Consider the following 57,671-nt stretch of genomic DNA (forward strand, 5'->3'; position numbering starts at 1 on the left):
CGGGTTGAGTCAGTTTCCATGCTTTCATCAGCCACCACCTGGAAAATTATAAGAATTTAGTGTTGTCGTTATCTTATTAACCATAAACCAAATTATTGAAAACGGGGGCGAATCATCCGCTTGGCGGGTTTGCTGAACTGTCAGGCTGAGCTGGTGTGATACTTAACCGGTGTGGTGCTTAATAGCTGGACTGTTTATCAGAAGAACAGGTGAGGGGATTAACCATGGCTGTGAAAAATGGTTTGGCACAGGTTGTGGGTACAAACGATTCGCTAAGCAATGTAGGTAAAACCGGTCAGGCTAAAACAAGACAGTCTCAAATAGGTCAGGCTAAAGCAGCTAAGAAAGGAGTCGGTGAAAACAAACTGGCTGCCATCACGCCGATTGAGGGCAAAACAGGCAGCCAGAGGAGTCAAATTTCATGGGGCAGGGGGTGATTAGCCCAGACGTTCATCCAGGTACGCGTTGTAATCCGGAATCTCGATCTCCACCTCTTCACTCAGCATTGGCGAAGAAATCATGAAGTTTGCACTGGCGCGGTTAGTGGCAACCGGCACATTCCAGACCGCTGAGATACGCAGCAGGGCTTTGACATCCGGATCATGCGGCACGGCATTGAGGGGATCCCAGAAAAAGATCATCATGTCGATTTTGCCTTCGGAGATCAGTGCGCCTAACTGTTGATCGCCGCCCATAGGGCCACTGAGCAGGCAGTTCACTTCCAAGCCAGATTCGCGGGCAATCAGGTGGCCGGTTGTACCGGTGGCATACAGAGTATGGCCGATCAGCTTGTCCTTGTGCTCGAGCACCCATCTCAGCAGATGAGATTTGCAGTTGTCATGCGCAACAAGGGCAATATGTTTTTGAGGTTGCATTTTACGGGTTGTTACGTGCATCTGGCGCTCCAGTTTGCAAATAGATAACTTGAGTAAGTCGGTCAGGGCTTCCGTCACTGGAAAACACCTGAAAGCTGCGGTTATAACTACCAGAGCCCGTCGCCGAAGTACAAATAATTCTGTTGAAATCAAAGATAGTTAACAGAAAACTCAGTGACAACCTCATGCCATTGGTGATTGCACCCGACGCTGCCTGTGTACTGTTAAGGCGGACCTACACTGAAGACCGGGCGGAACTCTGCGGGTGACAAAGAATCGGCGATCACAGCGTCCGGCAAATGGGAGGGCGTCAGCCCTTCGACCACCGTGGCGAGATCCAATTCGACAGGCTGATGTTCTAAATAGCGAACGGCCTGATCGACGGATAACATGGCCTGTTGTGCCATTTTATCCGTCGGGGCAAAGAGGATTTTGTGCCGCAGTAAGCCACGATATACCCCGTGACTGAGGTAGGTCGAGACCACATGAACTGTCTGTTCACGCTGGCTGGCGCGAAGTTCGCTGACGGCAACCTCGGCGGCGACGGCTCCCCCGACGATATAGTCGATTGGCTGGTCACTGGCGAAAAGCTGCTGGATAAGATTGCGTTGCAGCTCTTTGCTGTTATCGGCCCACAGTGTGGTCACAACCTGAATGTCACTGCCTGCGATGGCATCAAGGAATCCTTGCACGACAGGCTTGGTTCCACCGCGGCTTTGAGGCCCCGGTAACAAGGCCACCCTGACCACTCCGCTGCCTTTAGGATGACGTTTTGCCAGAAATTCTCCGGTTGCTTTCCCCATCTCCGTCCAGTCCAGGCCGACCCGTGCAATGACGGTGCTGGCGCTGTCCGGATTCTGCGTATCGAGATAATTGATGGTGGCAAATACTGGGATCTGGCCGGTGATCTTACTCAGTTGCCCGTCGTAGGCATGGCTGTCGACAGTACCGAGAATAATGGCATCTGCCCCCCATTCCCGGCATGCTTCCAGCTGTTCAATCTGGCGGGAGAGGTTTGGGTAGCCTCCGGCTTCCAGTACTTTCAGGCGAACGCCGAGCTGGCGGGCATGTTCCACCATCCCGTAATTGACCGACAACCAATATGAATCTTTCAGGTGCGGGTACACAGCGCACAGTTTCCAGGGCTGGCTGGCCGCTTTAAGCGGCTGATAGTGTATGGGGGTGCCTGCTTTACCTGCGGCAAAAGGTGGTTTAATACTCAAGACATCATCGGCATAGACCGGAGCGCACAACGCCAGTATCAGGATCGAGTGCAGTGGCGTGTTTGCCAGCCGCTTGATTCCTTGCGACTTAGTCCCTTGCAACATATTTCCTTGCGGCTTAGTTCCTTGTAACTTAGTTACCGAAAGACGGGTTACCAGGTATGTCCAAAGCTTAGACAGCAGGACACCGGCTCGATGTAACCGGGCGGTGGAAAATCTGGCAAAGTAGGTATCAAAAGCCGGTAACTTCATAACATTCATCACGACAAAACCAAGGGAGCGGGTTCGATAAACATCAGCGGCCACTATGGCAGTGCTGGTGGTTGTGTGTTTCGATGCGGCCTCGGCTTGATCCGAGTTGCCTGCAACTTACTGACAGTCAGGTATAATACCATTTTTAGCGTTTTCTGTGAGCCGTGGGTCTGACACTGTTAAGTGAATGGTCGGCGGCTTTATACCTCGTGGTTGATAAATATGACACTTACTCCCCGTGGCATTGGTCAGAAATTACTGATCGCCTTTTCGATGATGGCCGGATTGATGATGATCGCGGTTGTTATCGGTGTAGCTGGTTTTTCGCTGGTGGCACAAACGGAACGAACGGTGATCAATTCGGCGGTACCGGCGCTGGCGGAAGCGCGTCAGTTATCAGATCTCAGTACCCGCATTATTTTCAGTGCGCAGGTGCTGGCCAAATCCAAAGATGAGCAGGAACGTGAGCGACAGGGGAAATCGCTGACGGTCCATATCCAGTCACTGAAAAAAAGCCTTGATGCGCTGGAGCAGTATTCGTTTGCCCCAGAGCTGATGCAGCAGCTGGAGGCGGATGTTGACAGTATCGTCCAGAATCTGGCTCAACTCGGCCTGCTGGTGGGGCGTAAGCTGCAACTGGCAGAGCAGGTGGAGCATCAGAATCAGGCGCTGACGGCAGCGACCATACAGATTGACTCGCTGTCTCAGTCGCAGGTCTCCAATGCCAATACTATCGCGGTGGCGAACGTTGCCCGTATTTACGATCTAGTCAAGCAAGGAGACGATCAGGCCGTTTATCAGGCGTTAGACAGCCTGGTGGAAGTCGACATGGATCTCAGCGAGCGCCTGTTTGAACTGCGTTTCCTGTCATTGCAGGTCATCAATCTGCTGGATGATACCAGCCGCGTGACCAATCAGGAGGCGCTGGATAACCTGAAGCAACGTTTTAGCTATGCGGTATCGGTGATGCACCAGCGGGTGAAATCGGTTGAAGATCCCAGTCGTTCACAGCAGTTACTGACGTTTACGACCAAACTGAACCAGTCAGGAACATTTTTTGATGACTTGTCGTCCTTGATTCAGGCCCGGCAGGACGTCGAGCGTATGGAGCAGCAAAACTTGTTGTTGTTCCAGCAGCTGAATCAGACCGTTGATGACATTATCACCGCTGCGAACACCGGGACAACGCAGGCGGTGACGCAGGTTGAGCAAACCCTGACCGTTGCCCGTAACAGCCTGATTGCCATTTCGGCGCTGGGGATGGTCGCCTTGGTGCTGATTATGTGGCGCTATGTGTATGCCAGGGTGATTCGCCGGATTAACGACTACAGCCAGGCGCTGATGTCACTGGCACGGGGCGATCTGGCAATTCGTCTGACGACCCAAGGTGATGACGAACTGGCACAAATGGGCAGGGCCATCATGGTTGCCCGTGACACCGCTTATGAACGGCATCGTCTGGCACAGGCGGAAGCTGCCGCCCGGCATGAACTGCAGCAACATAAAAACAGTCTGGAGCGTCAGGTCGCCGAACGAACCAGCCAGCTGGAGCAGGCCAATAACCAGCTTAATGAAGAAGTGAAAAACCATGCTCAGGCCCGTGCTGAAGCCGAGCAGGCCAACCGTGCGAAATCAGCGTTTCTGGCGACCATGAGCCATGAAATCCGCACCCCGATGAATGGGGTATTGGGCACCGCATCCCTGCTAGCTGATACCGGTCTTACCGCGCAGCAGGCACATTATCTGGATGTAATTAACCGCAGTGGTGTCACCCTGTTGGATATTCTGAATGATGTCCTGGACTACTCCAAAATTGAGGCGGGACACCTGGATATCCGGCCTGCGGATTTTTCCCTGCCGGAACTGGTCAGGGATGTCCGTGACATGTTGCTGAGCCGAGCTGAAGCAAAGCATTTGGCGTTGGTGACAGACATTGACGACGGTGTCGGAGATATCTGGCTGGGCGATGCTACCCGATTGCGTCAGGTGCTGGTCAATCTCATTGGTAACGCGATCAAATTCACCGAGCATGGGCAGGTTTCGCTGTATATCAGTGCTTCGGTGCATCAGCCGGGGCGGTTGCTGTTTGAGGTAGAAGATACCGGTGTCGGGATTGCATCAGCCGAGCAGGCGACGATTTTCGATGCTTTCCAGCAAGCGCAGGACGGACGAAACAAAACCGGTGGCACCGGACTCGGATTGGCGATCAGCAAACGTATTGTTGAAGCGATGGGCGGAGAGATTGGCCTTACCTCGCAGCTTGGGGAAGGCAGTTGCTTCTGGTTCACCCTCACGCTGGAGCCGGGTGAGCGTCAGGCGGTAAATGTTGATACTGCCGCTGTTCAGTCATCATCTCCTCAGGTTTTGGCTTCTCAGGTCTTGGCTTGTCATATGTCGGCTTCTCAGGTATCGGCCTCTCACGCGAAAGTGTCAGCGATGGCTCCGGCGCACATTTTGCTGGTCGAAGACAACCCGGTTAATAGCCTGGTCGCGGAAGGGTTTTTGCGGCGACTGGGACATTCGGTGAGGGTGGCTGAGAATGGAGCAGAGGCAGAAGCCTTGTTTGCTGCTGAGCGTTTTGATATTGCGCTGCTGGATATCAACCTGCCGGATACGGACGGCGTCGCGTTACTGGCCCGTTTACGCGCATCAGATGCAAGCAAGGCGGAGATCCCGATGGTGGCGTTCTCGGCCCATGTTTTTAATGAAGATGTCGAACAGTACCTGAATGCCGGTTTTGCCGGTTTCCTGCCCAAACCGTTGGTTGAACACCAACTGGTGGATGTCATCGGGCAGCTGTTGGGCGGGCAAGAACGCGTTTGTCCCTCGTCTGCGTTGGTGAGCGATGTGTCGGCAGCAGAAGATGTGGCGGCAGCAGAAAAAACCATAGAGAAAAACGATGCCATCCCAAAAGAGGCCGTGAAGAGTAAGGAGGCCTGCAAAGTGAATAAGGAGACCCGCACAGTGAGCGACCAAACAGACACGGAGAAGGTTCCACTGCTTGATCCTCAAGTACTTGGCGGAGATTTGCAGGTACTGGGTAAAGAGATGGTGACGAGAATGATTCATCTGTTCATCTCGTCCTCCACAGAAACATTACGACAGCTGGATGATGCCTTGACTGACAATAATCCTAAGGCTGTCGCCAGTCAGGCGCACACCCTGAAGGGGGCGGCTGGCACCATGGGGCTCACCCGCTTGTTTCAGGTCTGTCTGAGGTTTGAAAAAGCCGGAAAACAGGGGGAAGTCTCGGCTCTGAATATGGCGGATCTGGAAGCGGTGTATCAGGCGTCAGTGGCACAGCTTCAGGCTGAGTATGTCCCGGATGATAATGCCTGACAGCCGGTTTCAGCCAGTAAGCCAGGTTGAGCAGTACAAGGCCGGTATTCAACCGACTTTGTACACTTTTGGTTTGGTACGACCGGCAGAAGGTTACTGCGCTTGTCCTGTGTCTGCCGGGGCAATTAGCAATTCGAAACGTTCGTTGCCCCGTAAATTTTCAAAGTCTTTCTCTTCCGCGGCCAGTTCTTTGAGCGATACGCTGTCTTCAACCGCGCGTTCCAGATCGTTAATAGCCTGCTCTTCGGCGCCCAGACAGGAGTAAGCACAGGCGCGCTGATACAAAGCATGGGCGTTGGATGAATCCAGTTCCAGCACCCGGTTACACAAGCTGAGTGCCCAGTGGAACTCACGCATTTCCATCACGGCATCGGCTTTGTAGGTCAGGGCTTCCAGGTCGCCCGGTCGAATCTTCAGGATCTCATCATACACTTCCACTTTTTGCTCCGCTGTATGCAGGTTGTGGGAGCGCAGCCAGAGGTTGTGGATCTCATTGATGATCTCAATCTCTTTGTTATTTTGCGTAATGATGCGGGTTTTACGCTTCAGATCTTGCTCAAGGCGCTGGAATTTCTTCTCGTATTGCTGAGCAATATCTTTCAGCTGCTGTTCGGCCACTTTTTTGGTGTTATCTCTCAGCTCGCGAAGTGATTGCCAACCGATAAACGCAAATAGCGAAGCCGCACCGGCAATCAGGTAGAAGAAATAGGTGACGGTGACATTGGCGTAGTTCATGGATTTATCCGCAACGGCCAGCTCGCGGTCAGTGATTTCTTTGATCATCCGGCGTTCAATATCCTGCTGATCCTGACGCAGACTTTTCAGCTCATCCAGCACATAGCGTTCCATCAACGGTCTGTCATACAGGTCCTGTTCGGAATATTTTTCGGCCGCCAGGGCGGAAAATGGCAAGAGTAAACAAGCGAGGAGGGGGAAAACACGAAATATCATCAGCAGAACCTTATGGGGTTGAATGTGAGCCGCAGCGGGTAGAGCTAAAGTTTAGGGTAACAAGGCCAGGTTCAAATTGAAAGGCGGGGTCAGACAAGGCTGTCTGTAGTGCGGAAAGAAAAAGGCAGCGGGTATGACGGCGAAGCACGGTGCAGATTTCGCCTGTCATACGCTGTGGCATCAGAGAAATGACTGCCTGCTTAGGAGGTTATAAGGTATTCAATGGGCACGAAATAGGCAGAGCATCCTCCGCATTCAACTGGGGGTTAAAGTCGTATAGCCCCCGGATTTCTGAACGGCTGCCACCAGCGCTTTTCGCTGTTTAATCCGGGTCTGTTCTTGTGCAGACAGGGTGGTTGGCGTTACTGATTCACCTGTACGTGTGTCAGTTTGAGCATGTGGGTTGGAATTTTCCTGAACGTGACTGGCAAAGGCAAAATCTTTATCAAAAATCAGCATGATGCGATCCCCTGAGTAGTTTGGTTAAGTCGCCGGGATATCGAATAAGCAATATCAACCGCAACAGTCGCAGCTATATTGTGGTGGGGTGGTTAAAAAAGCATCACCCTCGGTGCGTCATTTCAGGGAGGAGAACCGCGGGCGTAGATACCTGTTTTTTCACCGCTTCAGGCGTAGAAACCGCAAAACCACAAACAGGCGGCAGAGGATAACGCAGGCATTTCGTGAATGCCAGGCATCATTACGGTAGAATTGTTGATAGAAATGCCCGAGTTTCACCATAGGTTGAAAAGAATGTCAGAACAACATGAAGAATATGAAGTAGAAGCAATTGGTGTGGAGGTGAATGCTCAGCCTATTGAACTCTACAAAGTCCTGAAGATCGCGAATGCAGTCAGCGGTGGTGGCGAAGCGAAATTTGTCATTGCGGAAGGGTATGTCGCCGTAAATGGTGAGCTTGAGCAACGTAAGCGTCGCAAAGTGTACGATGGCGATGTCATTGAATTTAATGAAGAGTTTTACCTGGTCATTTGTGACCAGCCGATCACTGAGCAGCCTTCAAAACCTTCTGCATCATCTGCTGATATGGCTTCTTCAGCAGATACGGCAGCTTCAGTAGAAAAAGCATCGTCAGCCGTACGCAGCGAAAAAAACGCTTCTCGTCAAGGGGCTGAAAAAGGCAAGCGTCAGGCGGCTCCTGGTCGTTCACCGTCGAAAAAGGGAAAAGGTAACGCTAAGTCATCTGGCAATAGCAAAGCTGCCCGACGTGGAAAGAGTGCCGGTCAGGGGGCTAACCGAGCGTCCGGTCCGGCAGATAAAGCAACTGGTCGCAAACCAATCAGTTTCTAACGGTGTCAGCTTAGGTGTGTTTCAACGTTTGATAGCGCTGAATCACAGATAGGTAGACAGGCAGATAGGATATATAGCAAAACCGCTGCAGTCATATGCCGCGGTTTTTTTGTTAAATGGCCTGTCTCTGGCTGTTTACGTTTAGCCAGGTGCTTTGTCCACAGTAAAGGGCGAGAGCGTGGGGAAATCGAATCCGGAGGCGGATTTGATGTCAATATCCTCAATGCGTGTATTTTTCATCCTGTCGGTTTGGTTTATATTGGCCTCTTTCTCGTTAATTTTCTTGCAGTTATAAGGACAGTATTTTGCTTGGAACGCACAAATACACGCTGGCAGGTTGTCTGGCTATCCTGATGTGGAGCACCATTGTGGCTTTTATCCGGAATGTCGCCGAGCAACTGGGGCCGGTAGGTGGAGCCGCGATGATTTATACCGTCAGTACGGCGCTGCTAGCGATTTTCATCGGATTGCCTCGACCGGGGCGTTTTTCCCCAAAATATCTGTTGGTGGGCGGAGCCTTGTTCGTCAGTTATGAAATGTGTCTGGCGCTGGCATTAGGCATGGCTAATGATCGTCACCAAACCGTCGAAATGGGGGTCATCAATTATCTCTGGCCCTGTCTGACGGTGTTGCTGGCGGTAATGGTCAGTAAAAAGCGGGTCAGCCTGTTGCTGTACCCGGCGTTAGCGCTGGCGTTTCTGGGAGTGGCTTGGACGGTCAGTGGCGATGAAGGACTTTCTCTGAGTCAGATAGCGGCGAATGTCGCCACGAACCCTGTCAGTTACACATTGGCCTTTGTCGGCGCTTTTATCTGGGCAGTGTACTGCAACGTGACCAAACGCCTGGCTAACGGAGAAAACGCCATCACCTGGTTTTTCATGGCGACGGCGCTGGCGCTGTGGGCAAAATACTTCATGTCTGATGAGCCTGCCATGGTGTGGTCGATGGGGGCAGTGACAGATCTACTGTTTGCCGCCGTCGCTATGGGGGCGGGCTATGCGCTGTGGAATATCGGCATTATTGGCGGCAATATGATGTTATTGGCGACGCTGTCATACTTTACCCCGATATTCTCGACTTTTTTTGCGGCAGTGCTGCTGGATATCGAGTTAACGACCGCATTCTGGCAGGGAGTGATCATGGTGACGCTGGCCTCATTGGCTTGCTGGTGGCTGACCAGAAAAACGTAATCAGGGTAAGTCCGGTGTATTTCGCTACTTTTGGTTAAAAAGACAGCGAAAGTTGTGAATAAACCTCACTGCGCTCGAGCATCTTCTTGCATTCTTTCTCCGGTGGATGAAACCGGCATTCTCATGTTTATTGTCTTTGTTCTCGTATTGTAAGAATTAATCCTTCCTTTATCGTTTCTTTTCTTGCAATGTGAGAGTGGTGGTTGTGGTGAAAGCGCGGATAAGAGTTAATGAGCTTGTCAGCGTAATCCGGACTTTCAATGGGTTGCAATGAGTAACAATGGGCAGAAGTGAACCGTCCCAATGACCAATAAATACAAACTAAACGCTAACGAAAAAATGCTTCAGGTATTGATGCACATTGCATCGGCAGATGAGCCGATCACGGCGCAGTGCCTGAGTGAACAAACAGGTATGCCGACCAGCAGTATGTATCGCTACCTGGTGATCCTGAAAAACTGGAACCTGATTGAAGAAAGCCCACGTCAAAGCTGTTACAGCATTGGCCCGGCAGCGCTTCAGTTGCTGCGCAACTTTCAGCAGTTTTCACCGCTATCTGGCGGCGTACACCAGGTATTAAAGCGGGTTCAGCAGCAAACCGGCGAGATGGCCGCGTACTTGGTACCCGTAGGGTTCCGGGCGCTGTGTATGGCCCGAATTGACAGTCCTCATGCACTGCGTTGTGCCTATGAAGAAGGTCAGAGCCAGCCACTGATTCGCGGGGCATCTGCCAAAGTGATTCTGGCACATTTGCCGGAGCAGCGGATTTTGTCAACGCTCTATCACTTCGGGATCACTGAGCCTGAAGAGACACAGAAGTGGCAGCAGGAGCTGGCGGAGATCAAGCAACAAGGATATGCCATCAGTACTTCTGAGTATGACCTTGGGGTGTCTGGGGTGAGTGCCCCGGTCTTTTCCGGAAACAAAATTGTAGGTGCTGTCAGTGTTATGGCACCGGAAGACCGGGTACTGAAAAGGAAAAACCAAATTATTTATGCCGTGTTGCAAGCGGCCAGGGTATTACCACCCGATTCTTAATTGACAGACAGAATACGGTTTTAAGGAGCAATCATGCTGGATTTTAAACGTTGGTTTTCATTTTCGTTACCTGCCGGTCGTGCAGTAACCCAACAATCCCTGGCCATGATTGAACCTTATGCCGAGCAGCGTAAGGCGGGAGCCGTCGTGCTGGGAATGGCCAGTGATCTGAGCCTGAATTATTACGACAGCCTGATCGGAACCAAGGAAGGCCCGGACAGTATCCGCCGTATGCTGGCAAAACTGCCCGATTTAGGTGCCATGCCACTCTATGACGCCGGAGTGATTGAGGAAGAAGTCACTACGGAAGGGCGGGCAACCGGTAGCGCAGGCTTTGAAGCCATGCGAACCCGCCAGTATGAGCGGTTATGCGGTATGCTGCGTGCAGGGCACTTTCCAATTGTGCTGGGGGGCGGTCATGAAGTGGCTATCGGCAGTTTTCAGGCATTGTCTGACACCTTGCATCAGGCGAGTGACGGCATCGAAGACGGGATGGCTCAGCTGCCAAATGCCGGGCAAACCCGAATCGGTATCATCAATATTGATGCTAATTTTCAGTTGCGACGCAGTCTGGCGGTGCGCGCCGGTTCGGCGTTTCATTCGGTAGCCAGCTTTTGCCAGGAGCACCATCGGGAGTTTCACTACCTTGGATTAGGGATGTGTGACCATACCAACTCTCAGGCTACCTTTGCTTATGCTCGTGAACTGGGAGCTGACTGGCTACTGGATCGTGAGATGAAAATGAAAAACCGTAAGCGGATTCAGGCCACCATTGAGGCGTACCTGGCACGGGTCGATCATGTGCATCTGAGTCTGGATTTGTCGGTGTTTCCGTCACTGGTTGCTGAAGGGGTGAATTTATCCCGGATTTACGGGGTAAACCTGCCTGTGGTTGAAATGGTGATCCGGCAGATCATGGAAAGTGGTAAGGTGCGCATCATGGATGTTACCGGGCTGAATACAGAATTTGATTATCAGGGTGATACCGCGCGATTAGCAGCCAAGTTGATTCGCCACGCCCTGAAATCGGTTTCACCCTGATTGCTGATTATCAGCGCTCATTACGTTTATTCGAAATTTCCTCTTAACCTAGTTTGAGTCAATTGACTGAGGCTCCCCAGCCAGGGAGCCTTTTTTTATTTGTTGTTTCTACGTTGTGATTTTTTCTCTGGCCGCTTTCCTAGCATCCACTGTTCTTCTGACGGCAGCACTTATCAGCCTTTGTTCCGACTCTTCTTTTTTCATATTGTTTCTGCGCGAGCTGAAAGCCGGCAAATCAACGCAGGCAAAGCAGGGCTGGAAAATAAGAGTAGGCAGATTAACGCAGCTAAATCAAAACGGTTACCTTCACATCCGAACCACAAAAAACACCATAAAAATTGACTGTGGTGCCAGCTAAAAACGACGGCATTGAGTATTCAAAATACGAAGCAGAGCTAAGCTTATATGCAGAGCCAGGTTGATATAAAGAGAATAAAAAAACGTTGGCTGCTGGTTAACGGCCAAAATTTCACATTTATGCTATTAAATATCGGTTGATGGTAATTTTTTATTTTAACACTGTTAATAAATTCGATATTTTATTGGTGTAAATGTTTACTATCTTGTGGCTCGCCTTAAAGTTGAAAATGCACATAAAAAGGCGACAGGCTAAGGTTAGACTGAATAAGGAGAAAGGCCATGAAGAAATGGGCTGGGTTTGCAGGTTTAGGTCTGGTAATGGCGGGAACAAACGTAATTGCCGGTGAACCTGCTTTTGACTGTACAAAAGCGCATGGTGAAGTTGAGAAAATGATTTGCCGTGACAGTGGGCTGGCCGCGCTCGATCAAAAAATGCAGAAGGTGTTTGATCAGGCGATGCTGGCTTATCCGGAGACGGAAAAACCATTACAACGTGCCATGCAGCGTGGTTGGATTAAAGGGCGTAACGAGTGCTGGAAAGATGTGGATGTACGCGCGTGTACCGAGTATGAGTACAAAACCCGCATCATTGATTTGCAGATCACCAGTGGCCAGTTGGAAGTACCTCAGGCTGTTGCGCTTGACTGTAATGACAACAGCCAGCCATTTACCGCCGTGTTCTACGAGCAGACGGATTCGAAAAGCGCTGTGCTGACGCGCGGCAATGATCAGATCATTGTGCTGGCCAAGCCAACAGCAAGCGGCACTAAATATGTCGGTCGTAATGTGACATATAACGAACACCAGGGTGAGATTAAAATTAATTGGTTTGATAATAAGTTAGAATGTAAGGCTAAGCGTTAATGCTGTACGCAGGGCAGAGGAATGAGGTTGAACACAAAAGCTTTTATTAAACCCTTTATTTTAGGTTGTCTGACTGTCGGCTGTGCTGCGGCATATGCAGAGCCGATGCGAGCGACACTGCCGGATGGTCGGCAGGTGATCTTATTTGATGACAATACCTGGCAATACGATACCCCGTCAGTGTCGCCGGGCGCCACGCGTGCTCCGGTTCGTCAGGGTCAGAACAGCCCGGCCTCACTGCCTATTCCTCCCAAACCCGGGGCCGGAGCGGCAGCGGTTGCCGTTGGTACGTCAGCTTCTGCCTCCGGCCACGCAGGTCAGGCATCAGCATCCCAGCAGGCTATGGCCACGATCCCGGGGGATATGATCATCCCAGGAAACGGCAAAGTGGTTGGTGTTCATGAGCGCAGTGGCATTGAGCTGACGTTGCAGGCCGCCAGTTACCAGAATGGCGAACTGGTGATTCCGACACGACTGAAAAATGACGCGACAGACGCGGTGGTGCTGGTGGAGCTGGAACTACGCCTTCGTAGCCGAAGCGGCGATGTGATTGCCCGTGAAAAGCACAAAGTTTGGACGTCTGTTAAGCGAATGCCGGAAACGTATTTCCGTCCCGGCACTGAGCGTACCGGTCGGGAAATCAGGCTGAAAGTCCCGCAGGCTGAGCAGTATTTCCTGGAAACAGAGTTCTTAACTGTCGAGCAGTGGTGAGCGGCTTACTGATTTTTGTTTGCTGTGATATCGCTGCAGTTCATGTTCGATGTGTTGGTTGTTTTCCTGCAGAAGCAGATCCAGATGCGACGGATAGTTGTTGTCGCGACTTTTCATGTACGCGGCCAGCAACTTAACGTCGTCCGGGCGTGGTCGATAGCTCAGGTTCGGAAAGGCGTGGTAAATCGTATGAATGGCTTCGAGCAGTGCTTCTGATGGTTGGCGGCTCATAATGATTACGCTTCGTCACTGTAGGTTTGATTCAAGACAGGGCGCATTGTAAAAACCCTTTATGACAACCTTGTTGCATCGTGTGAACTGACTGACGTTAAACGTAAAAATGGAAGGAAAGCCGGATTACTTATCCGGCTTTTTTATTGCTGATTGCGGGGACAGAAGGCGGCAGAGTGGCTTCTCAGCGCGTTTTTCGGTATCGACCTAATAGCGAGCCTTTGAGCGAGTGCCTTGGTGTTGAAAGTTACCGCTCAGCTCTGTAATCCGTAAAAAGTGACGAATAAAAGTAACAAATAAAAATAACGGCTTTAAAACACGCAAAAAACAGCCCAAACGCAGGGTAATCGCTTAACTCTTGCCGGTTATTTCAGATGCCGAGCCGGACATCCATTGCAGGATAAAGTCGGCCACTTGCTCAGGTTGGTTGAGATCCAGTTGTGGTAAGTGGCAACCTTGGGGGGCAGGGGCATCAGAGGCAAACGCGATAATGTAAGGGTCCTGCGGATAGAGCAGTGGTTTGCCATATTCCGGACGATGAATCTCAATCTTGGCGATGGACTCGTCGCGAAAACCCTCAACCAGCACCAGATCCAACTGGCTGTGATCCAGTTGCGCCACGCATTCTGCCAGTTGCGGCTCATCCCGTTCCGGCTCCGGATATTCAAAATACAGCATGTGGCGTTCTTTCGTGGCTAGTAAAGTCTGAGCACAGCCGGCATGCCGCAGGCGATAACTGTCTTTACCCGGTTTATCAGGTTCAATTGTGTGATGACTGTGTTTGATCAAACCAAGGCGGATTCCCTTTTGTTTTAAAAGGGGAATGAGTTTTTCCAGCAGCGTTGTTTTACCGGAGCCGCTGTAACCGGCAAAGCCGATAATCGGTGTCATAGGGCAGATAGAATCAGGGAACCAGACTGGAAAGTGTAACTAAAGCCGCGGCATAGAAAAAGCCTGCCTCAAGCGGTTTGTTTTGTCAGTGGTCAGGCATGACATACTGTTGCTGCCATACCATTTGTATCAATAGTGAGTGCGCCGGCTATTTTCTCCATGAGTGTCATGTTTCCGGCTACAGTTATTGTGTAGTTCACAGGCATCTGCTATTACCAAATACAGGTACAGCGGAAAAATGCTTACCAAATCTGCTGTCCATTGTTTTGACAGGATGTCGTGGTATTGACAGCAGGTTCCTATCTAACGCATCAGGGAGAGTGCAATGTGGGCAACATTGGATTTTGAAGCGTCGGGACTGTCCGATCAGTCTTATCCCATCGAAGTCGGCTATTCATTGCCGGATGGTTCAGGAAACAGCCTGTTAATCAACCCGTTGACCGCCAGCGATGTCTGGCAACACTGGGATGAGTTCGCAGAGCAGGAAATTCATCAAATTACACGGGAAAAGCTGCACGCTGAAGGGGTGCAGGTCAGTGAAGTCTGCATGCATCTGAATGCGGTACTGGGTAAATATGAACGTGTATTTTGCGACAGCCAGTGGGACCTGTTCTGGTTGGGACGGCTGTATCATGCCGCTCATATGCGACCGTCATTTTTTCTGACAGAAGTCGGACTGTGGTTGATGCAGGAAAACGGTATTGAACGGGCGCACTTTCAGCAGGCGCTGGCTGAGTTGGGGCCGGCTAAGCACCGTGCCGAGTCGGACGCCAGACAGATACGACTCGCGATCAGCCAGGTGATGAGATAATTACGTTTCCGGGAAACGTTGCTCTCTGAACTGGTTATGGTCTGAAAATGACGAACGTCCGGGACGTTCACGGTAATGCGTATAAACGGTATTGTACTGATTTTACAGCCGTATATACTGGCAGTGCTTAACCAAACGTCCCCAATCTATCATCGTCAGGATATACTTTTGCAGCCTCAAGCTCCGTCTTCTTCGCAAACGTCTTCATTGCCGCCTTCTGTGCGTGTTGCAGTCTTCAATATTTCAATGTCAGATCCCCAGCCGGGAAAAATCCATCAGCGGCTCAAGCAAAAAGATGAGCCCCGTTTTACGAAACTGGCTGCGATTATTCAGCATGTTCGCCCGGATGTACTGTTGCTGTGCGAGTTCGACCATCCTGGAGAAGGGGGAGATGATGGGGCTCTGGCACTGTTCTGCGCTGAATATCTGGAAGTACCGCAGCATGGACAGACCCCGATTACTTATCCTTATCGCTACGCGCCGCCCACTAATACCGGCCTGGCTATGAATGTCGATATTGATGGCGACGGAGAAATCACACTGCCTAACGATGCTCAGGGGTTTGGTGAGCATCACGGGCACTTTGGTTTTGTGTTGCTTTCCCGCTATCCCATTAACACGCGTGAAATCCGTAGCTGGCAACAGTTTCTGTGGCAGGATCTTCCAGACCACCTTATGCCAAAGGGCTATTACCCTGAGGCCTCGCAGGCTACGTTAAGGCTGTCATCAAAAAATCACCTGGATATTCCGGTGGAAATTCACGGGCAGGCACTGCATCTGCTATGTTGTCATCCGACCCCGCCGGTGTTTGACGGGGAAGAGAAACGCAATGCCCGGCGAAACCATGACGAGCTGGTGCTGATGCGGGCGATCATCGAGAATAGCGATTTTCTGCGTGACGATCAGGGCAACGCGGGTGGCTTGTCGGTTGGCAGCGATTTCGTGGTTATGGGGGATCTGAATGCAGACATGATGGATGGCGATGGAATGAAATCGGCAATTCGTCAGTTATTGCTGCATCCAAAGGTGCACCGTTCGGTGGCGTCCGGGCGTATGACGCCTAAAAGCCTTGGCGGGCGTTTTTATCGCCCCTGGCAACCCCGGGAGGGACGTGCCAGTGAATGGACGCATCTGTCAGGACTGCGGCTGGATTATGTGTTGCCATCGGCCTCTCTGGATGTGTTGCAAAGTGGTGTTTTCTGGCCCGATAAGAAAGATCCGTTATGGGCGCTGATCACCGACGAAACGGGGCGGGACCGGCCTCAGGCAGGTTCAGACCACCGTTTAGTGTGGGTGGATATCGCCTTGAAAAGACGCGAGATCTGACATCGACGCAGAATGGTTTAATTTCCGGTTCTGGCCTACGCTTTTCAAAAGCCTATGAGCCAGAGACAGGGAGTAGACCATGCCTCAATCGCGCAAATCAGATGCTCAGCATGCCGAATCACACAAGCTGGATCCCAAAAAGCCGCTAGGAGGGGAAGGGCTGCGCGGTCAGACTGCCGGGTCAACCGCTTTGTGTACGGTCGGGAAAACCGGAACCGGTTTGACTTACCGCGGATATGATATTTCTGATCTGGCTACCAAGGCCGAGTTTGAAGAAGTCGCGTTTTTGTTGCTGAAAGGCAAGTTACCCAATCGTGCGGAGCTGGCTAAATACAAAAATACCCTTGTCGCGTACCGTGGCCTGCCAATGGCGCTGAAAACAGTGTTAGAAGCGATACCGGCTACGGCTCATCCGATGGATGTGATGCGCACCGGTTGTTCGGTACTGGGCAATCTGGAACAGGAACACGATTTCAGCGAAGAGCACGATAAAGCGGATCGCCTGCTGGCGTTGCTGCCCGCGATCATCTGTTATTGGTATCGGTACAGCCATCATGGGGTCAGAATTGAAACTTACAACGACCAGCCCAGCCTCGGCGGTTTTTTTCTGCATATGCTGACCGGCACACCGCCTTCTGACATGTTCAAGCAAGCCATGAACTGTTCCCTGATTTTGTACGCTGAGCATGAGTTTAACGCCTCCACGTTTGCGGCTCGGGTATGCGCTTCAACACTGTCGGATATTCATTCCTGTGTCTGCGCTGCCATCGGCACGCTGCGAGGCCCGCTACATGGTGGGGCAAACGAAGCGGCGATGGACATGATTGAGCAATGGCAGTCGCCGGATGAAGCGGAACAAGGTATCCTGAAAAAACTGGCCAACAAGGAAAAAGTCATGGGATTCGGCCACGCGATTTATCGGGAAGCCGATCCCCGAAACGCGCTGATTAAAGTGTGGGCTGAGAAGCTTTCGAAAGATGCCCATGACCCTGTGCTGTATGATATTTCTGTTCGGGTCGAAGAAGTGATGAAGCGGGAGAAAAACCTGTTTTGTAATGCCGACTTTTTCCATGCACCGGCGTACCATTTTATGGAAATACCGACCAAACTCTTTACGCCAATTTTTGTGATGAGCCGGGTGACCGGATGGGCGGCTCATGTGTTTGAACAACGTGCTCACAATCGCATTATTCGCCCGAGTGCGGACTATATCGGCCCCCCACCTCGCGACTGGGTAGCCATTGAAGATCGGCACTGAACATGGCCCGTTTTGGCGTTAACGTTCAAGTTAAAGTTAAAGGTGTATCGTTGAAAGCGTGGCTCTTGTTACTGTTTGGTCAGTGAACGTTGGCGAGAGCAGGGCCAAAATAAAGCCATAACCAAATAAAACCATAACAAAAAACATGACAAATGAAAGCCGCTGAGGCAATTACACTGTGCAGACAAGCTATGCAATATTCTCTTTTTTCTGAGCCGGATTCAGAGCCGCATACAGACCGCGAAAACCAATCACAGACCGGCGATACATCCCGTTCAACGGCCTCTGAATCAGGGCTGGCCGGTATCCCTTATGGTTGGCAACCTGTACAGGATGGTCGACTCTACTGGCACCCGCATTTCTGGACGCCGGAGACGGCTCATCACCTCTACCTTCAATTGGATCAGACTCTGCCCTGGCAGCAACAGCCTATTCGTATGTATGGTCGTGAGGTGCTGCAACCCAGGCTACAGGCATGGTGCGGTGAGGCCGTGTATACCTATTCCGGCCTGACCATGCATCCGCACCCCTGGACACCAGCGTTACTGGCGATTCGCAACCAGTTGGAGGCATTGCTGGGGGTTCGCTTTAACTCGGTACTGGCCAATAAATACCGGGACGGTGAAGATTACATGGGCTGGCATCAGGACAATGAACCCGAATTGGGCGTAGAGCCGGTGATCGCGTCCGTGAGTCTGGGAGAAACCCGCCGGTTTGTGCTGCGTCACCTGAAAACGCAACAAAAACTGGAGTTCAGTCTGGCATCCGGCTCGCTGCTGGTCATGGCGGGAGAACTGCAGACCCATTGGCAGCATACGGTGCCTAAGACGCGAAAACCCAAGCAGCCCCGAATCAATCTGACTTTCCGGTCAGTGTTACCGCCAACCTCACGCCAGTGACTCACAGGGTTTAGGTTAAACGCGGGATCACAATATTCATCAAAATCTGAAAACAGCCCTTTGCTGTAAAAGCATTTTTTACCCTGTGCTGACTCTTGCGGTAAAATGCTTTGCTAGCGTTCGAATATGGATTGACGCGGATGATCATGGAGAGAATTGATGAAACGATTTATGCAACGAACATATGAGCAAAGGGCGTTCCCCGGTCAGCGATCCCGCCTGCGTGCCCTGACTCTGGCCTCGGTACTGATTGTTTCCTCGCTGTCACTGGCCACTTCGCAAAGCTGGGCTGATGCCGCTCTGGTTACTGAGCCACCTAAAGCGGTAACCAGCGCGCAGCTTCTGAGTTATCAGCAAGATGCGGCACTCATTCGTCAGACCTATGAAAGCCAGCTTTATACTTTGCCCGCCTTCAAGATGGGGCATTATGGCTTGCGTATGTATCGTCAGACACAGGATCCAAAATACGCCGCGGCTATCTGGGCCGATCTGGCGCGCGTGGCCAGTCGTCTGAATTACTTTGCCACTGAAGTCTCCACACCTGAACAAATTCAAGCTTATACCGATAAGCGCTTGCACCGATACGATAAAAAGTCGGATCTGCGCAGTGACATCCGCTATGAAGTCACCCTCAAACATCCGCATTATCTCTATCTTGGTGTTGATCTGTTAGGTTCAATGGCAAGGGCCAATGAATATGGTCTGAAACATCGGAACGACCCGACATTGCGGGAGGTTATCCGCCGTTATGACTTCCGTCAGTACGCGACGGATCCGGCGATGATTCGTGCCTGGGCTGCGCAGCTGGCCAATCAGGTGTACTGGCTGCGTCAGCTGGGTGAGCAGGACGTGGTTGAGGATTTCATTGCTGCGTTTCGGGAGACTTACCCCGACGCTAACGATGATCAGCTGACTCGCCAGCAGTTGATGAACAAAGTCTATGGTTTGACGCATATTATTTTTGCGGCCGCCGAGTACTATCAGAAGCCGGTGAAAGAGTCTGATTTTCAGTGGATTTACGACTATTACCGCGCCAATATCGAGACCATTCTGGCAGATACCAAAGAAGATGTGATTGCAGAGGTGGGAATCAACTTCTTGTTGGCGGGGCTGGAGCATGATCCGATCGTTGATCGGACCCGCCAGGCGATTCAGAAGTCACTCAATCGCAAAGTCGGTATGATTCCTGGTGTGGACGGCAATACCGATTTGGAGAATGGTGAGCACCGGAATGTACTGGCGATTATGCTGCTGGACTGGCGTGGGCCCAAAGCGGTGCCGACGATTCAGCAACAGCCGGACATGTTTAGCGGACTGCCTTATGGTCTCGTAAAGAAAACAGCGCAAGCCCCGTCATCATTGGTTGTTCCCGGGCCGGATAACGTCGTTATTCCGAAGGCAGAGTCGCAAGCAGGTGTATCAGAGTAACCGTTAAAACTGTGGATTTAGCGAGTTGAATAGCAGCAAGGCCCCGAATTGTCGGGGCCTTGTTTTTTGAGTCATGTAAATGAAGTCGTGATGTACTGACGGTGATATCACGGCTGATTTCTGACAGGCGATTAAATGCCGCTGAAATGATAGCGGCCTTTAATGCTGCTCACGGTGAATGTTTTCACTGACATCGTTGGTGACCAGTACACATCATTCCAGCCTGCTTTACGCTTAAGCTGACGAAGAAAATCGGCAGGCTTTTTTATTTGTTCCCAAACTTGCGGCAGGAACAGTGCCTGGCGATGCTGATCAGATAAAATAACACCGACCTTATTCTGGCTCAGATAATTCAGCAGCTCTTGTTCAGAGCTGACATCCAGCGTTTCCGGTGACGACAGGACAGACACTTCGATCTGCAAATCATCCAGCTGTTCTTCGGTTAAAGGCAGAAAACGTCGATCCTGATAGGCACTGGCTCGCGCCTGATTGTGCACTTCCATCACCAGCGGAGAGCGAGCCGCGATTGTGCCAAGGCACCCCTGCAATTGGCCATTGACGGTCAGGGTGACAAAACAGGCACCGGGCTGCAGGAGTTTACGGCCATACAGATCCAGTTGTGGGGGCTGGGGAATTTCATCGGCAAAATGGCCGCGAATGGCTTCGCGGGCAACATCCAGTAACTGAATGAGATCACCCTTATTGAGGTTCTGACACAATGTAGCTGACATATCCAACGACTCTCTCCTTGTCCCCGGCATCGGTATCGCCGGAGTTAATCATTATTTGACGTTTAAGTTGGTATCCCCTTTGTTTAGCCAGTAAGAGCAATGTATTAATGCCTGTCGAGCCGCAGGCTTGTTCCGGGGAAAGTGTTGGCTCAAATTGTTCTATCAGTGCACAGGTGTGCTTGTCGATACGCTGAGCGGCTGAGTAGGTATGGAAGTGGCTGAGATCACTGCTGACAACAAGCAGACAGTCATCACCTTGCCAGAGCGGGTCAATCAGCCGCGCCACTTTTGCCGGAGATACATTACTGGTTAAGAGCGGTAACAGGGTAAAGTCATGCAGGCATGACTGCAGAAAAGGCAATTGCACCTCAAGGCTGTGCTCCAGGGCGTGTACCTGATCAGATACCTCAATATCATCTATTTGCCGCAATTTATCAACACTTTGTATGTCAATTGGAATCTGCCCCAACGGCGTGCTGAAAAAGCGGGTTGAAGGCAAGGCACAGCCCTCAAAATAATAGCGGTGACTGGGGCCAATCAGGATCACCCGGCGTATCCTGTCTGCCTGCGCCCTCAGACAACGATAGGCGCCTGCCGCGACTTCACCAGAGTAGATATAACCGGCATGAGGCACAATAAGAGCACGAATCGGCTGTTGTTCAAGCGTGGCGGAATTCCGCTCATCGGGGGTAAGCCAACGGTTTAACTGACTCACCAGATAGTCAGGCGAATGAGAATAAAACTGGCCGGCAACAGCTGGTGGACGTACGTTCATAATGAGCATCCGTTTCATAACGAAGGGTCAGGAGACAGCAAGGTGTGGAAGGCAACGTAATTAGCGCGGTCTTGAACCTTTGTCCTGGCCGGGCAAGGCTTATACTTGAGTATAGGAACAAAATACTCACTTAGGTGATTATGATGAGACAGCCCCCGGAGTATTTCCCGACGCAATATTGGCACCGGCTGGATGACGGGCGGGTAGTTTGTGATGTGTGTCCACGGCACTGCCGTCTGCGTGATGGTAAACGCGGAGCATGCTTTGTGCGTCAGGCCAGACATGGTGAAATCGTGCTGACCAGCTATGGCCGATCTAGCGGATTTTGTATCGATCCCATTGAAAAAAAACCGTTGAACCACTTTTATCCCGGCAGTTCAGTGCTTTCATTCGGGACGGCAGGGTGTAATCTGGGGTGTAAGTTCTGCCAGAACTGGAGTATCAGCAAGTCACGCGAAATCGACACTCTTGGTAGCGCGGCGATGCCGGAACAACTGGCGCAGACAGCGTTGCGTTATGGCTGTGACAGTATTGCCTTTACCTATAATGATCCGGTTATTTTTATGGAATATGCCGTTGACGCAGCCAAAGCCTGTCACGCCGTGGGGATTCACAGTGTTGCGGTCAGCGCCGGGTATATGTGCGATTCGCCCCGACAGGCATTCTATGCAGAGATGGACGCTGCCAACATTGACCTCAAAGCGTTCACTGAACACTTCTACCATAAGATTTGCAGCGGCCATCTGGCACCGGTGCTGGATACACTCTTGTACCTGCGGCATGAAACCCGGGTCTGGTTCGAAATCACCACGTTGCTGATCCCGGATGAGAATGACAGTCCGCAGGAAATTGACGCAATGACCCGGTGGATTGCCGACAACTTGGGGCCGGATGTCCCTATTCACTTCAGTGCGTTTCACCCTGATTTTAAAATGCTGGATAAGCCGTGTACCCCTCCTGAAACGGTTAAACGGGCGCGTGAAATCGCCTTGGCGAATGGTCTGCATTATGCCTATGTCGGAAATATTTTTGATCAGGACGGAGACAGCACCTATTGCCCCGGTTGTGGTCGGAATGTGCTGGTCAGAAACTGGTATCAGCTGGGTGAGCAGCACCTGACAGATAACGGGCATTGCCAGTATTGCGGTTATCAACTGGCTGGTCGCTTCAGCCCGCGAGACCACGCGTTCGGCCGTCGGCGAATCCCTGTGCACATTGCGTAGTGGGCGTAGTGGCTCGGCGACTCGTCTGAGCAGTTTTTGGAGCGAAGAAGATTGCATTTTTTAACGGACTTGTCAGCAGGCAGGCCATCGATTATCTTAGCGGCCATTATTACCCTGATAAGAAAGTGAATAACAATGTCTGATATGACAATGGAACAGCTTGCGGGCTACACAAATCTGGTTATTACTCAGCCAGGCTGCCCATACTGTGTGAAGGCGAAAGCGATTCTTGATGCACGTGGCACTGAGTACACCACTCTGGTTCTGGGAACTGACCTGTCTAAAATCACCATGGTTGATTTTATTGAGCAAGCGACCGGAAACGTTGTTCGCACAGTGCCACAAATTATTCTGGATGGTCAGTACATTGGTGGCCACGATGATCTGGTTGCGTTTCTTGAGCGTCAGGTAGCGCAAGACGCATTCGGTGACTTTGAGCTGTAATGCAGTCCTGAAAAGCTGGACGAACTATTTGGGCTTAAACAGTCACGTTTAAGCAAGCGGATTTACACTCTGAACCGTTTACTAAAACTGAAAGGCAGCGATTTCGCTGTCTTTTTTGTTTCCGGTTCCGGATGGTACTTTCGCTGTGGTCTGTATCACGCCTTCAACTGACGGAGTGAACCTGTTGTTGTGATCACAGTCCGGTGTTCGTCTTTCAGGTTGGTTTGATCTGTATTAACAAAGCGTCATTCTCTCGCTTGCCTCCAAAATCACTCTGGTAACATGATGGACAACAACGGGTTGAGCTATCGTGTGCATGGCAGAAAGGAGTGTCGGGATGTGGGCAAAGACGGGATATTTGGCTGACTCAGTGATAGGGATGGCAGCGATAGCCGGGCTGGCTATGTTGGTGGCGGCAGTCATTATCAGTCACAGCTACCAGCAGCATCGGCGGGTCATGCCTCATTCCATCGGACTTTCATTGCTAATGGCTGGGCTGGCTGTCTCCGGATATCTGTACCTTGGTGACTTGCACACATGGCAGGCCCGAGATACAAAAGATGTAACTCAAACGCCAATCACAGTATCTGACTGGAATCAGCAGCAAATCAGCCAAATCCAGGATCAGCTGCGTGCTGATAAGCAAAACGGCGAGCTGTGGTTTGCTCTTGGCAACGCTTACATGGCCGATAATCGGTTTGGCGATGCCGTTACTGTATTTGGTTATGCGCAGCGACTGGCTGGAACACCACAGGCAAACCTCTATGCCGCATTGGCCAGTGCCGATTATTACCAGCATCAACAACGATTTACGGAAAGGGGGAGGATGTGGTTGGATCAGGCCCTGAGGCTTGAACCGGATAATCTGTCTGCCTTGTTGTTGTTGGCTTCCGATTATTTTCTGGAAGCCAGGTATCAGAAAGCCATCGACACCTGGCAGTTAGCGCTCGATACCGAGTACCGTGATCTGGACAGAGTCTCGATTATTCAGTCTATCCATCGGGCGCAGTCGTTACTGAGTAACAGCTAGTGCTCCAAAGGATTCAGGAACCGGATAACTTGCGACGGCGCAAATAAACCATCACTGCCAGAATGAACAGCAGCATCGGAAACAGAAGATCCGGCTCCGGAATCACCCTGACACTGACGTTATCCAGCAAATTGCCAACCGTTCCGTGATTGGCTGAGGTAAAACGTAAGGTTGTTAGTGCGCTGTCAGCCAGGAATGTACCGCTGAAATGACTCCAGCTAAACGGCGTGTGATCATCAATATGTCGGCTCAGCCGATTGGTCAGGCCGCTGACGTCAACCTGGAAGGCTTCATGGCCATTGTGGCGGGCGGCGTAATCGAATGACAGCTGATAAAGCTGATTTACCCTTGTATTGAACGACTGAAACAGGGTGAAATAGCTGCTCTGTCCCGGATGCGCATTCAGTTCAGCCAATTGCTCTCCTTCGCTGGCTTCAAAACCAAATACTGAATCCCAGATTTCAACGTTGCCCCCTTGCCAGGCTAATCCGGGTGTGCCGGAAGAAAAGATTTGCCAGGATCCGTCCGCAACATCGAGATCCTCGAATCCTCCATTGATCAAAAGGTTAGCTTGGGCGGGGTGAGTGAGTAAACCAGTGAGAATCAGCAGCGACACTGCTGCCCAGAACCGATTCAGACGTTTATAAAAGCGAGGGGTATTCATTTCAACCTCCTTGTAATTAGGATGATATGAATCAGATTGATTAATTGTTGTCGACAAGACAAAAAAATACAAAAAAAGTGAAAAAAATAGCGCCCGTTATGGGCGCTATCTGTCATCCGTCTGCATGTGCCCAAGGTTAGGCGACATGTTTGGCGTAGCTGCTGCGATCGATATCCAGTATTTCGACTGTCAGAGAGACAGACTGCAGTGATAAGGATTGAAGCTGGGACAGCACTGAGTGAGACAAAGCTTGTTTCTGCACGTCGGTGCGGCCTGACAGAATACGCACCGATACATGGATGAAGTCCAGTCTTTCATCACCAGTCTGATGATGTTCATAAGAGAGGGTACGGGTTTTGATATCGGGGCCTTCAAACAAGTCCGAGGCCAGCGCTCCCTGATACACATGACTGATCAGAGTTTGCGGGCTGACTTTCTTTTCCAGTTCTTTTGAATATTCAATAACGCAGTGTGGCAAAATTCTATCCTTATTTTGAGTTAACTGACTTTCTGGTTTCACGTTTGCAAAAGGCGATAGCGCTCAACAGGCAAAGTGCCCAAATTGGCCATGCACCACCGCTGTATCCGTCCCGATGGGTAATATTGGCAATTTTTTCTTCTTTTACCCGAGTTTTGAAGTGTGACAACTCATTGTTGAGGTTTGTTGTCATATCGGCAACCGCCAACTCAAAGCCTTTGAGCGATTGCTCTGACAGTGCAGAGGTAACGCCGACAGCTGTCGACCGATTTTCCAGTTTGCTGACACCAGGAGCTCTGAACAGCAGCGAGCGGCTGTTAATGTCAAACACGGCGGTATCAACAAAAGTCTGGATAAGATTGCTGTTACCCGGAATCACATACATCCCCACGATGGTCCAGTAGAGCAGGGCAGCGTTGTTTTCTGAAGACTGAGCCAGCTGGTCATAAGACACCAGCGCCATAATGTCGACATTATACAGGCGCGAAACCTGAGCAAGGGCATCAAACCCTTTTCCGCGCTTCAGATAGGTCTCAGGGATAATTTCAATCCGGTTGATGAAATCGTAATCGCCAAAAGCGGCTTTTACCTTGCTTAACAGCTCTGTTTGCGTTGCGGGGTGAATCCCGGTCTGATGGCGATTAGCTGAAGGGACAAATGCAATCCCCACATTCACCGGCAAATGAAGCGTTGGGATAGTAGGCTGAATCACGGTTTTATCTTGTGTATTCGGATAGAGGAAGTCCACCAGGCTGCTGGAGACGGTTTGTTCACGATCGACATCGCTTAAAAGCAGACTGCACGAGGTAAGAAAAAGCAAACTGATGCCAATAAGGCAGACTCTAAACATCACCAAGCTCCATTTGGTAAATATCAGGTATTTATGCCGTGCTCTGACTAATGAACGAGTAAAAAAAGCAGCTAACAAGAAAGAAACGGAAACAAGCGTACAGCATAAGCCGTTCGATTTCTTTGCAGACATACACCTGCGAGACACAAACCGCCATTATAAAAGGCTATGAGCTGGTTTGTATATTGGGTTGTGCGTAAAGTGGTCAGGCTCAGTCGTTTTTGAGCGCAGAGCGGAAGGTATTGTGGTGTAGCAGCGCCCGGATTTGAGCGCTGGCTGTATCAGGATATATCGGCTTTTTCGAAAATCAGTTGTTGATCGCTGGCTTTGATAATCAGTGTGTCGTCAACCACTTTGATTCGTGTAGGCTGGCTGAGTACCGATAAAATGGAAGCTTCCTGTTGTTCAATCTCCGGCAGGCACATCAGGTCATGTTGCATGGGTACCGTCAGGGCCTCTGGCTTATTGAGGTTACCTGTAAACAGGTGACAACCGGTGAAACCACTGATACTCATATCCGTTGCAATGTGAATGCTTGCATCACGCATCGTAATTCCCGGAATATGGACAGCATCCATCAATGTCCAGTCCCCTTGATATGGCGCGGGTTGATCAGCGATCTGCTGATTTGTGAAACAACCTGTCAGGACAAGCAGCAACAGGATAAGGAAGCCACTTTTCATCGTTTTCAATATTGTTCTCCCAATACCATCTTGGTTATTCGCCTTTGCTCCGAAAGAGGGGATAAAGCGCAACTAATCAAGGAAGTATCGAAAAAAAATGCCGGCAGTTGCCGGCATTTTTAAAACTAAGCTCTTGTTGAGCCGATCAATTCTGATGAATCTTATTTCAGAACGATTTGTACAGAACGCTCGATCAGAGATTTACCTTCAGCGTCTGTCAGTGGGTTAGTGTTAGCTACTGCTGATACGTTCAGACGAGAAGCTTCAACACCGTTGTCCACCAAGTACTGAGCTACAGCTTCAGCACGTGCTTTAGATACTTTATCGTTCACTGCTTGAGAACCAGTTGAGTCAGTACGGCCAACGATGTCAGCAGTCAGCTCTGGGTTCGCACGCATAGTAGAAGCAACTTCGTTCAGGTTGAAACGGCCGTAGTCGTTCAGTTTAACCTGACCAGTTTGGTAAGGCAGTACGTAAGAAGAACGAGTCGCTACAGGTACTTCAGTTGCAACTGCAACTTCTTTAACCACTTCAACTTGCTCAGTGATTACTTTTGGAGTTGCTGGTTGACCGAACTTGTAAGTCATACCCCAGTAAACTTGGTGCAGATCAGTGTCTTTACCGTCTGTGATTTCCAGGTTCTGGTAGTAGTCGTAACCGATCTTAGTAGAAACAGCGTTAGTCAGCTGGTACTCAAGACCTGCACCGATGGTGCCGCTGAAGCTGTCAGTTTTCAGGTCACGGATTTGGTCGCCAGCGCTTTTCTCATCAGCAAAGATGTAAGTTGCACCCAGCTTACCGAATACAGACAGGTTCTCAGTGAAGTAGTAGTTACCTTTAACACCCAGAGTACCCATGTGCAGGTCTGCTTCACCCAGGTCGTGCATGTAGTCGTAGCTACCGTACAGACCTACGTTTTTGTTGAAGTCGTAACCAGCTTCTAGCTTAGTGCTCACGCCTTCGCTTTGAGAACCAGGTACAACGTCGCCGCTGTCCACGATGCCCATACCAACGCCAGCACCGATCCACCAACCTGATTTGTCGATAGATTGTGTATTTGCTTCATCAGCCATTGCAGAAGTTGCAACGCCCAGAGACAGTGCAGCCAGAACTGATAGAGATAGAGACTTCAATTTCATCATAAACTCCAATGCTTAACTTACCTAATTGACCACTTTCTTTTGCGCGGCGACTGATTGTTTTTCTGTGTTGCCGCTAAGTGGTTTGTGTCAAGGAACGAGGCACATTGTGTGTTGGTTTTTGTGAACGGACAACTAATAAAAAATGATGTTCAATAAATTTAAGATTTTTTATGTGAGGGTCAATTTTATGACGCTGCATTGATCTTAAAAATTTCTATAAAAAGTGATATAAATCACAAGTCGTAGGGAAAGCTAGGCTTGGTGTATAAATAAAACCCTGGTTTCTCAGTATAAAAAAACATAAAAAACGTTATTAAACATTGGTTTGTGTGTTTTATTGGAGGCGTTTGATGAGTTTTAAGCTGGATTTATGCCAGTGGGGAAAGGTGGCTAAAAAGCTCAAGATAAGAAAAATGGCGTCAAAATTATTACCACTGTGAAACATAATAAAAGTGGTTGGCACGTTTTTTAACCGGTTGAGCTGGCAAGGTATTGTTTAAGTATAAAGTGGCATAAACTTGCCTACCGCTTCATGGTAAGATACTCAAACAGTAGCATTCATAATAATAAAAATGGTGTTTTTTATTGCGGGGGTTGCATGTAAAATCGGCAAAAGCCGATGCATACCGTAAATTTATCCCTTTTGCCGGATAGAAAGCGCCAAAAAAGTGCCGCAATCAGTCTCAACAAAGCGGCTCAACGTCAAAGGTGGCATTCAAATGAACGTCTATAAACATAAGAATGATATTTTCGAGCCTCAGAAGAGTGCCTATGTCACACCTGAAAACACAACGAAGTTAAGCGCCAGTGAAACGCGTATCCTCCAGTACCTGATTGAAAACAGCGGTGATGTCATCAGCCGAGAAACATTGCTGGAAATCGGGTGGCCGGAGAAAGTTGTTGTGCCAAATTCACTGAATGTTGCAATCGCTAACTTGCGTAAAGCGTTTAAGAATAAGTCAGACATCATCATTACTATAAAAGGTACTGGCTTTACGATTGCTGAAGACACCTTTACCAAACACAAGTTAGATGAATCGATGGCTGATTCGTCTGAAGAGGAGCCTCTCTTGGCTCAGACCGAGGAACAGCACGCGTCGGATGCGGTATGGAATAACGGCGATACTCATACTGCTTCCGCAACTCAATCTGTCGCGGTTGGTGTTTCAGTGGTGGCGGATTCTCCGACGGTAACACTTACTGATGAAGATAACGCTGGTGCGAATGACGCTGTGTTAAATTCAGCTGTTTCAGATATAACAACTCCAGATAGCGCCATTGTCCCGAAAAATAGTACGGCTAAGGGTATTGCTGCGAAAAGCGTATTGGTGAATGACAGCGATCCTTGTGCGGAGATGAGGAAAGCGAAGCTGGGCGATGGCCTGTCGCAGGGCGAACATAATCAGAAGCTTTCTCATCAGAAACATGCACCTAAGGAGCAATCCCATGCTTCAGGCTTTGCCATGCCAATGCGGATGAGTGTGCCAAAAGTCAAACGTGAGTCTTTCAGAAAGTTTGGATTGTTGCTGTGCGCGGCCATCATGTTGCTGTGGGTGACTCTCTGGATGTCCAGCTGGCAGTCACCCCCTTGTATTTCTGTCGATGGTAAACAGATTTGCGGCAATATCGAGCTGCTACGACTGAATGATATGCCTGAATCGGCATCTAACGGGCGTATGTATATTGATGTAACAGGTCGAGTTCATGAAGAAGGCTAAGTTTCTGATTCTTCCTCTGTTGCTACTGCTGATGTACCCGGTTATTAATGGGCTGGGATGCAATTTCAGCTTTAGTATCGAAACGCCGAGTCACAAGAAATTTGGTAGCTGTAAAGCGGGCCAGTATGTGCTCATTGATTATCCTGATCCCCATAAAGACAATGGCTATACCGTGCTGAAAGGCATTTTTATGTATGCTTTCGGTAATTCGGTTTTGTTGGTGACGTCGCATCAGGACAATACCAAAGTGATCACGGAAGCGTCGATTGAGAGTCTGAACCTGAATAATCAGCAATTCTGGCGACAAACTGCGATGAAACGCATCTCACCGACCAGCATGTATGTGTACAACGAACACCCCAAAAGTCGGTTAATGATCGTACCTTATCAGGGCAGACTGGCATTTAGTGACGATAAATCGCTGCGATAATGCTGGAGAAAGGTTGCTGGAGAAAGATTGCCGGTGAGTGGTTTGATCAGCCCCGGCGAGGTGCCGGGGCGGGGTGGGTTTAGTTGCTGTAACTGGCTTCTCTCGCCTCGGCTTGTTTATCCCATTCCGGGATCACCGTTTTCAGGAAGTCGTCTTTTTCAGCATTGAGTTTTTCCATGTCCATCCCCAGCGCTTGCTGCGCTTTGAGTTTGGTGGAGATGTCCGGTAGCTGTATTTCGTCTGTGATTCCTTTGGTTGCAAGCAGGCGAACCACTTTGGTTCGGGCATCGCTGGCTTTATCTATGGCAGTCCCAAGAACTCGCAGCGCGACTTCCGGTGCATGCATATGAACGCCATGAGACGCAATTGCATAATCCCAACGCCACTGAGCATGACGAATATCCATCAGAATTGGTTGCATATCAGCTTCTGTGGCTCCGGCATCCCATGCTGCTTTAGCTTCGAAGTGAGCCGCGACTATCTGTTTTTCAGCCCGTAATTTCATTTCTTGTACCTGGGCTTTGCGACTGGCAACAATGGCTTTCAGCGCGGCTTTATCCTGGGTATGACAATTTGCACAGGTATCTTCAAAGCGATCAAACGGATTGCCGACTTTATGATCGGTATAAACCACGCCTTCTTCGTTTTGTACTTTCGGCATATGGCAGTCAATACAGGTGACGTTGTTTTTGCCGTGAATACCTTCTCGCCAGGTTTCATACCCGGGGTGTTGAGCTTTCAGCATAGGGGCTTTCGAGACGCCGTGTACCCAGTCATTGAAATTGATGGCATCGTAGTAGCTCTCCATCTCATCAACCGTCGTGCCTTTGTCCCAAGGGAATTTCACCGATTTATTCGGGCCAGTAAAGTAGTATTCCACGTGGCACTGACCACATACTTGAGCCTGCTGACCCAATCGGGACTGATCTTCAAACTTCATATTGATGCTTTCCATGGCACGTTCCGCATAAGGACGTGACAAAGCCAGAGCGGGTTTCCCTTGTTTGAAATCGTCGCTACCGGTGTTATGGCAGTCAGAGCAGCCGATCGGGTTGTTGATTTCTGCTCCCAGCCGCGCCCATTTGCCAGCAAAATAACCGTCTTCTCCGCGTTCATCGATCAGGCGAGCCACATCCGGGCTTTTACAACTCCAGCATGCCATCGGCATAGGGCCGGAATCAGCATCTTTGGGACCGCCGGTGCGCAAGGTCTGGCGGACATCGTCCACTGCATAATAGTGGCCGCGGGCTTTGTTATAGTCTTTAGCAAAACCGTATCCTGCCCAGAGAATCACCATATTTGGATCTTCTGCCAGGGCATCTTCTATTTGCTCGCTGTCTTGGGTTGCCGCCCAGGTTTTATATTGATTGGGGTGGGCGGTGGCAAATGTCTCGTTTCTGCTTTCAATCCGCTCCTTGTCAGTGGTGTCTGCGGTGGCGCCGGCTGAGAGGAACAGGGCAGACAAAAGCGCCGATATTGCGACTGCCTTATGTGTCCAGTAATTGCTCACGATTGCTACTCCATTATTCTGATTCGTTATAGGCCAAGCGTTGTGAGGATGGCGGATTTGAGGCAGAAAACCGGAGTCACTCGAAGAATACTGAAATTTGTTTGGGATAAATGAAAAAGACGAAGCGTTATTGTTTTGGATCAAAGCCCAAATATTGGTTACGTGGAGAAGGTTAAAATTCTGACGGAATAACCCCAAAGTGGTATTTACAATAACCATTCATATAGAGTGGTTAAATTATTTGTTTTCTATTTAAAACAAATAATTAGGACAAAAACAGGTTTGATCTAAATCAGTAAAAGTTCATTTTCAATGCCACTTTGGAAGTAATTGTTGCTGATCGCAAATTTTCACAATTCGAAATATTGTTTAATAAAACCTGATAAGCGTTGTGGCTTTTTGATGTGATGGATTTGATGCCCCGGAAGACAGGATGTCTGTAGTGAACGTGACACGGTCACTAGCGGGTTCAGTGTGCTGTGCATGCTGAAATGTATCAATCATAACCTTTGATATCTGCGATACGGATGTCAGTAGGGACGATAAAAAGGTAAAAAAATGGGCAATAGTAAAGTAGCCCTGAACCGTATGCTGACCGTGTTGGTGGCCATACTGGTTTGGGGATATTCCATGAATGTTGCCGCTGACTCAGAGCCTGAACAGGTTGCGAATGCCACAACGCAAAATTCTGTTGCACCTCAAATGTCAGAACGGCACGTTGTCGAATTTATCCGGGACAGGAATTACGCCTGTACCCAATGCCACAAGGATGAACAGGACACGCTAAAAGGCACACACGGTGATGCCATACACACGTCTGCTAACCGTAATGTCAGTTGTGTTGATTGTCACGGCACCATCAGTGACGAGCACCGTAATGGTGCCCCTACCGTTATCAAATTTGCGCCATCTCAATCTGTAGCCGGGACAACCAAACCAGCCGCCGACCCTCGGTGGATTGCTCAGCAAAATGAAACCTGTGTGAACTGCCATGATCCTCATGATCTTCGTGAGGTGAACTGGACGCATGATGTTCACGCCTTGGATCTGTCGTGTGCTTCCTGTCATAACGTGCACCCCGAGCAGGATCCGATGAAAGGGATCAGCAAGTCGTCGAAGATCAAGCTGTGTGTCGATTGCCACTCAGATCAGAAAAAAGCCAAGTAGGGAGATGACGATGACCTGTTCAAGACGAAATTTTCTGATGGGAGCCGGCGCGGTGATCTTCACAACGGGCGTTGGAGCCAATCAACTGCTTGGCCGCCAGTCATTGGTCGCAGCAGAAGAGGGTAATGGCGTAGTCCGTTATGGCATGGTGCATGACGAAACCTTATGCATTGGTTGCACGGCATGTACTGAAGCCTGCCGGGAGGTTAACAAGGTGCCTGAAGGCGTGTCCAGACTGGAGATTGTCCGGAGCGAGCCGCAGGGGGAATACCCGAATGTGGATTATCGCTTTACACGGATTTCCTGCCAGCACTGTGACAATGCGCCTTGTGTTCATGTCTGTCCGACTGGTGCGGCGTATAAAGACCCAAACACCGGTATCGTCGATGTGCATGATTTCAAATGTGTAGGATGCGGGTACTGTCTTGCCGCCTGTCCATATCAGGTACGTTTCTTTAACCCGGTGACGAGATCTGCAGATAAGTGCGATTTTTGCCGCGAAACTAACCTGAAAGCGGGTAAGCAGCCTGCTTGTGTGGAGTCGTGTCCGACGAAGGCGCTGACCTTCGGTGACCTGAACGATCCAACCAGTGAAATCAGCCAGCTGATTCAGAATAAACCGGTCTACCGGCAGAAAGTGGAGCTGGGCACGCAACCCAAGCTTTATAAGGTGCCGCATGCAAAAGGGGAGATAAAAGGATGAGTACTACATTCACGGAAGCCTTTTATTTTGATTCGCTGGTCTGGGACTGGATCATTGCGATTTACCTGTTTCTTGCTGGCATGTCCGCCGGGGCCGTGATGATTGCCATTTACCTCAAACGTAAAGTGATTGTCGGTTATCCAGCCAGTAACGGGATCATAAAAGCTACGGCGATATTGGCACCGTTTGGGATCATCGTTGGCTTGCTGATCCTGGTTTTCCACCTGACCAAACCGTTGTCATTTTGGAAAATCATGATTTTCTATAATCCGACCTCGGTGATGTCGATGGGGGTGATGCTGTTTCAGATTTACCTGGTCGTCTTGTTTGCCTGGATCGCGACGATTTATCGCCACGAGTTAACGCAATGGCTGGGGGCACGGTTTCCGGTTGTCGGTAAAGTACTGTACTGGCTGACCCGGTTTGAACGTGCCGTGGAACTGTTCCTGGCTTTTCTGGCGCTGCTGCTGGCTGCGTATACCGGCTTTCTGCTGTCGGCGCTGCAAACCTTCCCGCTACTGAATAACCCGATTCTGCCGATTCTGTTCTTGTTTTCCAGCCTGTCGTCCGGTGCTGCCGCCTGCATGCTGGTTGGAGTGGTCTTTTTCAAAGAGTCGGCAACCGGAGCCAGTGCCAGTTGGGTGCACCGGTTTGAGCGTCCTGTGGTGTTGTTCGAGCTGTTTGTCCTGTTCGCCTTCTTTACCGGCTTATATTTTGGCGGTGGGCAGAGTCAGGCCGCGGCGATGGCGGCAATTGGCGGTGGTTTCTGGGCAAGCTGGTTCTGGTACGGTGTGATCGGCATGGGCATGCTGGTGCCGCTTGGGCTCAATGCGGTTAGCCCGGCGGTAGTCCGCCACAACCGGGCTTTTATTATGCTGGTGACCAGCCTGAGTTTGGTGGGGGTGCTGATGTTGCGGACGTTCATCCTCTATGCCGGTCAGCTGACAACGCTGTAAACAGACGGGTGTGACTCAAGGATCGTCACAGTGAAAGCTGTGGCGATCGGTTAACAAGGTGATGGAATGCTCCCTGAAATTGCACATTTTTCACTTATTCTGGCAACTGTACTGGCGTTGTTTGGCACCGTCATTCCTGTGCTCGGTGTGGTTAGATCGCGACAGGATTGGCTTCGCTATGCCTGGCCGTTCAGCTATTGCTGTTTCGGGCTGATTGCGCTGTCGACAGTGCTGCTGGGCTGGAGCTTCCTGCTGGATGATTTTTCGGTCAGGTATATAGCACAGCATTCAAACAGCCAACTTCCGATGTTTTTTAAACTGGCTGCTGTCTGGGGTGGGCATGAAGGGTCGTTACTGTTCTGGGTTTTGGCGCTGTCAGGTTGGACAGTCGCTGTTGCCCGCTGTTGCCGCGAACGTGATGAGGACTATTTTTCCCGGGTGCTGGCAATACTGATGTTGCTGGTTTTTATCTTCGGGGTGTTTGTGCTGCTGGCTTCTAACCCGTTTGTAAGAATGATGCCGGTACCGCTGGAAGGGCGTGATCTTAACCCTATGTTGCAGGATATCGGACTGATTCTGCATCCGCCGATGTTGTACCTGGGGTATGTCGGTTTTGCCGTCAGTTTTGCCTTTGCCACTGCCGCCCTGACAACCCGAGAGCCGGTTACTCAGTGGGCGGCGTGGTGTCGTCCCTGGACGCTGGGCGCCTGGATTTGCCTGACCGCTGGTATCGGGTTGGGCTCATGGTGGGCGTATTACGAACTGGGATGGGGCGGCTGGTGGTTCTGGGATCCGGTTGAAAATGCGTCACTGATGCCATGGCTAACCGGAACGGCACTGGTTCACGCTCTGCTGATTACGGCTTTCCGGCAAGCTCTGGTGGGTTGGAGTCTGTTGCTCGCCATTTTCACCTTTTCACTTAGTGTGCTGGGCACATTTGTGGTGCGTTCGGGCGTACTGACTTCGGTACATGCGTTTGCGGTCGACCCTGCCAGAGGGCTGGCGCTACTGGCAATTCTGTCACTGATCCTGATTGTGGCGCTGGTACTGTTTGCCCTTCGGGCAGAACGCTATTTTTTCCCGGCTCAATTTGGTCTCTGCTCGAAAGAAGCCATGGTGTTAATCGGTAATAGCCTTCTGGCTGTGGTGACGCTGACGGTACTGCTGGGTACCTTTTATCCCATGGTGTTTCAGGCACTGGGGCTGGGGAATATCTCGGTGGGTGCGCCTTATTTTAACGCGATGTTTATTCCGCTCAGTTTTCTGGTTTTTACCGTGATGGGGTTCGGAGTGCTGATTCGGTGGCACAAACTCAGTAGTGAAGCTCTTATTGTGCGCGCGTTGGCACCTATGTCAGTCTCGGTGGTGATGGGTGTTGCGCTCTCTGTGCTGTTCGAACACGGTGTCAATCTGACCGTTTGTCTGGCCTTTTCTACGGCCCTTTGGGTTAGCATTACGGCAGTTCAGGCAATGTTATTACGCTTGCGGGCGAGGAAAACCAAACAGCTTAAAGGCGGAGGAATACGCCAGCTCGGCATGGTCATTGCTCATCTTGGGGTGGCCGTCAGCATCATTGGGGCGGTATTAGTCAGTCACTATGAGGAAGAAATCAGTGGCCGAATGGGGCCGGGCGATCTACTCAGCTTAGGGCACTATCAGTTTATTTATGATGAGACAGCCCTGTTGATTGGCCCTAACTACACTGCGGAGCAGGCCAGAATTCAGGTTCGGAAAAACCATGAACCAGATGCCCAGATACTGGCGGTGATCACCCCAGAACGCCGTCATTATTCAGTGCGTACTCAGACAATGAGTGAACCGGGTATCCATGCTTTCTGGCACGGTGATGTGTATATCTCGTTGGGCGAAAAACTAAACCGGACTGATTACGCGGTGCGGATTCAATACAAGCCTTTTATACGTTGGTTATGGTTGGGAGGATTACTGATGATGGCAGGGGGGATACTGGCAATTTGCAGTTTTCGCCGTCAACGCGCAGCGCACAGGCAAACGCCGTCTCCGGTTCTCAATCAGACCATCTGTGTCTGGCAGTCTGTATCTGGCGATGAACGCCGCTGACAGAAGTGACAGCCGTCAATGTATCGGGCGGTCGGATATGACATACATATAGAAAAATTACTGACATTGTGAAGTCATTGTAGTGTGGACGTTATGGCAAAACACAGTCGATATTTACCACTGATCCTGACCTTTACTGTTATCGCTGTCATTGTGGGGGCGATGTTAAAAGGTAAAGAAAGTGCAGGAGTAACAATAGAAAACAAACCTATGCCTGATTTTACGCTGGCATTGCTGGACGCTAAAGGGCGGGCCGATCAAAGGGTATTTCAAGGGCAGCTGAGCCTGCTGAATGTTTGGGCATCCTGGTGTGCGGTGTGTCAGGTTGAACATCAGTTTCTGATGCAACTGGCCACTGATCCTGAGCGTTTGCATGGGGTCAATCTGGTTGGGCTGAATTATCGGGATAATCGGGCCGCTGCCCAACAGGTGCTGGTGCAGGAAGGTAACCCGTACCGTACTGTGCTGTATGATCCAAACGGGCTGCTGGCTCTGGACCTGGGAGTGTATGGCACGCCGGAAAGTTATCTGGTTGATACGGAAGGGGTTATCCGTCATCGCTATATGGGGGCGTTAACGCCGAAGGTCTGGCAGAAAGAGTTCGTGCCGCTGATTACTTCGTTGCGTCAGGCAAGCTATTGAGTCGCTGACATACCATTAGTGACTCAAAATAGCTCCTGCATGGTCATCAAATACGGTGACCCAACGGAGTTAAATACAATGGCAAACGTGCTGTCGTAGATGAATGGATTAAAAAACATGTGGGAAAGTGTGGCAAATGGCATAAAACGACTCTGGCTTCGTTTGTTGGGGAAGCCTGCGGTTGCTGAACAGACGCTGTCGGCTGGCGTGTTGATATTGCTGCTCGGGGGACCAATGTTGGCGGCATACCCGGTGATGGCTCAAGAGGCTCCTATATCTGTGGTACAGCAATCGGCATCGACCACAATGACTGCGTCGCTGTCTCGGGCTTTGCCTCAAACTGGAAACGTGGCAGTGTTTACAGCGTCGGATAAAGTGGTGACTGAGGCGGTCGAGACTTTTCGCTTTCGATCGGCAGCAGAGCAAAAACGGGCAATTGCCTTGTCGCGCCAGCTTCGATGTCCCCAGTGCCAGAATCAGAATCTGATTGAATCTAATTCACCGGTGGCCAAAGACTTACGGCTGAAAGTTTATCAAATGGTCAATGAAGGGCAGAGCAATGAGGCGGTGATTGGGTTTATGACATCGCGTTTTGGCGAGTTTGTCCGATATAAACCGGCGTTGACCCCGCAAACTTATTTACTCTGGGGCGGGCCATTTTTATTACTGGCGGTATTCGGTGGGATTATCATGACCACTATTTGGCGTCGCTGAATGATTGCCAGCAAGCCTAATTTGGCGGGGCAGAGGGTAACCTCGGCCCCGCTTTTATTTTGCCGTCGCAGTGTCCTGCTTATTGGATTGGGCTAATACAGTACAGAGTCCGTGAAAGGGATGCCTGATTTAAGCCTCTGTTGTTTGGGTTCCTGCAGGCTGGGCTCCTGAGCTTTGAGTTTCTGAGTTTTGAGTTCCAGAGGTTTGGGACTGAGTATATTGGGTCTCAGTTTTTTGGATCCCAATCTTATTGCTCTTGGCTGCGCTATTGACCGAATTTGACAGCAAAATCGCCATCAGTTTACGGCCTAACAGCACCAAACTACATGGCAGAAACCAGCAGGCATGGGCACTGTACAGAGGTAACCACTCGGACAGTAAAGAGTCCAGATTCGCTGGCATCATCTCCAGGATACTCATGGCATCCAGCGTGCCGAAAGCGAAGGCGACAGTGATCACCGCGACATATGTTGCCTGATACTGTTTGTCTGCTGGGTAGAACAGCGCGGCCAAAATCAGTGCGATTGCCACCGGGCAGAGTACCAGAATGGCAGGCAGGCTCAGCGCGAGAATTTGTTCTAGTCCTACATTGGCAATCAGGGCTGTTACCAGCACAACGATGGTGGCGCTACGGCGGAAAGGGACGTTGAACGTCTGCTGATAGTATTCAGTACAAGCATTGGTCAGGCCGACAGTTGTTGTCAGACAAGCCATGATGATAATCGCGGCCAGCAAAAATTGTCCGAAGCCACCGAAGCTGTGCGCGACGTAGCGGCTCAGCAATTCACCACCGTTGGTGACCCCTTCCGCTATCGGGGCGGAGGTTGCGCCAACGTAACCCATGGCCAGATAGCACAATCCCATCAGGAAGGCATAAATCAGAGCCACTTTCAGAGTAATGCGGCGAACGGTAGATGCTGCTGTTACTCCCTTGTTGTTGATGTTTTTGATCACTACCCAGCCAAAGCCAACAGCAGCAATTGCATCCATGGTCATGTAACCCTGAACCAGCCCTTGCGTCAGTGCCAGATCTTCGAACTTGCCGATGGCTGCTTGTGGCGCAGCAAGGGGAGAGACCACGGCAGTGATGGCCAGCACGCACAGCATCAGAATTAACAGCGGGGTCATGATTTTGCCTATGTAATCCACCAGTTTTCCCGGATGAAAGGCCAGCAGCAGGGTCAGGGCACAGAACAGAACAGAAAAGGTCAGCAGGTGATCACCTGAAAAGAAAGGTTTGATGCCCATTTCGTACGCGACGGTGACCGCGCGCGGCATGCTGAATGCCGGGCCAACGGCTGTCAGCAATGCGACCCAGATCAGTGTGGCCAGCCAGGTTGGTAGTGGCTGAGTCAGCTGCTTGCTGTCACTCAGGCGGCCGAACACGATCAGTGTCAGGGCAGGTAAGCCGACGGCGGTGATCAAAAAGCCCGCCATTGCCGGCATCAGCTGTTCACCGGCTTCCAGTCCTAGAAAAGGCGGAAAGATAATGTTCCCGGCACCGAGAAACATGGCGAAGGTCATGAGGCCGAGGGCCATTATGTCATTTGTTTTCATGGACGAATCCTTCTGCATACCAAAGTATTTTGCTTAGGACCGTCAGACAGCTGGGGAAAAATAAGATAGGTGTGCTCATCTTCCGTCAGCCTGGCTGACGGAATGTGCCGCCAGCCTAGATAACGATGACCAAGACGACGACTGCGACGACAGATTGTGTTGCACGTAATACCGCACGCTTGGCTTTCGCCAAGAGCAAATCAGCAGATTTTGCGGGATTAGTGAAAATGTTCAGCATAAAAAGATTTATCAATTATTACGGGCAACGGACACAACATATAAGCAAATTCCGCCTCTGTAAACTGATTCATTGAATTTTTTAAGAATTTCAGGCGAAAAAATCATCACAACTGACTCATTACATGCCGACGAAAACACCGAGAAAGCAGGGCTTGGCGGGCAAATAACCATGTCCAGCTCTGTTGTGGCTGTCATGCATTGGTAGCAGCCATGCATTGATAGCGGGCGTTGAATTGATAGGGGCGTTGGGGCCGGTACTTTCTGGTCTTGTGCTCGTTTTTGTTATTGGTCTTGCTGTAAATCGAATATCCAATCAGGACGAGCTGTACGAGAACACCTTTCAATGCAGAGCCGTTTCGGTGAAATGTTTGAGGGAAAAGCGCGATAAAAGCTATCTCTCATCGCGACATTTCCTGCTCAATTACAGCATTTCCTCTTCACTTACGGCCTGTTTTTGGAAAAAATTACGCATTTTCGGTAGACGGTGACGCTGTGTTTGTTCTCGATGCCACCATACCGACTACCAGAACAAGCAGGCAAGGCGGCAACCAACTGGCGTGCGCGCTGTACAGCGGCAGGTAGCGCTCCAGCATGGGTTGGACTGATTCCGGCAGCATGCCCAGAATACTCAGGGTGTCCAGCCCGCCAAAAACCAGCGTGGTCGCTACCGATGCAAGGTACACCGACTGGCGGTAGTGAGACGACTGGCGCTTAGCACCGGAAAAACACATGGCAGTCAGTACCAGTGTGATGGCCACCGGGCACAGAACCAGAATAACAGGCAAGCTGACGGCAAGGATCTGGTTCAGGCCAAAGTTTGCCACGACACCTGTCAGTACCACAACGATAGTGGCGGTCAGTGCAAACGGGGTGCTAAACGTTTCACGGTAATACTCAGCACAGGCGTTAGTTAGACCAACTGTGGTGGTCAGGCACGCCATGATGATGATTGCCGCCAGCAGGTACTGACCGTAAACACCGAACACCTCTGCGACATACAGGGTCAGAATTTCACCGCCATTGCTGGCTTCGCTGGCCACTGAGGCAGAGGTGGCCCCCACATATGCCATTGCTAGGTAACAAGCCGACATCAGAACGGCGTAGATCAGCGTAACTTTTACCGTGATTCCTGAAAGATGACGGCTGTTACCCCCATTTTTATTAAGGATAGCTTTGATGATGACCCAGCCAAAACCCACAGCCGCAATCGCGTCCATTGTCATGTAACCCTGGATCAAACCTTCTGTAACAGGGCGCATTTCATAACCAGCTGACGCGACTTTCAGGGTATCTAACGGAGCGATCACCGCGCTCGCAGCCAGAGCAAGCAGTAACAGAACCAGCAGAGGAGTCATCACTTTGCCAATGTAATCAACCAGTTTCCCCGGGCGAAAAGCCAATATCAGTGTCAGGGCAACAAAGCCGGCTGAGAACACCATCAGAGAATCTGATTCCACGAGAGGTTTGATTCCCATTTCGTAAGCGACTGTGACAGCGCGGGGCATGCCAAATGCCGGTCCGATGGCAGTGAAAAGCAGTACCCAAAAAGTGATCGCAAGGGGTTTTGGTAATGCTGATGTCAGTTGGTTGCTGTGGCTAAGGTGGCCCAACACAATCAGAGTCAGCGCCGGCAGGCCAACAGCCGTGATCAGAAATCCCAGCATTGCCGGTAGGAATGCTTCTCCTGCCTGTAGTCCGAGAAAAGGCGGAAAGATGATGTTCCCGGCACCCAGAAACATAGCGAAAGTCATCAGGCCGATTGCTAATAAATCATTTCTTTTCAATGGACAAGTCCTCAAATTGACTACTCGGTAGTCAGTGTTTATTGGGACCGTCAGGAAGGCTGAGGAAAAACAGAGAAAGATTACGGCGATTTCTCCGTCAGCCTGGCTGACGGAGAAAGCCGCCAGCCTAGTTAATAATCACTAGAATAGCGGCAATAATGGCACGTGCTGCAAACGACACAGGAGTAGTCAGCGAAGGCGCGCAATCAAATTGTAATTGTGTGCTGCGAAACATGGCTTAAACCTGGTCGTTAGTATTGAAAACCTCTTCAACATATAAGCAAAAATTCACCGTGTAAATACTTTTCTAGACATTAACGCTAAAAAAACTTTTCTATTTGGTTGTATTCCCTGATGGAATTTTTTGAGCAGAAATACTTAATCGGCCAGCATGTCGCAAAAAGAGAAGCCAGATAAATAGGTGTCTTGTAAACAGCAGCCTCGTAAACAGAGCACTCTGAAAGGAGTAAGCCGAAAGCAAATGATATCGTTGGCAAGCGCGAAAATGTGGCGCTCTGCGAAGCATGAAGCATGAAGCATCGGGCGGGCTAACTTCTGACATCAAAGCTATCCCCAGCGGTGCTATACAGACGCATTTGTGAATATGTTCAAGTGCCGTTTAACGTATTATGTGCTGTGACAGAGAATTTCTCTCATCATCGTATTGCCACTGGAGGAAAGAGTGCTTAAAGCCATTCATCATGCCGCGATTATTTGTTCAGATTATGAATTATCGAAGCATTTTTACAGCCAGGTGCTGGGATTACGGATCATTTCTGAGCAATATCGTGCTGAGCGTGATTCCTACAAGCTGGATTTAGCGTTGCCGGATGGCAGCCAGATTGAGTTATTTTCCTTCCCGTCACCGCCAGCGCGCCCGAGTTTTCCGGAGGCTTGTGGCCTAAGGCATCTTGCCTTTGCCGTCGATTCGGTTGAAGAAGTGGCAGATTACCTGCAAAAGAAAGGTGTGGCAGTAGAGCCCATTCGAACAGATGCAGTGACCGGGAAGCGTTTTACTTTCTTCCAGGATCCGGATGGGCTGCCTTTAGAGCTGTATCAGATTTGAACGGTTGATTCAGCAGAAATGGCTAATGGAATGGCCAGTTATCAGCTGAGAATGCCGGATAGCAGGGCAGCAAATACCAGACTCGCCACTCCGTAAAAGCCAAACTCAATGCGAGACTCTGTAGCACTGGTTTCTTCAGTTGATTTAGCGGTCGCCATAGTAAAAAAAGAACCGCCTGACAGGCCAATCAACAGTACGATAAGGCCGAAAAGCGTACCTTCAATAAGAGATGTCAGATCCATGCTTGTATCCTTTGTGGCACGGTGAAACTGGTGGCGGAATGATACACTTCAATTCCCGTTTCGCAAAGGGATTTAACGATATAAACCTTATCAAAAACAAGGTTTTATGGGTGGTTTCTGGTAGGAGGTAGGCTGAAAACAGGCCGGAAATAGGCTGTCATTAAGTGCGATACAGGCGGTAAGTATTGGCTTACCGCCTCAAGCTGGTCATGAAAATCAGCAGGTTGGCATAATTATGGCCTCATGTCCGTGAAATTCAGAATAATGTTTCAACCCATTGGGACACGTTATAGTCCTCATCAGCGACACAGAGGTAGCGCCATTTGTCAAAAGTCAGGCAAGGATGCGATGTGGAAAAAGCGATCATATCGCCGACTGACAGATCATGCCCTTCGGGAACCTCAACAAAGGTGTGTTGATCCATAATGGCGATGGCCTTTAGCCCATCAATATCAAGAGTATGACCATTACGGTAACCGCGCTCAGGAATAGGCAGCCCGGCATCAAAAGCCACATCGCGCTTACCCATCCCGATCACCGCTTTGCCCGGCTCCGGTCTGGAAATCACGTAAGCCCAAATCTCCAGTGCTGATTCCAGGTCACCGCCTAAATCACAAGCCGCCCCTTGATTGCGTTCCGCGCGTGCCATCACGTTTGCCTGCGCATCTTGATAAATACCGGTATCGTGAATCAGGTAGCAGCCGGGACGGATAATTGCCAGCAGGTGAGGGTGATCAGCGAAGCTCTCGGCGACAACATCGTACCAGGCCGAGCCAGCGCCGGTAATGACAGGCTGGGAGCGAGTAATCAGCTGTCGCTCAGTAAGATGTTCAACGGTGTTTATCGCGCTGGCCAGAAAGGCGCGGATGTCTGCTTCCGCATTGGCCCCGTGGATCACCCCTTCGTACACTTCGATACCACAGAGGATCAGCCCAGGCAGCGTGTGGATGGTTTCGGCCAGTGCGACAACGTCCTGCTCAGAGCGACAGCCACAACGACCGCCAGGCACCCCATACTCGATCAAAACGTGTAACGGTTGCGATCCTTGCTCAAATGCCTGACTGAGCTGGCGGGCATTTTCAGCGGAATCAACACAGCAATAAAACGTGACGGCGTGTTGCTGCTGCAGGCGCCGGACCATTGCAATGTTTGCTTTGCCGACTAACTGGTTGGCCATCAGGATATGCTTGGCACCTGCCTCAACGGCGACTTCAGCTTGTGGCGCGGTAGCCACGGTGATTCCCCATGCCCCGGCTGCCAGTTGTTGCTCAAACAGGGCTGGGGTCATGGTGGTTTTGCCGTGAGGTGCCAGCTGAACCTGATGGTGGCGGGCAAACTGCTGCATCCAGTTCAGGTTGTTAGTCAGTGAGGATTGCCGAAGCACTGCAGCAGGCAGCGAAATCTCTTCGTGAATCAGGCTGTATCGGCCGCTTTCCTTTTCATTTACCCAAATCCCTTTAGTACCTACAGGCCATTTTTTGTGATGGCTGTCTTGATATTTACTAACATGCTTTTTATTTGCTTGGTTCATTTATTATTCTCCTAACATAGCTCTCAGGGCTTGTTATTGCTGCCTTTTGGCTTGTTGATAATATTTGTGATGTTAGAAACTATCAAACATTATCGAATGATTTGTGCTGTTTCTCACTGTTTTGCACCCGCCCTGAATCTACCATTTGCTGTGTCGAGAGAGGTGAAAGCCGTGACGATTGAAGTCGATATTGTTTCCAGAATTACTGAACGATTTTCGCAATTACGTGAGGCCGAAAAGAAAGTGGCCATGCTGGTGATGGATGATTTAGCTGCAGCCTCGGGCTACAGCATCAGCCAGCTGGCAGAAGAGGCCGGGGTCAGTGAAGCCACCATTACCCGCTTTGCCAAAGCGGTGGGTTGCAAGAATGTCCGTGACCTGAAACTAAAGCTGGCACAGTCGCTGGCTCTGGGGCAGCGGTTCATTCATGAATCGCCGGATCAGTCCGGTATTCAAGGGGTTTATGAATCGATCAAAAACGTGATCAACATAAATCGTAAAGTTGTGAATGAGCAGGATGTGGCGCAAGCCGTCGAGTTGCTACAGAACGCGCGGCAAATTCTGGCTGTCGGGATGGGGGGCGGTTCCACCATTCTGTCTCAGGAGTTGCAATACCGCCTGTTCCGGCTCGGGTATGCCGTTACGGCTTACAACGACGGATTGCTGGCTCGTATGGTGGCAGCCACTGCCGACAGCAATGATGTGATGGTGGTGATTTCCGCGACCGGCTACACCCCGGAAGTGGTGGAACCGGCTTCAATTGCGAAGCAGTACGGGATGAGCGTCATTGCCATTACAGCCAAGGATTCTCCGTTGGCAGAAGTCAGTGATCTTGTGTTGCCGATAGTGACCAAGGAAACCGATTTTATCTATAAACCATCGGCTTCACGTTACGCGATGATGGCAATGATTGATGTGTTGTCAACGGAACTGGCACTGAGCCATAAACGCCGGAGCCGTGACAAATTGCGCCGCCTGAAGATGGCGCTGGACAGCCATCGCGGTGGAGAAGACCGCCAGCCTCTCGGCGATTAACCACAACCTCACCGGAACAGTCGGTCGGGTTGTGAAGCTTAGCGAAAGAAAGAAGGAAGTTTCATGCAGTTCGATACCGTATTCCGAAATGTTCAGGTTGTTGACGGCACGGGTGCCGAGCCTTACCACGCTGATGTTGCCATCTCCGGGGATCGTATTGCAGCCATTGGTGACCTGGCGGGATGCCAGGCGACTGTGGTGATTGACGGTGATGGTAAAGCGCTGGCACCGGGCTTTATTGATGTTCACACCCATGACGACACCAACGTGATCCGCTATCCCGACTGTCTCGCCAAAATCAGCCAGGGGGTGACCTCGGTTATTGTTGGCAACTGCGGGATCAGCGCCTCACCGGCCGTGCTGGCAGGCGACCCGCCGGACCCGATGAATTTGCTCGGCAAGCAGGCTGATTTCCAGTATCCGACGTTTACGAACTATGCCCGCGCGGTTGAGCAGGCAGCGCCTGCGGTCAATGTGGCGGCGTTGGTTGGCCATACCACGTTACGCAATAACGAAATGGATGACCTTTACCGTGCGGCGACCCCCCTGGAAATTCAGGCGATGAAAGCACGTCTGCGGGAGGCGATGCAAGCCGGTGCGTTGGGCCTCAGTTCGGGGCTGGCTTATGCCTCTGCCAAACAGGCTCCGACCGAAGAGGTGATGGCGCTGGCGGAAGAATTGGCGGCCTTCGGCGGGATTTATACGACCCACATGCGCACTGAGTTTGAAGAGATTCTGGCTGCAATGGAAGAAGCCTTTGCAACCGGACGTCACGCCCGAGTGCCGGTGGTGATCTCTCATCTTAAATGTGCCGGTGCCGGAAACTGGGGACGAACCGTTGAAGTGCTGAAGTTAATGGAAGCAACCAGCCAGCACCAGGATGTTGCCTGTGATTGTTATCCGTATTCGGCCAGCTCGTCCACGCTGGATCTGAATCAGGTGACGGACGATTTCGACATCTTTATTACCTGGTCAGAAGCGTTACCGGAGCAGGCGGGAAAAACCCTGAAGCAAATTGCTGACGAAATGGCACTGCCGTTATTGGATGCGGCCAAAGCGTTGCAACCGGCCGGTGCGGTTTACCACTGTATGGATGAAGCAGACGTTGAGCGGGTGCTGAAATATCGCCTGACCATGGTGGGGTCGGATGGCTTACCGAATGATCCGCATCCGCATCCACGACTCTGGGGCGCATTTCCCCGGGTGCTGGGTTATTACAGTCGGGAACGCCAGCTATTTTCGCTGGCACAGGCTGTCCACAAAATGACGGGTATGTCGGCAAGGCGGTTTGGTCTGGCTGACCGTGGGGAAATACGCGAAGGCGCTTATGCGGATCTGGTGTTGTTTGACCCGAACACCATCATTGATGTGGCGGATTTCGCCCATCCCATTGCGGCAGCCAAAGGCATTGAGCAGGTAATGGTGAATGGCCATACCAGCTATCTGAACGGGGAAGTCAGTCCCCAACGTTGCGGGCGGTTTTTGTACCGTCAGCAGCGCTGAATCTGGCTCTATTTTTGATTCTTGATTCTTAATTCTTGGCCTGGCATGAACCGACGCCGTTTGCAGTTCGATTCGATGACAGACCTGATTTTAGCAACCACATTGGAGTAAGCAATTATGACTATCACACGCTATGGCATTGAAGGCGGTACAGGTACCGGCGGTCAGCACCTGCCATTTGCCCGCGCTACGCAGGCGGGAGGTTTCCTGTACGTCTCCGGCCAGACGCCAATGATTGATGGCGAAGTGGTGGAAGGCGGTATTGTTGAGCAATCGCGTCTGGCAATCCAGAACTGCGTCAACATTATGGAAGAAGCCGGTTATGGCCTTGAAGACGTGGTGCACGTGAAGGTTGTCCTGACCGATGCCCGTTATTTCCAGTCATTCAACAAAGTGTTTAAAGAATTCTTTGGCGAGCACCCACCGGCACGTATCTGCATGGTCTGTGATCTGGTGGTCGACGTGAAAGTGGAAGTGGACGTTACCTGCTACCGCGAAGATCGTCGCTAGTTCGAGGAATACCTGGTTCCGGGCGAACACCGTAAACCGCGGGTCGGATGAAGCCTAAGCAAAGTTAGCGCGGAGCAACCCTGAGCGTTCAGCGCTGACTCTGAATATAACCGAAATGCGGTGCGGTTGATAAAACTAACGTCAGGAAAAAGCCGGGAAAAACGCCAGGAAACTGGAAGAAGGTAAGTCGTTATTACCTTCTGCAAGATCTGAGGCAACATGGCTCTGAGCGGTTTCCAGAGCAACCGATAAAGAAAAAGGTTGGCAAAGTACCAACCCTTTAAAAAACAAACTGAAATATCAGTAAATCGCGGGGAAGGGAAACCCACGTCCCCAAGCAAATAAAAGCATAAACCAACTGAAGCAATAATCTTCCTTACAATTCATAAAGATAACTGTTCCAGCTGGTATAACGGATTATAAGAGGTATGGAATGAACAGTACACTCTTTCTCACCGGGTTCGGTGCGTATGTGGTTTTTTTAATCTGGCTGGGTTGGTATGTCTCCCGCCATCAGAAATCTGGCGAAGACTTCCTGCTCGGCGGGCGAGGCTTGCCTCTGTTCCTGGTGCTTGGCACCACGGTCGCCACCATGGTCGGGACGGGCTCCAGTATGGGCGCGGTCGGTTTTGGTTATGCAAATGGCTGGGCCGGTACCCTGTACGGGATCGGTGGCGCAGTCGGGATTTTGTTGCTGGCCTACTGGTTTGCCCCGGTTCGTAAACTGAACTTCATGACCATGAGTGAAGAGCTGTCTTACTATGTCGGTGCCAACAAGATCGTGAAAAATGTCGTCGGAATTCTGATTTTTATCGCCTCAATTGGCTGGTTGGGCGCGCACATTCTTGGTGGCGGCATGTACCTGGCATGGATTGCCGACATTGATCTCAATACGGCAAAAATCATTATCGCTGCGGCCTTTACGATTTATGTTGTGATTGGCGGTTATACCGCGGTGGTTTGGACCGATACCATTCAGGCAATCATCCTGTTTGCCGGATTTATCCTGATGGCGGTGTTGTCGGTGCAGCACATTGGTGGGCTTGAAAACCTCTATGCAGCGATGGATCCGGCTGCTGTGAGTGTCCTGGGTATCGAAAAACTGGGGATGATTCCTGCGTTGTCACTGGCACTGGTTGTCGGGGTCGGGATTCTGGCAACCCCTTCTTTCCGTCAGCGTATTTATTCGGGTAAGGATGTGCAGACCATTCGCCGCTCGTTTACGATGTCTGGCGTACTGTACCTGTTTTTCTCCATTATTCCTGCGGTTATCGGGATGTCGGCCCACGCTATCAACCCGGATCTGAATAATGCCAACTATGCCTTTCCGTACGTTGCCGCCACGGTACTGCCGGTCGCAGTCGGTATGATTGTGCTGATTGCCGGTCTGTCTGCCACTATGTCGAGCGCCAGTTCCGATGCGATTGCCGGGGTGTCTATTCTGCTGCGCGACATCTACATCATGTTTACCGGCAAAGTGCCGGGCAAAGACAAAATGGTGACTTACTCACGCTATGCACTGGTGATCTGTATCAGTCTGGCCCTGCTGTTCGCACTGACGTCAAACGACATCATTGGCTACATCACTAAAATGATCTCGACCGTGATGTCAGGCATGTTTGTCTGCGGCATGCTGGGACGCTTCTGGAGTCGTTACAACTGGCAAGGTGCCTTGGCTACATTGGCTGGCGCGTCAGCGGCTTCTTTCTCTGTCATGCTGAATGCGGAATGGGGAGCGTTCTGGGGTAACCCTGTAATACCGTCGGTATTGACCGCTCTGGTCGTCGGAGTCGGCGTGAGCCTGCTGACACCCGCCAATACTGTCACGAAGGAAGAGGCGAAAGCGTTACTGGATGCCGAACGTGCCGCGATGGAACAGAACCAGGAGCCGGATTTAGAAGGCCGTCCTGTAGAAGCAAAATAATTCTCTAAAACTCGTCAAAATGCAGGTCTTTGTTGTGATGTAAGGCCTGCATCATCGATTACGCTTTAATGACAACTCTTAAAAACACTGAAGGTGACAGCGTGAACATTGCATTTTTTGGTGAGTGTATGGTGGAGCTCAGCGGCCAACCGCTACGGCGTACATTCGGTGGCGATACGCTCAATACTGCGCTGTATCTGTCACGCCTAGGGGCCAGCCGTCATCTCTCCGTCAGTTACGCAACCGCATTAGGTGTCGATAATATCAGCCGGGATATGCTCAGTGCCTGGCAGGAAGAAAACATCGATACCCGGCTGGTTCGCAAACTGGAAAATAAATTACCGGGTCTTTATCTGGTTGAAACTGAGCCCAATGGTGAACGTCATTTCCATTACTGGCGTAATGACAGTGCGGCGAAATTCTACTTTGCGACCGATCTCTCGCCGCTGGAGCAGGCCATTGATAATCACGAGTTTGATGCGCTGTATATCAGTGGCATCAGCCTGGCCATTCTGGCGGAAGAAGCAAAAGCCACATTGATTACTCTGCTGGAAAAGCATCGCCAGCATGGCGGTAAAGTGATGTTTGACAATAACTTTCGGCCGCAGCTCTGGACGGCAAAACAGGCCCAGTACTGGTACAGCCAAGTATTGCGGTTTGTCGATATTGCGCTGGTCACTGAAGACGATGACCACAAAGTGTGGGGAAATAGCGACATAGTTGCCCGTTGCCGGATGTTTGGCTGTGAGGAAGTGGTGATTAAGCGCGGCTGCGATCCGTGCAAAGTGGTCAGCCACTTACAATCGGCTGAGCCGACAGTGACTTATGTGGCTGCCAATCAGGTTGAACACGTAGTGGATACCTGTGCAGCCGGGGACTCGTTTGCAGCCGGTTATCTGGCGGGTCGCCTTACCGGCGCTGATGAAACCCAATCTGCAGAATTAGGGCACCAGTTGGCTGCGATTGTTATTCAGCACCCGGGGGCGATTATTCCTCGCGAAGCGATGAGTGCGCTTTTGTGACAGATAGCCGTAACGGAAATTCTGACCGAACAGCTTTCACGACATAGTGAACTAAAGCGTAATCGGAAGCCTGACCAAAAGTCCTGATCAAAAAATTGACCAAAAAGTTTGGCCGAACACATTGATAGAAAAGCATTCTTGTGAAAAAGGAACTCTCAGTACATGTCTCAGCAACTAATTGAAAAACTACAGTCGTATAAAATTATTCCCGTCATCCAGATTAATCAGGTCGAGCAGGCGGTTCCGCTGGCTAAAACGCTGGTGGAAAATGGTTTGCCGGTGGCCGAAGTAACGTTTCGTACCGAAGCGGCAGCAGAAGCCATCCGGCTGATGCGTGAAGCGTACCCGGAGCTTTGCATTGGCGCGGGCACGGTTTTGAATGCTGAACAGGTTGACCGGGCAGTAGCGGCCGGCGCGGAATTTATTGTCGCACCGGGTTTGAATCCGAACACGGTACGATACTGTCAGCAGCAGGGTATTCCGGTCGTGCCGGGCGTAAACAACCCGAGTCAGGTTGAGCAGGCGGTTGAGTTGGGTCTGACTTTTCTCAAGTTCTTCCCGGCTGAGGCCTCGGGCGGAATCAATATGATCAAATCCCTGCTGGCACCGTACGTCGATATTTCTCTGATGCCGACCGGTGGAATCAGTAAAGCCAATGTTCGCGATTACCTGGCGATTGACCGGGTGGCCTGCTGCGGCGGCACCTGGATGGTGGCACCTTCACTGATTGATAATGGCGACTGGGAAGAAATCGGTCGTCTGGTGCGAGAGGCGGTAGAGCTGGTCGCCTGATGTAACAGGGCAATAGTAACAGGCAGAGAAGAAAGGCGAGTGTCAGACTCGCCTTTTTCGTCGGTGCGCATATCTGATTGCACTGCGTCAGACACGCTTTATGTCAGAGAGGCAGAAATTCCGCAGACTGCACTCTTCCCCGATCATCAAAATGAAGGGAAAGTGAATGCCATCGCATCTGCTGTGCCGGGAAGGTGGCCAGTGTGGTGTTCTGTTTCAGAGATAGCGCCGCTTGTTCGCCACTGCTGATGACAACATCCAGACCTTTAACGGCGTTGACAATCTGGGGAGCATAGGTTGGGGCAAACTGGCTCAACAGGACGACTTTGTTGATGCCCTGAATTTGCAGGCGATCGACGGTATTGGCGATCAATTGCAGATCTTCAGTCTGTGGGGAAGCATCCGGTTGTGGCGACTGGCGAATCAGCGATAAATAGGCAATTTGCTCACCGTGTATCTGCTGAACAAAGGCTTCGGCACGGGCTTTTTTCGGATTATACGCGTACAGTTGTGCACCATATTGCGCCGTACCGAAATTGATATTACTGGCCAGGATTGCCTGTTCAGGTAACAGTGAGTCAGCCACCTGACGTGCGGTGACCGGGTTGAGCATCAATGCGGTTACATAAGAAAAAGCCGGGGTCAGCACCGGCTGTGATGGCCACTGATAGGAGTAAAATGCCAGATAGCTCTGGTTTTGGGTGGCTGTATTTGCTGCTGTCTGGTGTCGGCGAAGATTATCGTTCAGCCATTGCTGCGTCGCGTGCTGATCAAAGCGGTTGTGAGACGTTAACAGGTGCGTAGGCGCAAGCGTGATGAAGCTGAGGGTAACCGTCACGGGCTGAGGGGCCTTGGGCGTACACGCTGAGAGCAGAAGCCCGATGATGACCAGACTGAGTATTCGAAGCATAACAGGCAAAGTTAGTGTGATTTGGCTCACTATTTTCCGGCAATTTCACTCGATTATCAAATATAAACATCATTGCATTTGACGGGGCAGGTGAGGGTTTCGCTGGGGGCCAAGAAGAGCAGGGCTCAAGGATGCTATTTCGAACCGGATCAAAGAGGGAAGGAGAGATCGAAAACACTGCTGACGTGACAGGCAGAAGCAGAAAAAGAAGACGCAGAAAATCGTAAGATAAAACGGGGACTGCTCCCTCGTAACTGAGTGACGAAAAAGGCCAAATAGGATGAAACGCACACTTTTAACGCCTATCCGTACATATATCAAACGATTGAATTTTTTTGCATGATTTTTTTGTTGACTCAACAGAGGCAATCCGTAGAATGCACACCATACCGCAGCGGCAAGGCCGATAGCGGATATTCAGAGGCGCGTTGGCAGAGTGGCTATGCAGCGGATTGCAAATCCGTGGACCTCGGTTCGACTCCGGGACGCGCCTCCATTCTCAAAGTTCTCATCCGGAGTGCTTTGAAGCAGACAATTAAGATATGGCATTAAGCGATATCTCACAAAATTGTGTGCCCTGGTGGTGAAATTGGTAGACACAAGGGATTTAAAATCCCTCGCCGTTCGCGGCGTGCCGGTTCAAGTCCGGCCCGGGGCACCATTAAAAATGACGGCTTACAGGTTAGCGCTTGTAAGCCGTTTTTTCATTTCCGCGTTCTGATAAAACGCGTATTCTCATCGCCTCATCGCCTCATCGCCTCATCGCCTCATCGCCTCATCGCCTCATCGCCTCATCGCCTGTACTAACGGCATTCTGCCCGTTATTTCTTGTTCGCGATTCTTGTTCGCGCTTACGTTCCCTGTACCTTTGCACTTTTATTATTCAGCCACCTAACGCGGTATGCCAGTGCACCACATTGTTAATATGGTGCTTTTTATATGACGTTAACATGGCGAAACAGGTGCTCGCCAGCTACGTTGTTAATACCTCATTTGGCTTGATCAGCGGTGGTTTTAGCCTGATCCACGCGCTGACTGCAAAGGATACGCCATGTCGGAATATTTTATTTATGCCTTTATTTACCTGGTTGCGGCGGTGATTGCAGTGCCTCTGGCTATTTTGTTCGGACTGGGCTCAGTGCTGGGTTATTTGATCGCCGGGGTTGTGATTGGGCCGGTGATCGGTCTGGTGGGTGACGAAACCACCACTATTCAGCATTTCGCGGAATTTGGTGTGGTGATCATGCTGTTTCTGGTTGGTCTGGAGCTAGAACCCAAGTCGTTGTGGGCGATGCGTCATCGCCTGCTGGGGTTGGGTGGGTTACAGGTGGCTGGGACAGCAGCGGCAATTTTGGGGCTGGGTATATGGTTGGGTTTATCCTGGAGCGTGGCACTGGCCATCGGCTTGATTCTGGCGTTATCGTCCACCGCGATAGTGCTGCAAACATTTAATGAAAAAGGGCTGACTCGCACCGAGGGAGGCCAGAATGCGTTTTCGGTTCTGTTGTTCCAAGATATTGCTGTGATTCCGATGCTGGCATTTATTCCCTTACTGGCGTTACCTGAGTTGGTGGAGAAGGCCCGCCATGTCACGCAGCAAGTGGCTGACCATAATGAGGAGCTGAGCCTGATAGCCGGTTTACCGGGCTGGGCCTATGGTCTGGTCATCACAGGTTCGATGGCACTGGTTGTGGTTGGGGGCCACTATCTCAGCCGTCCGTTGCTGCGGTTTGTTGCCTGCTCTGGTCTGAGAGAGATTTTTACAGCAGCAGCACTGATGCTGGTCATTGGGGTCTCAGTGCTGATGACACTGGTGGGTTTATCGCCGGCACTGGGTACGTTTCTCGCCGGTGTTGTCCTCGCCAACAGTGAATTCAGGCATGAGCTGGAAGCCAATATCGAACCGTTCCGCGGGCTGTTGCTGGGGCTGTTTTTTATCACGGTCGGTGCTGGGATCAATTTTGACATTCTGTTTAGCGAATTTTTTCTGGTTATGGGTCTGACTGTCGGGATCATCGTGCTAAAAGCATTGATTCTGTTTGTTCTGGCGACGATCTTCCGGATCCGGAACAGCAGTCGCTGGTTGCTGGCCCTGAGCCTGGCGCAGGCGGGGGAGTTTGGCTTCGTGCTGATCAATTACACCGTGCAGAATCATGTGCTGCCGGGAAGTATTGGTCAGACGCTCTCTCTGGTGGTTGCGATGTCGATGTTGCTGACCCCATTGCTGTTTATCTTTTTTGAGAAAGTCATTTTGCCCCGTTTTGAGCAGACGTCTAATGAACGCGAAGCGGATCATATTGACGAGCAGGGCACGGTCATTATCGCAGGCATCGGGCGTTTTGGTCAGATTGTGAACCGCTTATTAGTGGCTAACGGCATTAAAACGGTCGTACTTGACCATCAGGCAGCGCAGGTCGATAACCTGAGGAAAATTAATACGAAAGCCTATTTTGGTGATGCAACCCGACCGGAATTGCTGCACACCGCAGGGATTGAGCATGCCGCGATGCTGATTATTGCCATAGATAATCGTGACAATGCGATTCAGCTGGTGAAGTATGTTAAGCATAAATACCCCAACTTAAAGGTGCTGGTGCGGGCATTTGACCGTGGTCATGGCTACCTGCTTCGTCAGGCCGGGGCGGATATCATTGAGTCGGAAACGTATCACTCTGCGGTGGAAATTGGTGCCGCTGCCCTTAGGGTATTGGGCTGCTCCCCCGAGTTTGTGGAAAACAGGCAGCATACCTATAAGTCAGTGGATGCCGAGTTGTCGGATGCACTCTACGCTGCATGGAAAAGTGAAGCCGGTGAACAGGAGCGCTTTGACAATAACTACTACAAGCTGTTTATCGATTTTGAAGAGCGCTTGAAAAAAGAGATGGCATTCGGCCGGGAAGACGTGACGGCGCGAACAGACCCTCAGGGCTCGCGAAACGATAGCGAGCCGGAGGTGGCTGAAGGGAAAAGGGATCATTGAGGGGGATTTAAAGGGGATTTAAAGGGAGAGAAACTAAAAAAATTCGGTCAGGTGAAGCAATGACTCAGCAATGACTTATCCATATTCAGCAGACTCTGTTTTACTCAGTACTCAACTAGTTAGCGTCCTGAGCAAAACGAGCAAGCACAAACTCGACAAACAAACGCACCCGCAGCGGAAGGTGGTCGCGGTCACGGTAGAGCATAAACAAGGTTCGGGCTTTACTTTGCCAGTCTGGCAGCACCCGGCTGAGTTTTCCTGCTTCAATCAGCGGCAGGGCATGGTAATCAGGAATATAGCCAATGCCTAACCCTGCTTTAATGGCATGGGTCAGCATCCGGATCTCATCCACTTCCAGCCGGACACCAGTACCGACGAGATAGTCAAACTCTTGCCTTGTATCGGTGTGAATCAGCTCCCAGGTCGTCATCGGATGGCAAATGACGGCAGGATGGCCACACAGTGCGCCGGGTTCGGTAATTGTGTCGATCGGGTAACCGGCCTGAGCACAAACAATAAAATGGATGTCGACCAGCGGGCGTGCGATCCAATTCTCAACAACAGGGCTACCGACCCGAAATACGACGTCGATGGCTTCTGCCTCAATATCAACCAGCGTATTGGAAAATCCGATATCGAGCTGGATATCCGGATATTGCACCATGAAATCGAAAAAAATGTCCCGCAGAAATTGAGAGCCTGCATTGATGGGGGCATTGAGTCGAATTTTACCTTTCGGCTCATGCTTGTCCCGATGCAAGTCTTCACCAATATCACTGAGCTCATCAAATAGTGCGCTGGCTCGCTGGAAATACTGCTGTCCGGTATGAGTCAGCGACACCCGGTGTGCATCGCGGTTTAGCAGCCTGAGTTGCAAGTCGGTTTCTAATTGCTGAATACGGCGGCTGAGCGTGGAAAGTGGCATGGATAAGCTTTGGGCTGCCTGCTTAAAACTGCCCAGTCTGGCCACTGCACAGAAACAGCGCAGATCGTCGAGAGAATAGTTAGGTTTCATTATTGGTATCTACCGTCCTGATATTGCCAGTTTATCCACTAGGTGGAATCAATACACTAAAGGTATTCATCTGACAAGTTATGCGGAGTAACAATGGCATCCATAACCAAGCTTTTATCAATGAAGCTCTCATCAACATCAAAATCCGTGATACTGCTGATTTTATGTACCTTTTTCTGGGGAAGCTGTTTCCCGATAGGCAAGCACGCACTGAGTGAAATACATGCCCTGACACTGGTTTTCTGGCGGTTTGTGATTGCTGCCGCCTGTCTCGCACTCTATCTCCGTTTGATGCGCGGTCAACCACTCTCAATCACACGCAAGCAGTGGTTATGGGTGATACTGGTGAGCGCGGTGGGGGTAGGTGGTCTTAACCTGGGTTTGTTTACCGGCTTAACTTATACCAGCGCCGCCAACGGTTCACTGATCATGGCGCTCAGTCCGCTTATCACTTCTTTGATTGCGTGTCTCGCGCAACGCACCAGACCGACCTTTTCGCAATGTTTCAGTTTGCTGGTGAGTTTGTCGGGGGTATTGCTGGTGATCACAAATGGACAATTTGAGATATTGCTGAGTTTGACTCTAAATCAGGGCGATCAAATGATTTTCGTGGGGATGCTGGCCTGGAGTTTCTACACCTATTTCAGCCAGGGGATCAGCCGCTGGATGCCGGTGATTCCTTACACCTTCGTGGGGATGGTCAGCGGAGCCGGTGTTATTGGTGTGATGTGTCTGTTGACTCCGGATCTGAACCCGATCACGGAACTGTTTAACAGCCCGGCTATTAGTATTATTGATGTAGTGTATATCGGGTTGTTTGGCACAGTGGCGGGGTATCTGCTGTGGCTCAATGGCGTGCGTGAACTGGGATCGTCAACAGCGTCGCTGTTCTTTAATTTTGTTCCGGTCTTTTCTGTGCTGACTGCATTTTTACTGGGGCAGTCTGTTACGCAGTTGCAACTCGTGGGAATTGCCGTGGTGATCCTCGGCCTGATTCTGCCGCGCCTGATGATGCTCAAGCGCAAGCCAGACACGGCGTCCCAGATTGCCTGATAGAGCTGTCTGGCAGTCCGGCTGCTACGGTTCCTCTACGTTTGGCTAACTTGTTATCGTTCTCTCTTGTTATCTTTCGAGTCACCAATAACATGCGACTCAAATAAAAAGCGGCTGGCAGGTATGGCCTGTCAGCCGCTGATTGATATTGGGTCACCGGATTGTTCATTCACCCAGTCAGCTAGCCAGCCTTTACACGTATATTGCATCTCGCATAGGCCAGGTTGGCTGGACGTTGGTTATAGGTATAGATAAATAAGCGAAACACTCCGGCGTCCCTGCGCCACTGCTTTATTCATAGAGGACCAAACGCAGCATGAAATGGACGGCTGATATAGCCCGTCCATTTCCAGGTCGGATGTATGCCAACCGGGGTCGGTTATTTCAGATCGAACCGGTCCGCATTCATCACTTTGGTCCACGCCTTGATGAAGTCATGGACAAACTTCTCTTGCGCGTCATCGCCGCCATAGACTTCCGAAATGGCTCGCAATTGTGAGTTTGCACCAAAGACCAGATCGACACGCGTCGCTTTCCATTTAGCCTGACCAGACTTGTAGTTAATGCCTTCA

At 50.7% G+C, this 57,671-nt stretch carries 55 protein-coding genes and 2 tRNA genes (2 of these 57 only partly in view); 35 read left to right on the top strand and 22 right to left on the bottom strand.

The annotated features are described in order from the left end of the window. Window positions 1-28: the 5' end (the start) of a zinc-binding dehydrogenase gene (locus FH974_RS06030; protein WP_047883445.1), read on the bottom strand. The gene continues 953 nt to the left of window position 1, outside the view; 28 of the gene's 981 nt are visible here — the first part of the coding sequence; the start codon lies at window positions 26-28; its stop codon lies beyond the left edge, outside the window. Between the two features lie 196 nt (window positions 29-224). Here FH974_RS06030 and FH974_RS06035 point away from each other — a divergent pair, with 196 nt between their 5' ends. After that, window positions 225-437 (top strand): hypothetical protein, encoded by a 213-nt coding sequence (locus FH974_RS06035; protein ID WP_047883446.1) that lies wholly within the window; start codon window positions 225-227, stop codon window positions 435-437. Here FH974_RS06035 and FH974_RS06040 read toward each other — a convergent pair whose 3' ends face one another. Continuing rightward, window positions 438-896, bottom strand: coding sequence for a methylglyoxal synthase (locus tag FH974_RS06040; RefSeq protein ID WP_047883619.1), 459 nt, complete (start codon window positions 894-896; stop codon window positions 438-440). Between the two features lie 203 nt (window positions 897-1,099). After that, window positions 1,100-2,203, bottom strand: a complete 1,104-nt coding sequence (gene torT / locus FH974_RS06045) for a TMAO reductase system periplasmic protein TorT (protein ID WP_422894360.1) — start codon at window positions 2,201-2,203, stop codon at window positions 1,100-1,102. Window positions 2,204-2,572: 369 nt separating this feature from the next. On the opposite strand from torT, the gene torS reads away from it, so the two are divergent. Further along, window positions 2,573-5,689 carry a TMAO reductase system sensor histidine kinase/response regulator TorS gene (gene torS / locus FH974_RS06050; RefSeq protein WP_047883447.1) on the top strand — a complete coding sequence of 1,039 codons (3,117 nt, stop codon included), beginning with the start codon at window positions 2,573-2,575 and terminating at the stop codon, window positions 5,687-5,689. A gap of 93 nt (window positions 5,690-5,782) precedes the next feature. Here the strand turns inward: torS and FH974_RS06055 are convergent, their stop codons facing one another. Both FH974_RS06055 and FH974_RS06060 read right to left on the bottom strand, forming a co-directional pair. Beyond that, on the bottom strand, window positions 5,783-6,640 hold the full coding sequence (locus FH974_RS06055) for a TPR end-of-group domain-containing protein (RefSeq protein WP_047883448.1): 858 nt from the start codon (window positions 6,638-6,640) through the stop codon (window positions 5,783-5,785). 255 nt (window positions 6,641-6,895) lie between these two features. Then, a complete protein-coding gene (locus tag FH974_RS06060; protein WP_047883449.1) occupies window positions 6,896-7,099 on the bottom strand; it encodes a hypothetical protein in 204 nt (67 codons plus the stop codon). A 294-nt stretch (window positions 7,100-7,393) separates the two neighbouring features. Here FH974_RS06060 and FH974_RS06065 point away from each other — a divergent pair, with 294 nt between their 5' ends. From FH974_RS06065 to FH974_RS06090, 6 genes are all read left to right on the top strand, one after another. Then, complete coding sequence (locus FH974_RS06065) at window positions 7,394-7,948, top strand: RNA-binding S4 domain-containing protein (protein ID WP_047883450.1); 555 nt, start codon at window positions 7,394-7,396, stop codon at window positions 7,946-7,948. Between the two features lie 305 nt (window positions 7,949-8,253). Then, the gene (yddG, locus tag FH974_RS06070; RefSeq protein ID WP_047883451.1) at window positions 8,254-9,138 is read left to right on the top strand and encodes an aromatic amino acid DMT transporter YddG; all 885 of its coding nucleotides are present in this window, start codon (window positions 8,254-8,256) and stop codon (window positions 9,136-9,138) included. Window positions 9,139-9,441: 303 nt separating this feature from the next. Further along, window positions 9,442-10,176, top strand: a complete 735-nt coding sequence (locus tag FH974_RS06075; protein ID WP_047883452.1) for an IclR family transcriptional regulator — start codon at window positions 9,442-9,444, stop codon at window positions 10,174-10,176. A gap of 33 nt (window positions 10,177-10,209) precedes the next feature. Beyond that, the gene (locus tag FH974_RS06080; RefSeq protein WP_242551853.1) at window positions 10,210-11,217 is read left to right on the top strand and encodes an arginase family protein; all 1,008 of its coding nucleotides are present in this window, start codon (window positions 10,210-10,212) and stop codon (window positions 11,215-11,217) included. Window positions 11,218-11,856: 639 nt separating this feature from the next. Next, on the top strand, window positions 11,857-12,441 hold the full coding sequence (locus FH974_RS06085) for an MliC family protein (protein WP_207103567.1): 585 nt from the start codon (window positions 11,857-11,859) through the stop codon (window positions 12,439-12,441). Window positions 12,442-12,468: 27 nt separating this feature from the next. Beyond that, window positions 12,469-13,152: a DUF3157 family protein gene (locus FH974_RS06090; RefSeq protein ID WP_047883453.1), complete on the top strand. Its 684-nt coding sequence runs from the start codon at window positions 12,469-12,471 to the stop codon at window positions 13,150-13,152. Here FH974_RS06090 and FH974_RS06095 read toward each other — a convergent pair. Both FH974_RS06095 and mobB read right to left on the bottom strand, forming a co-directional pair. Then, complete coding sequence (locus FH974_RS06095) at window positions 13,132-13,383, bottom strand: hypothetical protein (RefSeq protein WP_047883454.1); 252 nt, start codon at window positions 13,381-13,383, stop codon at window positions 13,132-13,134. The genes FH974_RS06090 and FH974_RS06095 overlap by 21 nt on opposite strands. A 351-nt stretch (window positions 13,384-13,734) precedes the next feature. Then, window positions 13,735-14,274 (bottom strand): molybdopterin-guanine dinucleotide biosynthesis protein B, encoded by a 540-nt coding sequence (gene mobB / locus FH974_RS06100; protein ID WP_047883455.1) that lies wholly within the window; start codon window positions 14,272-14,274, stop codon window positions 13,735-13,737. Window positions 14,275-14,599: 325 nt separating this feature from the next. On the opposite strand from mobB, the gene FH974_RS06105 reads away from it, so the two are divergent. The 5 genes from FH974_RS06105 to FH974_RS06125 all read left to right on the top strand — a co-directional run bounded on the left by FH974_RS06105 (window position 14,600) and on the right by FH974_RS06125 (window position 19,996). After that, window positions 14,600-15,085, top strand: a complete 486-nt coding sequence (locus tag FH974_RS06105; protein ID WP_047883456.1) for a hypothetical protein — start codon at window positions 14,600-14,602, stop codon at window positions 15,083-15,085. A gap of 246 nt (window positions 15,086-15,331) precedes the next feature. Further along, window positions 15,332-16,411, top strand: coding sequence for an endonuclease/exonuclease/phosphatase family protein (locus FH974_RS06110; protein ID WP_207103683.1), 1,080 nt, complete (start codon window positions 15,332-15,334; stop codon window positions 16,409-16,411). Window positions 16,412-16,490: 79 nt separating this feature from the next. After that, complete coding sequence (gene prpC / locus FH974_RS06115) at window positions 16,491-17,669, top strand: bifunctional 2-methylcitrate synthase/citrate synthase (protein WP_207103568.1); 1,179 nt, start codon at window positions 16,491-16,493, stop codon at window positions 17,667-17,669. 191 nt (window positions 17,670-17,860) lie between these two features. Then, on the top strand, window positions 17,861-18,568 hold the full coding sequence (locus FH974_RS06120; protein ID WP_207103569.1) for an alpha-ketoglutarate-dependent dioxygenase AlkB family protein: 708 nt from the start codon (window positions 17,861-17,863) through the stop codon (window positions 18,566-18,568). A 171-nt stretch (window positions 18,569-18,739) separates the two neighbouring features. Continuing rightward, entirely contained in the window at window positions 18,740-19,996 is a 1,257-nt protein-coding gene (locus FH974_RS06125; protein ID WP_207103570.1) for a DUF3541 domain-containing protein, read from the top strand. 131 nt (window positions 19,997-20,127) lie between these two features. Here FH974_RS06125 and amrA read toward each other — a convergent pair whose 3' ends face one another. Together amrA and amrB are read right to left on the bottom strand one after the other, a co-directional pair. Next, a complete protein-coding gene (gene amrA / locus FH974_RS06130) occupies window positions 20,128-20,727 on the bottom strand; it encodes an AmmeMemoRadiSam system protein A (RefSeq protein ID WP_207103571.1) in 600 nt (199 codons plus the stop codon). Continuing rightward, the gene (gene amrB, locus FH974_RS06135) at window positions 20,696-21,502 is read right to left on the bottom strand and encodes an AmmeMemoRadiSam system protein B (protein ID WP_207103572.1); all 807 of its coding nucleotides are present in this window, start codon (window positions 21,500-21,502) and stop codon (window positions 20,696-20,698) included. The genes amrA and amrB overlap by 32 nt, the downstream gene beginning before the upstream one ends. Window positions 21,503-21,645: 143 nt before the next feature. Here amrB and amrS point away from each other — a divergent pair, with 143 nt between their 5' ends. The 3 genes from amrS to FH974_RS06150 all read left to right on the top strand — a co-directional run bounded on the left by amrS (window position 21,646) and on the right by FH974_RS06150 (window position 24,199). Further along, window positions 21,646-22,725, top strand: coding sequence for an AmmeMemoRadiSam system radical SAM enzyme (gene amrS / locus FH974_RS06140; RefSeq protein WP_047883626.1), 1,080 nt, complete (start codon window positions 21,646-21,648; stop codon window positions 22,723-22,725). A 135-nt stretch (window positions 22,726-22,860) separates the two neighbouring features. Next, the gene (locus tag FH974_RS06145; RefSeq protein ID WP_047883460.1) at window positions 22,861-23,169 is read left to right on the top strand and encodes a glutaredoxin domain-containing protein; all 309 of its coding nucleotides are present in this window, start codon (window positions 22,861-22,863) and stop codon (window positions 23,167-23,169) included. 337 nt (window positions 23,170-23,506) lie between these two features. Then, window positions 23,507-24,199, top strand: a complete 693-nt coding sequence (locus tag FH974_RS06150) for a TPR domain-containing protein (RefSeq protein ID WP_053061702.1) — start codon at window positions 23,507-23,509, stop codon at window positions 24,197-24,199. A gap of 13 nt (window positions 24,200-24,212) precedes the next feature. Here the strand turns inward: FH974_RS06150 and FH974_RS06155 are convergent, their stop codons facing one another. The 5 genes from FH974_RS06155 to FH974_RS06175 form a co-directional block, all read right to left on the bottom strand. Continuing rightward, window positions 24,213-24,863, bottom strand: coding sequence for a carbohydrate binding domain-containing protein (locus FH974_RS06155; protein WP_053061703.1), 651 nt, complete (start codon window positions 24,861-24,863; stop codon window positions 24,213-24,215). A 136-nt stretch (window positions 24,864-24,999) separates the two neighbouring features. Continuing rightward, window positions 25,000-25,341, bottom strand: a complete 342-nt coding sequence (locus FH974_RS06160; protein WP_207103573.1) for a 5-carboxymethyl-2-hydroxymuconate Delta-isomerase — start codon at window positions 25,339-25,341, stop codon at window positions 25,000-25,002. A gap of 10 nt (window positions 25,342-25,351) precedes the next feature. Continuing rightward, window positions 25,352-26,191, bottom strand: a complete 840-nt coding sequence (gene rhlP / locus FH974_RS06165) for a rhombotarget lipoprotein (protein WP_207103574.1) — start codon at window positions 26,189-26,191, stop codon at window positions 25,352-25,354. Window positions 26,192-26,472: 281 nt separating this feature from the next. Next, a complete protein-coding gene (locus FH974_RS06170) occupies window positions 26,473-26,874 on the bottom strand; it encodes an META domain-containing protein (protein WP_047883463.1) in 402 nt (133 codons plus the stop codon). A gap of 161 nt (window positions 26,875-27,035) precedes the next feature. Next, a complete protein-coding gene (locus tag FH974_RS06175) occupies window positions 27,036-28,013 on the bottom strand; it encodes an OmpA family protein (RefSeq protein WP_047883464.1) in 978 nt (325 codons plus the stop codon). A 722-nt stretch (window positions 28,014-28,735) separates the two neighbouring features. Here FH974_RS06175 and FH974_RS06180 point away from each other — a divergent pair. Together FH974_RS06180 and FH974_RS06185 are read left to right on the top strand one after the other, a co-directional pair. Beyond that, a complete protein-coding gene (locus FH974_RS06180; protein ID WP_084712431.1) occupies window positions 28,736-29,734 on the top strand; it encodes a winged helix-turn-helix domain-containing protein in 999 nt (332 codons plus the stop codon). After that, entirely contained in the window at window positions 29,721-30,164 is a 444-nt protein-coding gene (locus tag FH974_RS06185; protein WP_047883465.1) for a hypothetical protein, read from the top strand. The genes FH974_RS06180 and FH974_RS06185 overlap by 14 nt, the downstream gene beginning before the upstream one ends. Window positions 30,165-30,243: 79 nt before the next feature. On the opposite strand, the gene nrfA is transcribed toward FH974_RS06185, so the two are convergent. Next, complete coding sequence (gene nrfA / locus FH974_RS06190) at window positions 30,244-31,674, bottom strand: ammonia-forming nitrite reductase cytochrome c552 subunit (RefSeq protein ID WP_047883466.1); 1,431 nt, start codon at window positions 31,672-31,674, stop codon at window positions 30,244-30,246. A gap of 558 nt (window positions 31,675-32,232) precedes the next feature. Between nrfA and nrfB the strand changes: the two genes are divergently transcribed. From nrfB to FH974_RS06220, 6 genes are all read left to right on the top strand, one after another. Continuing rightward, complete coding sequence (gene nrfB, locus FH974_RS06195) at window positions 32,233-32,841, top strand: cytochrome c nitrite reductase pentaheme subunit (RefSeq protein ID WP_047883467.1); 609 nt, start codon at window positions 32,233-32,235, stop codon at window positions 32,839-32,841. A gap of 10 nt (window positions 32,842-32,851) precedes the next feature. Then, complete coding sequence (gene nrfC / locus FH974_RS06200; protein ID WP_047883468.1) at window positions 32,852-33,544, top strand: cytochrome c nitrite reductase Fe-S protein; 693 nt, start codon at window positions 32,852-32,854, stop codon at window positions 33,542-33,544. After that, complete coding sequence (gene nrfD / locus FH974_RS06205; RefSeq protein WP_047883469.1) at window positions 33,541-34,500, top strand: cytochrome c nitrite reductase subunit NrfD; 960 nt, start codon at window positions 33,541-33,543, stop codon at window positions 34,498-34,500. Before nrfC ends, nrfD begins: the two co-directional genes overlap by 4 nt. Before the next feature lie 66 nt (window positions 34,501-34,566). Continuing rightward, the gene (locus FH974_RS06210; protein WP_084712432.1) at window positions 34,567-36,579 is read left to right on the top strand and encodes a heme lyase CcmF/NrfE family subunit; all 2,013 of its coding nucleotides are present in this window, start codon (window positions 34,567-34,569) and stop codon (window positions 36,577-36,579) included. A 93-nt stretch (window positions 36,580-36,672) separates the two neighbouring features. Continuing rightward, window positions 36,673-37,221 (top strand): DsbE family thiol:disulfide interchange protein, encoded by a 549-nt coding sequence (locus FH974_RS06215; protein ID WP_053061704.1) that lies wholly within the window; start codon window positions 36,673-36,675, stop codon window positions 37,219-37,221. A gap of 117 nt (window positions 37,222-37,338) precedes the next feature. Next, the gene (locus FH974_RS06220; RefSeq protein ID WP_242551854.1) at window positions 37,339-37,935 is read left to right on the top strand and encodes a cytochrome c-type biogenesis protein; all 597 of its coding nucleotides are present in this window, start codon (window positions 37,339-37,341) and stop codon (window positions 37,933-37,935) included. Window positions 37,936-38,064: 129 nt separating this feature from the next. On the opposite strand, the gene brnQ (FH974_RS06225) is transcribed toward FH974_RS06220, so the two are convergent. Both brnQ (FH974_RS06225) and brnQ (FH974_RS06230) read right to left on the bottom strand, forming a co-directional pair. Beyond that, complete coding sequence (gene brnQ, locus FH974_RS06225) at window positions 38,065-39,492, bottom strand: branched-chain amino acid transport system II carrier protein (protein ID WP_084712433.1); 1,428 nt, start codon at window positions 39,490-39,492, stop codon at window positions 38,065-38,067. Window positions 39,493-40,196: 704 nt separating this feature from the next. Next, a complete protein-coding gene (brnQ, locus tag FH974_RS06230) occupies window positions 40,197-41,516 on the bottom strand; it encodes a branched-chain amino acid transport system II carrier protein (RefSeq protein WP_047883470.1) in 1,320 nt (439 codons plus the stop codon). Between the two features lie 682 nt (window positions 41,517-42,198). On the opposite strand from brnQ (FH974_RS06230), the gene gloA2 reads away from it, so the two are divergent. Beyond that, window positions 42,199-42,582, top strand: a complete 384-nt coding sequence (gene gloA2 / locus FH974_RS06235; RefSeq protein ID WP_047883471.1) for an SMU1112c/YaeR family gloxylase I-like metalloprotein — start codon at window positions 42,199-42,201, stop codon at window positions 42,580-42,582. A gap of 41 nt (window positions 42,583-42,623) precedes the next feature. On the opposite strand, the gene FH974_RS06240 is transcribed toward gloA2, so the two are convergent. Further along, on the bottom strand, window positions 42,624-42,824 hold the full coding sequence (locus FH974_RS06240) for a hypothetical protein (RefSeq protein WP_047883472.1): 201 nt from the start codon (window positions 42,822-42,824) through the stop codon (window positions 42,624-42,626). 256 nt (window positions 42,825-43,080) lie between these two features. Continuing rightward, entirely contained in the window at window positions 43,081-44,355 is a 1,275-nt protein-coding gene (locus FH974_RS06245) for an amino acid deaminase (protein WP_207103575.1), read from the bottom strand. A 171-nt stretch (window positions 44,356-44,526) separates the two neighbouring features. Between FH974_RS06245 and FH974_RS06250 the strand changes: the two genes are divergently transcribed. From FH974_RS06250 to FH974_RS06275, 6 genes are all read left to right on the top strand, one after another. Further along, a complete protein-coding gene (locus FH974_RS06250; protein WP_047883635.1) occupies window positions 44,527-45,390 on the top strand; it encodes a MurR/RpiR family transcriptional regulator in 864 nt (287 codons plus the stop codon). Between the two features lie 63 nt (window positions 45,391-45,453). After that, the gene (locus FH974_RS06255; protein WP_047883474.1) at window positions 45,454-46,893 is read left to right on the top strand and encodes an N-acyl-D-amino-acid deacylase family protein; all 1,440 of its coding nucleotides are present in this window, start codon (window positions 45,454-45,456) and stop codon (window positions 46,891-46,893) included. A 117-nt stretch (window positions 46,894-47,010) separates the two neighbouring features. Next, a complete protein-coding gene (locus FH974_RS06260) occupies window positions 47,011-47,403 on the top strand; it encodes a RidA family protein (RefSeq protein WP_047883475.1) in 393 nt (130 codons plus the stop codon). 433 nt (window positions 47,404-47,836) lie between these two features. Continuing rightward, entirely contained in the window at window positions 47,837-49,327 is a 1,491-nt protein-coding gene (locus FH974_RS06265) for a sodium:solute symporter family protein (RefSeq protein WP_047883476.1), read from the top strand. Window positions 49,328-49,395: 68 nt separating this feature from the next. Continuing rightward, window positions 49,396-50,349: a sugar kinase gene (locus FH974_RS06270; protein ID WP_242551855.1), complete on the top strand. Its 954-nt coding sequence runs from the start codon at window positions 49,396-49,398 to the stop codon at window positions 50,347-50,349. Window positions 50,350-50,511: 162 nt separating this feature from the next. Further along, a complete protein-coding gene (locus FH974_RS06275; protein WP_047883477.1) occupies window positions 50,512-51,141 on the top strand; it encodes a bifunctional 4-hydroxy-2-oxoglutarate aldolase/2-dehydro-3-deoxy-phosphogluconate aldolase in 630 nt (209 codons plus the stop codon). Between the two features lie 103 nt (window positions 51,142-51,244). On the opposite strand, the gene FH974_RS06280 is transcribed toward FH974_RS06275, so the two are convergent. Next, window positions 51,245-52,081 carry a hypothetical protein gene (locus tag FH974_RS06280; protein WP_157038299.1) on the bottom strand — a complete coding sequence of 279 codons (837 nt, stop codon included), beginning with the start codon at window positions 52,079-52,081 and terminating at the stop codon, window positions 51,245-51,247. Window positions 52,082-52,473: 392 nt separating this feature from the next. Here FH974_RS06280 and FH974_RS06285 point away from each other — a divergent pair. From FH974_RS06285 to FH974_RS06295, 3 genes are all read left to right on the top strand, one after another. Beyond that, window positions 52,474-52,547: transfer RNA gene (locus FH974_RS06285), tRNA-Cys, on the top strand. A gap of 78 nt (window positions 52,548-52,625) precedes the next feature. Beyond that, window positions 52,626-52,712, top strand: a tRNA-Leu gene (locus FH974_RS06290). 390 nt (window positions 52,713-53,102) lie between these two features. Beyond that, a complete protein-coding gene (locus FH974_RS06295) occupies window positions 53,103-55,031 on the top strand; it encodes a monovalent cation:proton antiporter-2 (CPA2) family protein (protein WP_047883479.1) in 1,929 nt (642 codons plus the stop codon). A gap of 115 nt (window positions 55,032-55,146) precedes the next feature. On the opposite strand, the gene FH974_RS06300 is transcribed toward FH974_RS06295, so the two are convergent. Next, the gene (locus FH974_RS06300) at window positions 55,147-56,046 is read right to left on the bottom strand and encodes a LysR family transcriptional regulator (RefSeq protein WP_047883480.1); all 900 of its coding nucleotides are present in this window, start codon (window positions 56,044-56,046) and stop codon (window positions 55,147-55,149) included. 93 nt (window positions 56,047-56,139) lie between these two features. On the opposite strand from FH974_RS06300, the gene FH974_RS06305 reads away from it, so the two are divergent. Further along, window positions 56,140-57,099: a DMT family transporter gene (locus FH974_RS06305; RefSeq protein ID WP_242551856.1), complete on the top strand. Its 960-nt coding sequence runs from the start codon at window positions 56,140-56,142 to the stop codon at window positions 57,097-57,099. A gap of 379 nt (window positions 57,100-57,478) precedes the next feature. Here FH974_RS06305 and katG read toward each other — a convergent pair whose 3' ends face one another. Beyond that, a protein-coding gene (gene katG / locus FH974_RS06310; protein ID WP_047883481.1) for a catalase/peroxidase HPI crosses the window boundary here: on the bottom strand, window positions 57,479-57,671 show its final stretch. Its footprint extends 2,003 nt past the window's final position; the window shows 193 of its 2,196 coding nt (coding positions 2,004-2,196); its start codon lies off the right edge, out of view — the gene reads right to left on this strand; its stop codon occupies window positions 57,479-57,481.

The sequence above is a fragment of the Photobacterium ganghwense genome (genome assembly GCF_017329545.1).
GTDB lineage: Bacteria > Pseudomonadota > Gammaproteobacteria > Enterobacterales > Vibrionaceae > Photobacterium > Photobacterium ganghwense.

Excerpts from the sequence above, each read along its gene's own strand:
- FH974_RS06035 (WP_047883446.1), top strand. The coding sequence starts at position 225 with ATGGCTGTGAAAAATGGTTTGGCACAGGTTGTGGGTACAAACGATTCG.
- FH974_RS06040 (WP_047883619.1), bottom strand. The coding sequence starts at position 896 with ATGCACGTAACAACCCGTAAAATGCAACCTCAAAAACATATTGCCCTT.
- torT (WP_422894360.1), bottom strand. The coding sequence starts at position 2,203 with ATGTTGCAAGGGACTAAGTCGCAAGGAATCAAGCGGCTGGCAAACACG.
- torS (WP_047883447.1), top strand. The coding sequence starts at position 2,573 with ATGACACTTACTCCCCGTGGCATTGGTCAGAAATTACTGATCGCCTTT.
- FH974_RS06055 (WP_047883448.1), bottom strand. The coding sequence starts at position 6,640 with ATGATATTTCGTGTTTTCCCCCTCCTCGCTTGTTTACTCTTGCCATTT.
- FH974_RS06060 (WP_047883449.1), bottom strand. The coding sequence starts at position 7,099 with ATGCTGATTTTTGATAAAGATTTTGCCTTTGCCAGTCACGTTCAGGAA.
- FH974_RS06065 (WP_047883450.1), top strand. The coding sequence starts at position 7,394 with ATGTCAGAACAACATGAAGAATATGAAGTAGAAGCAATTGGTGTGGAG.
- FH974_RS06075 (WP_047883452.1), top strand. The coding sequence starts at position 9,442 with ATGACCAATAAATACAAACTAAACGCTAACGAAAAAATGCTTCAGGTA.
- FH974_RS06080 (WP_242551853.1), top strand. The coding sequence starts at position 10,210 with ATGCTGGATTTTAAACGTTGGTTTTCATTTTCGTTACCTGCCGGTCGT.
- FH974_RS06085 (WP_207103567.1), top strand. The coding sequence starts at position 11,857 with ATGAAGAAATGGGCTGGGTTTGCAGGTTTAGGTCTGGTAATGGCGGGA.
- FH974_RS06095 (WP_047883454.1), bottom strand. The coding sequence starts at position 13,383 with ATGAGCCGCCAACCATCAGAAGCACTGCTCGAAGCCATTCATACGATT.
- mobB (WP_047883455.1), bottom strand. The coding sequence starts at position 14,274 with ATGACACCGATTATCGGCTTTGCCGGTTACAGCGGCTCCGGTAAAACA.
- FH974_RS06105 (WP_047883456.1), top strand. The coding sequence starts at position 14,600 with ATGTGGGCAACATTGGATTTTGAAGCGTCGGGACTGTCCGATCAGTCT.
- FH974_RS06110 (WP_207103683.1), top strand. The coding sequence starts at position 15,332 with ATGTCAGATCCCCAGCCGGGAAAAATCCATCAGCGGCTCAAGCAAAAA.
- prpC (WP_207103568.1), top strand. The coding sequence starts at position 16,491 with ATGCCTCAATCGCGCAAATCAGATGCTCAGCATGCCGAATCACACAAG.
- FH974_RS06120 (WP_207103569.1), top strand. The coding sequence starts at position 17,861 with ATGCAATATTCTCTTTTTTCTGAGCCGGATTCAGAGCCGCATACAGAC.
- FH974_RS06125 (WP_207103570.1), top strand. The coding sequence starts at position 18,740 with ATGCAACGAACATATGAGCAAAGGGCGTTCCCCGGTCAGCGATCCCGC.
- amrA (WP_207103571.1), bottom strand. The coding sequence starts at position 20,727 with ATGTCAGCTACATTGTGTCAGAACCTCAATAAGGGTGATCTCATTCAG.
- amrB (WP_207103572.1), bottom strand. The coding sequence starts at position 21,502 with ATGAACGTACGTCCACCAGCTGTTGCCGGCCAGTTTTATTCTCATTCG.
- amrS (WP_047883626.1), top strand. The coding sequence starts at position 21,646 with ATGAGACAGCCCCCGGAGTATTTCCCGACGCAATATTGGCACCGGCTG.
- FH974_RS06145 (WP_047883460.1), top strand. The coding sequence starts at position 22,861 with ATGTCTGATATGACAATGGAACAGCTTGCGGGCTACACAAATCTGGTT.
- FH974_RS06150 (WP_053061702.1), top strand. The coding sequence starts at position 23,507 with ATGTGGGCAAAGACGGGATATTTGGCTGACTCAGTGATAGGGATGGCA.
- FH974_RS06155 (WP_053061703.1), bottom strand. The coding sequence starts at position 24,863 with ATGAATACCCCTCGCTTTTATAAACGTCTGAATCGGTTCTGGGCAGCA.
- rhlP (WP_207103574.1), bottom strand. The coding sequence starts at position 26,191 with ATGTTTAGAGTCTGCCTTATTGGCATCAGTTTGCTTTTTCTTACCTCG.
- FH974_RS06170 (WP_047883463.1), bottom strand. The coding sequence starts at position 26,874 with ATGAAAAGTGGCTTCCTTATCCTGTTGCTGCTTGTCCTGACAGGTTGT.
- FH974_RS06175 (WP_047883464.1), bottom strand. The coding sequence starts at position 28,013 with ATGAAATTGAAGTCTCTATCTCTATCAGTTCTGGCTGCACTGTCTCTG.
- FH974_RS06180 (WP_084712431.1), top strand. The coding sequence starts at position 28,736 with ATGAACGTCTATAAACATAAGAATGATATTTTCGAGCCTCAGAAGAGT.
- FH974_RS06185 (WP_047883465.1), top strand. The coding sequence starts at position 29,721 with ATGAAGAAGGCTAAGTTTCTGATTCTTCCTCTGTTGCTACTGCTGATG.
- nrfB (WP_047883467.1), top strand. The coding sequence starts at position 32,233 with ATGGGCAATAGTAAAGTAGCCCTGAACCGTATGCTGACCGTGTTGGTG.
- nrfC (WP_047883468.1), top strand. The coding sequence starts at position 32,852 with ATGACCTGTTCAAGACGAAATTTTCTGATGGGAGCCGGCGCGGTGATC.
- nrfD (WP_047883469.1), top strand. The coding sequence starts at position 33,541 with ATGAGTACTACATTCACGGAAGCCTTTTATTTTGATTCGCTGGTCTGG.
- FH974_RS06210 (WP_084712432.1), top strand. The coding sequence starts at position 34,567 with ATGCTCCCTGAAATTGCACATTTTTCACTTATTCTGGCAACTGTACTG.
- FH974_RS06215 (WP_053061704.1), top strand. The coding sequence starts at position 36,673 with ATGGCAAAACACAGTCGATATTTACCACTGATCCTGACCTTTACTGTT.
- FH974_RS06220 (WP_242551854.1), top strand. The coding sequence starts at position 37,339 with ATGTGGGAAAGTGTGGCAAATGGCATAAAACGACTCTGGCTTCGTTTG.
- brnQ (WP_084712433.1), bottom strand. The coding sequence starts at position 39,492 with ATGAAAACAAATGACATAATGGCCCTCGGCCTCATGACCTTCGCCATG.
- FH974_RS06240 (WP_047883472.1), bottom strand. The coding sequence starts at position 42,824 with ATGGATCTGACATCTCTTATTGAAGGTACGCTTTTCGGCCTTATCGTA.
- FH974_RS06245 (WP_207103575.1), bottom strand. The coding sequence starts at position 44,355 with ATGAACCAAGCAAATAAAAAGCATGTTAGTAAATATCAAGACAGCCAT.
- FH974_RS06255 (WP_047883474.1), top strand. The coding sequence starts at position 45,454 with ATGCAGTTCGATACCGTATTCCGAAATGTTCAGGTTGTTGACGGCACG.
- FH974_RS06260 (WP_047883475.1), top strand. The coding sequence starts at position 47,011 with ATGACTATCACACGCTATGGCATTGAAGGCGGTACAGGTACCGGCGGT.
- FH974_RS06265 (WP_047883476.1), top strand. The coding sequence starts at position 47,837 with ATGAACAGTACACTCTTTCTCACCGGGTTCGGTGCGTATGTGGTTTTT.
- FH974_RS06270 (WP_242551855.1), top strand. The coding sequence starts at position 49,396 with ATGACAACTCTTAAAAACACTGAAGGTGACAGCGTGAACATTGCATTT.
- FH974_RS06275 (WP_047883477.1), top strand. The coding sequence starts at position 50,512 with ATGTCTCAGCAACTAATTGAAAAACTACAGTCGTATAAAATTATTCCC.
- FH974_RS06295 (WP_047883479.1), top strand. The coding sequence starts at position 53,103 with ATGTCGGAATATTTTATTTATGCCTTTATTTACCTGGTTGCGGCGGTG.
- FH974_RS06300 (WP_047883480.1), bottom strand. The coding sequence starts at position 56,046 with ATGAAACCTAACTATTCTCTCGACGATCTGCGCTGTTTCTGTGCAGTG.
- FH974_RS06305 (WP_242551856.1), top strand. The coding sequence starts at position 56,140 with ATGGCATCCATAACCAAGCTTTTATCAATGAAGCTCTCATCAACATCA.